The sequence below is a fragment of the Tardiphaga sp. 839_C3_N1_4 genome, assembly GCF_051811045.1.
Taxonomy (GTDB): Bacteria; Pseudomonadota; Alphaproteobacteria; order Rhizobiales; family Xanthobacteraceae; genus Tardiphaga.
Window position 1 is genome coordinate 5196598 of record NZ_JBPWQD010000001.1, and the last position, 57671, is coordinate 5254268.

The following is a 57671-nucleotide window of genomic DNA, read 5'->3' on the forward strand; positions in this document are numbered from 1 at the left end:
CTTTCAGCATCAATGTCGGCTCCGCCGCTGTCACCGAGCCGATGGCGGCGCTGCTGAAGGAAGCGCTGGCGAAGCTCAGTATCGAGGTCGACGTGCAGAAGCTGCCGGACTCGCAGATGTCGACGCAGATCACCGAGAAGAAGCTTCCGTTCTTCACCGAAGGTTCCACCGCGTGGCTGCCGACCACCGATTACTTCTTCCGCAATTTCTTCACCGGTAACCAGCGCTGGAATTACAGCTCCTGGAATGACGAGCTGGTGGTGAAACTGGCCAATCAGGCTCGGTTCGAGCAGGATCAGGCCAAGTATGACGAGATGGGCAAGCAGATGATTGCGGAATACATCAAGGAAGTTCCGCTGGTGCTCTTGTGGCAGGCTAACCAGGACGCCGTGATGATCCCGCAACTCGATGGCTACACCTACTGGTTTCACCGCCAGGTCGACTTCCGCGATCTCGCGCGGAAGTAAGAGGCCGCATGCACGCATTCTGCAAAATCAACGCCGGGCTTACCCCGGGGATCCACGCCTTCCTTCCTTGCCGCCAAGACGTGGATGGCCGGGACAGGCCCGGCCATGACGGAGTGTGTGAACGAAAGCGAGACCAACGCGCGTGACGAATATCTGGGAAATCGGAACCGACATCGGTGGCACCTTCACCGATATCATCGCCATCCGGCGCGACACGTCAGAGACGCGGATCGCCAAGGTGCCGTCGCGCCCGCATGCGCCGGTGCAGGCGATGCTCGAAGCCATCGAGGCTGTTGGTCTGCGCAAGAGCGACGTGAAGCGCTTCATTCACGGCACCACCCGGATCACCAATGCGATTGTCGAGGAGCGCCTGCCGAAGATCGCGCTGATCGCGACGAAGGGGTTCGAGGACGTTCTAGAGATCGCGCGCTATCGTCGCCGCGATCTCTATCGTCTGGATATCGCGCCAAAGGCCAAGGCGCTGGTGCCGCGTGAGCTGTGCTTCGCGCTCGATGAGCGCCTTGATCACGAGGGCCACGTGCTGAGGCCACTGGCCGAAGCCGAAATCAAGCGCCTGATCGCCTGGCTGAAGGAGACCGGCGTGGAAAGCGTCGCCGTCTCGCTGCTGCATGCCTATGCCAATCCCGTCCATGAACAGATTCTAGCCGAGCGGTTGAAGGCCATTGTGCCGCATGTCTCGCTGTCGCATGAGATCAATCCCGAAGCGCGCGAATATGAGCGCACGTCATCGACGGCGTTCAATGCAGCGGCAATGCCGATTGCGGTGGAATATCTGAGCGAGCTTGAAGAACGTCTGCCCATCGGTCCGGGCCTGCAGGTGTTTCATTCAGCCGGCGCGATGATCCCGATCTCGGCCGTCAAGCGCCGCCCGCTGGTGATGGCGATGTCCGGCCCGGCCGCCGGCGTCGCGGCCTCGGTCAGCATCGCGCGCCAGCTCAAGAAATCCCGCGTGCTCACTTTCGATATGGGTGGCACAACGACCGACGTCTGCCTGATCGTCGATGGTCAGGCGGAGATGGCCGACGGCAAGATGCTTGGCGATCGCCCGCTGCGTCAGCCGATGCTCGCGGTGCATTCCATCGGCGCCGGCGGTGGCTCTATCGTACGCGCCGGCGCAGGCGGTCTGACCGTCGGGCCGGAAAGTGCCGGCTCGGAGCCTGGCCCGGCCTGCTATGGCCGTGGCGGCACCAGGCCGACCATCACCGATGCCAATGCGCTGCTCGGCTATCTCAATCCCGAAACCAAACTCGGCGACCGTATCGGCATCGACGTCGATGCCGCAGCCCGCGTCATCGAGCCGATCGCGCAGGGCCTTGGCCTGAGCCGTACCGAGACCGCGCTCGGCATCATCCGCGTCGCCAATGCCACCATGGCGCGGGCACTGCGCCGCGTGACGGTGGAGCGCGGCATCGATGGCCGCGACTGCACGCTGCTGGCGTTCGGCGGCGGCGGCCCGATGCATGCGGCGGGTCTCGCCGAACTCTACGGGATCACAGAGATCGTGGTGCCCGCCGCGTCCAGCGCCTTCTCCGCGCTGGGATGCCTGACCGCCGATTTCAGCTTCCTGCAGCAGCAGACGTTGCGCGTTGCGCTGGATGGCATCGATCTCGCTAAGGTCACGCAGCGCATCGAAGCGCTGGTCGAGCAGACCCTTGTGCCTTTGCTCGCCAATGCGATCCCGCGCGACTCCATCCAGATCGAACTGGTCGCGCTGATGCGCTATGCCGCGCAGGCCGATGCGATCCCCGTGCCTTTCACGATGCCGCTCGATGTCGATAGACTTCGGCAGGACTTTCTCGTCAAGCATCGCGAGTTGTTTGGCTACGCGACCAACGAAAGCTGCGTGATCGAATCCGTGCGTGCGCAGGCGCGGCAGCCCTCGACCACCGAAGTCAGTCGCCCGACAACAGTATTGCGCACGGCGGTGGCCCCCAAGCGCCGCTGCTCGTTCGATGGCGCGCTGGATGTCATGACTAATGTGATCGATCGCAGTGCCATGACCGATGTCGTCACCGGTCCGGCGATTATCGAAGACGCCTGGTCCACGGTAGTCCTCCCGCCGCAATGGCAGGCGACGCCGGACAGCAACGGTAATCTCTATCTCGCGAAGGTGGCATCATGAAGCTCGACCCGTTTGCCGTCGAAGTGATCCGCCATGGCCTGTCGGCCGCAGCGGAAGAGATGAGCCTGGTGATGACGCGCTCGGCGCGATCGCCGCTGCTGCGCGAGGCCGGCGATCTGTCCTCGGCGATTACCGATGCGCAAGGCGAACTGGTCGGGCAGGGCCGTGACATCCCGGTTCATCTTGGCGCCATGGCCTATACGATCCGCGAATTGTTGAAGGTTGTGCCGGCTGCGACCATGAGCGACGGCGACGTGCTGATCTATAATCTCGGTGCACTCGGCGGCAATCACCTCAACGACGTCAAGGTGGTTCGCCCGGTGTTCTTCGAGGGTGACATCGTTGCCTTCGCCGTCAGCCTGGCGCATTGGCCCGATATCGGCGGCACATGGCCGGGCAGCTATCTCGCCAAGGCCATCGACACCTTTCAGGAAGCGCTGCGGATTCCGCCGATCAAGGTCGCCACCGCGGCGGGCGTCAGCGATGCCATCGTTCAGTTCCTCAAGGTCAATGTCCGCGATCCCGAATCCTGCGAGGGCGATTTGCTCGGCCAGATTGCCTGCACACTGGCCGGCGAAAAGCGCATCGTCGAATTGTGCAAGCAGCACGGCAAGGCAATGTTCGTGGCGGCGCTGTCGCGGCTGCACGATCTCTCCGAAGCCGAGATGCGCGAAGCCATTCTCGGGCTACCTGACGGCGTCTATGAAGGCGAGGATTTCCTCGATGACGGCGGCCCTGGCGATGAACCGGCCCGCATCCATGTGAAGATCACGATCAAGGGCGACGAAGCGACGTTCGATCTGTCCGGCAGCTGCGACCGGGTCTCGAATTTCTGCAATACGACATCCTTCATCGCGAAATCCGCGGTGGCCTATAGCGCACGCATCATGAGCGGGCGCGATATGCAGCAGAATGGCGGCGCGTTGCGTCCGCTCACTATCATCACCCGACCGGGTTCGATCTTCGAACCCGGTCTCACCGCGCCGGTGGCGGCCGGCAATCACGAGACATCGCTGCGCATCGTCGATGCGATCTTCCTGGCCATGCAAAACGTGATTCCGGAGCGGCTGTCGTCGGGCGGCGCCACCACGTCCGGCATGCTCTCTTTCGCCGAGCCGCGGCAGGATGGCTCCTGGAAGATGCTGTACGAGGTCCATGCCGGCGGCGAGGGCGCGCGACACAACCGCGCCGGCTGCGCCGCGACCCGCGTGCACCTGACCAACACCTCCAACACGCCGGCCGAGGCCATCGAGGCCAACTACAATATTCGCGTCGAGCAGCAGGCGATCCGCTGGGGCTCCGGCGGGGCAGGCGCCTATCCGGGCGGCGACGGTGTCGTGCGCAGCTACCGCATCCTTGCCCCCAGCATGCATCTGACCAGTTGTGTCGAGCGCAAGATTATTCCCCCGTTTGGCCTGAAGGGCGGCGCACCCGGCAAGACCGCACGCCTCACGCTCACGCGCGGTGGTGAGGTGATCGATGTCGAGGGCAAGTCGAACCTCGTGCTGCAACGGGACGATGTCATCACCATCGAGATGTGCGGCGGCGGCGGCTATGGCCGCGCGTGATGCACCTCCGCAAGGACAAGAAGGATAATCGATGAGCAGACTTTTGCGGACGGGCCTCAATGCCGGCGACAGCGCCCCCCTGACCGTGGTCGGCGGCGAAGGCGTCTATTTCCATCTGCAGGATGGGCGTCGCCTGATCGACGGCAGCAACACCGGCGGCGGGCTTGGCCATCGCCACCCTAAAATGGTGGAAGCCATTCGTGCAGCCGCGGATACGCCGGTGGTGAATGAGGGCTGGACCTGGATCGGCCGCGAGAAAGCTGCGGACGATCTGATCGGCACGGCCTTTGCGGGCGAAGAGGATTGGGTCGGCGGGGTACGCTTCTGCATCAGCGGCAGCGAGGCCAACGACATGGCGCTATCGTTGTGCCAAGCCCTGTCGCAGAAGACGGCATTGGCGACGCGCGAGCGCGCCTATCACGGCCTTGTCGGTCTGTCGCGCAGCATGACCGTGCAGCCGCACTGGCATGGTGGACTCGCCGTGCAGGCCGGCGGTTCGCGTCTGCCCGCCCCGATGGCGCCGGTGAAGATCCTGCCTGCACCTGACGGGGCGATCTATGGCGCGCCGCTCAGCAACCAGCCGGTCAAGGACGTGCTCGCCGATGCCGGCGCTGTTCTGGCGGATACGGCGGCGACCATCATCGACTACACGCAGGGCGGCAATTACTACGACGGCGACTATCAGGACGAAGTCGCTGATCACGCCGCGAAAGCAAATTCGATCTGGATCGCCGACGAAGTCGTCACCGGCGCCGGCCGCTCTGGTCGCTGGTTCGCGTTCCAGGGCGCCAAGAGCCGTCCGGATATCGTCACCATGGGCAAGTCGCTCGGCGGTGGTGCTGCAGCGGTGGCCGCAGTGGTGGTCTCGAAGAAGATCGTCGAGCAGCTCAAAGGATCGAGCTGGCAGAACTACGGCACGCTGCGTGGCCATCCGATCAGCATGGCCGCCATCAGTGCCTATCTCAATGTGGTGACGGAAGAGGACATTCTGGCGCGCGTGCGCGCCATGGAAGTGTTCTTCACGAAGCGCCTGCTCGAAATCGCGCGTAACCATCCGAGCGTCAGCCGCGTTGCAGGCCAGGGCCTGCACTGGACCGTCGAGTTGCACGGGCCCGACTGGCGTTCATGGACTGCCGACACCATGGAAAATCCGATCGCCTCACGGGTCGCCGCACGGGCCATGGAAGCCGGGGCCGTGATCGGCACATCAGGCGAGCAGACCTCACTGTTCCTGGCGCCGCCGCTGATCATCAGCGAGCAGGATGCCGAGCGGCTGCTCGCAGCGCTCGACCACGGACTCGAACTTGCCGATGAGGAACATATGCGTTCCGGCGGCCTCAACTGACACACGACAACAGAGACTTGAAGATGCAAGACGAACAGGACGTCCGTGCCGTCATCGCCGGCTATTTCGATGCGCTCTATCACGGCGATGTCGCTGGCTTCCGTCGGGTGTTGCACCCGCAGGTGCGGCTATCCTCGGCAACCGATGGCACGCTCGTCAATCTCGATCTCGAAACCTATATGGGCATGGTTGCCGCGCGGCCGTCATCGGCGTCGCGGGGCGACCCGCGCGAGGACGAGATCGTCAGCGTGTCAGTGGCATCGCCCACGACGGCCCATGCGCGCGTCAAGGACATGTATCTGCCGAAGCGCTTCGTCAACGAACTCTCCTTCATCAAGATCGGTGGCCGCTGGCAGATCATTGCCAAGGTCTGGCACTTCTTCGCCTGATTAATTGCTGAAATGTACCTGTCAGGAGGCTTGCCGTGAGTGACGTCTCTCCGTTCTGGCCACCCGGCGAGCCGCACATGCTGCCGTTGCCCGAGGGCGTCCTCTATGACGCGCTGGTACGGGTGGCGACCGCGCGGCCGGATCACCCGGCCACGCTGTTCTACGGCGGAGTGCTCACTTACGTAGAATTGTTACGGCAGGTCGACGCGCTCGCCGGCTATCTGCAGAACATCTGCGGCGTGAAGCGCGGTGATCGCGTCATGGTCGCGCTGCAGAATTCGCCGCAATATGTGATCTCGTATTACGCCGTCATGCGGGCCGATGCGGTCGTGGTGCCGATCAACCCGATGAACAAGACCGCCGAACTCGACTATATCGCGTCTGACAGCGGCGCGAGTGTGGCGATCATCGGCAGCGATCTCGTCGATGTTTTTGCACCGCTGCTTGGCAACGCCATCAACAGCATCATCGTCGCGCACTATCACGACTATGTGCCCGAGCCATCGCCTTACACGCTGCCAGCCTGTGTGACGCAAAACGGATCGTGCCCCACGGCGGCGGGTTGGCGCGCCTGGGACTCTGTGATTGCTCGCAACGAGACGCCGTCGCCGATGACCGCGACGCCAACCGATCTCTGCCTGTTCCCTTACACATCCGGTACGACAGGCAAGCCGAAGGCCTGCATGCATCTGCACTCGAGCGTGCTGTTCACGGCAGTGCTGCAGGCGCGCTGGTACAAACTGGGCAGCGGCGACGTGCTGACTGGCGTGCAGCCGTTCTTTCATGTGGCGGGCATGCAGGGCTCGATGAATGCAGCGATCTCGGTCGGCGCGACGCTGATGCTGATGGCGCGCTGGGATAAGGACCTGATCCCTGGTCTGTTCGAGGCCCATGGCGTGACCTTCTGGAACGCGGCGCCGACTATGATCGTCGACGTGCTCTCCAGCCCGACATTCCGCGAAGAATGTTTTGCAACGCTCAAGGTCATCACCGGCGGTGGCGCGGCGATGCCGGTGGCAGTGGCCGAGCGGCTCAAGACCCGCTTCAGCCTCGAATTCGTCGAAGGCTACGGCATGACCGAGACCATGTCGCCGACCCACATCAATCCGATGGAGGCGCCAAGGCGCCAGTGCCTCGGCATCGCCGTGCACCAGACCGACGCGCGGATCATCGATCCCGACACGCTGACCGAGCTCGGCAATGACGAGGTCGGCGAGATCGTCGTCAACGGCCCGCAGGTGCTGCAGAACTACTGGAACAAACCCGAGGCGAACGAGACCTCTTTCATCACGCTGGGCAGCAAGCGCTTTCTACGTACCGGCGATCTCGGCTATCGCGACCGCGACGGCTATTTCTTTGCTGTCGACCGGCTGAAGCGGATGATCAATGTCAGTGGCTTCAAGGTGTGGCCAGCGGAAGTCGAGTCCATCATGTATGGCCATCCCGCCATCAAGGAGTGCTGTATCATTTCGACGCCGGACAGCTATCGCGGCGAGTCGGTGAAGGCGCTGGTGGTGCTGCATGATGCGGCCAAAGCGTCGACAACGGCAGACGACATCATCGGCTGGGCGCGCGGCGCCATGGCCAATTACAAGACACCACGCTCGGTGGTGCTGGTCGACAGCCTGCCGCGCTCGGAAAGCAACAAGATCAGCTGGCGGTCGCTGCAGGAAGCGGAATGGACATGACGACAGCAACCTCGCCAGCAACCGGGCTTGGTCCCGAGGGACAGTTCTGGGCCCATCTGCGCGCCGGCAGACTGATGATCCAACGCTCGCGTACGACCGGCGAATATGTGTTCTATCCGCGCCTGATCGCGCCCCACAGCGGCGCAGACGATCTCGAATTCGTCGAAGTCAGTGGCTTCGGCACGGTCTATTCGACCACCATCATGCGCCGGCCCTCGAAGCATGGCGGCGACCACAATGCCTGCGTCGTCGAGCTCGACGAGGGCGTCCGCATGCTTAGCCGCGTCGTCGAATGCGCGCCGGATGAGGTTCATATCGGCATGCGCGTGCAGGCGGTGATCGTGCCGGTGGATTTCGGCACCTATGCCAATAGCGAACAGCCCATCGTGCTGTTTCGTCCCGTGGGAGCCACGCCATGACCGCATCCTCGTTGCGTGGCAAGAGCGCCATCGTCGGTATCGGCACCTACGGCCTTGGCCGTGCGCCCGGTCTGTCCTCGATGGATCTGATGGCGGGCGCCACTGCGCGCGCGGTCGCCGATGCGGGTCTGCAGTTGAAGGACATCGATGGCATCTGCGGTGGCACGCTGTATCACATGTTCCCGACGCTCTCGATGGGCGAGTATCTCGGCATCCGTCCGAAATGGGCGTGTTCGGACATGACCGGCGGTTCGTCCTTCCTGTCGCATCTCCTGCAGGCGACAATGGCCATCGAGGCAGGGCTCTGCACCACGGTTCTGATCGCCTATGGCTCCAACCTCAAAGGGGCCGGCACCTTCGGCATCCACGAACTGCCGACCTTCGAGAAAGTCTACGGCCTGATGTCGCCGCTGCCCGGCTACGCGATGTGCGCCGCGCGGCACATGTATGAATATGGCACCACGCGCGCGCAGATGGCGGAAGTTGCCGTGGCCGCGCGGCAATGGGCACAGCTGCATCCCGATGCGACGATGAAGGCGCCGCTGACCATCGACGAGGTGCTGGCATCGCCGCTGGTGGCCGATCCGCTCTCGCGGCTGGATTGCTGTCTGATGAGCGATGGCGGTGCGGCGGTCATCGTCACCAGTCCCGATCGTGCGAAAGCGCTGAAGCACAAGCCGGTCTATTTCCTCGGCGGCGCCGGGGCGAGCTGGAGCCGCGAGGTCTCGCAGATCCCGGATTTCTGTACGACGCCGACGGCCGAATGCGCGCCGCGCGCGTTCGAGATGGCGGGCATCACCACGGCTGATGTCGATGTGTTGCAGCTCTACGACGCCTTCACCATCAACGTCATCATGTTCCTGGAAGACATGAGATTCTGCAAGAAAGGTGAGGGCGGCGCGTTTGTCTCCGGTGGTCGGATCGCGCCGGGTGGTGCTCTGCCGGTCAATACCAATGGTGGTGGATTGTCGTTTGCGCATCCAGGCATGTACGGGCTGTTCACGCTGATCGAAGCGACGGAGCAATTGCGCGGCAATGCCGGCGCACGGCAGATCGCGGATGCCGAGATCGCGATCGCTCATGGCAATGGTTGCACCTTCTCGCATGAATTTACGGCCGTGCTTGGCGGCGCCAACACGCTGTAATGACAGATCTGTTGATGTCCTTCATCGGCTTGCGTCGCCGTCTGTTGAAACAGGTACAGGTTGCCGAAGCCCCGCGATGAATGGGTCATGTATGTATCGCGCCTCTACGGTGAAATGTTCCTAGCTTTGCTGGCAGAGGTCGCTTACCCGGCCGACGCAAACCTTCATCAGCGATCATTGCCGCCAGCCTTTGAACGGAAAGCGCATACGAGCCGAATGCGAGAGAAAAGCGCCCCTTTGCGGGCGCTCTTTTTTGGCCACTCCGAGGAACGCATTAGCAACGAGTTGTCAGGATGGGCAGGGGATGAGTTGTCAGAATGGATTCCGGTGAAAATCCATAACCATCTGATAATATTGTGAAATATTGGCTGGGGCGGGAGGGATCGAACCTCCGAATGGGGGAATCAAAATCCCCTGCCTTACCGCTTGGCTACGCCCCAACGGCCGAGGCGACAACAGGCGGGGCGGGCCCGCGGATCGCTTTGGCTCCGTCGGTCTATAGAGAGAGCTCCGCAATTTCAACCACCTGACAGCGGTGTTCCCCGCGTGCGGTGCGACTGGCTTTCGTGCAATTTGGGGGTGGAGGCTTCTGCCGGCGCGGGGGAGCCCCTGGCTCCCCAATTTTCCGGTTTTCGCGTTCGTACAATGGACGATGTGAGGTTCCTGACGCCTGTCCAGGCTCAGGCTCGCCTGACGCGCCGAAGAGTGGTCGGAACGATCGGTCTAGAGCTGGATGTGCGGAACGTGCTTGAGCGAGACCTCGTCGATGGCCTCGTCATAACCGGCATCCGCGTAGCGGATGACGCCGAGGCCCGTGTCGTTGTCGAGGCTCATGGCGAGTCGTTCTGCCGCGGCGGCCGTGCCGTCGGCGATCAGGGTGACCCCGGCGCTGGTCATATAGCCGGCATAACCTCCGCCGCCGGAGTGGACGGCGACGAGATCGGCCTGGGACGAACATAATGCCATGGCGTCGAGCAGTGGCCAGTCGGCGATGGCATCGGAGCCGTCGCGCATGTTCTCGGTCATGATGTTCGGATGCGCCATGCCGGCGGCATCGAGATGATCGCGCGAGAAGGCGACCGGTCCCCTGAGCGTGCCACTGGCGACGAGTTCATTCACACCCAGCGCCAATTCGCTGCGCTCGCCATGGCCGAGCCAGGCGATGCGTGCCGGCAAGCCTTCGAAAGGCACGTATTGGCGCGCGAGCTTGATCCAGTTGGAGACGATCTGGTTGTCGCCGAACAGGCGCAGGACGAGATCGTCGATGGCACGGATATCGTCGGGATCGCCCGACAGCGCCATCCAGCGGAACGGACCGATGGCGCGTGCAAATAGCGGGCGCAGATAGGCTTCGGTGAAGATCGGGATATCGAAGGCATTTGTGACGCCGCCTTCCTTGGCGTGAGTGCGAATGAGATTGCCGTTGTCGAACACTTCCGCGCCGCGCGCCTGGAAGGTCAGCATCGCGCGCACATGGTCGACAATCGACGCGCGGCTCTCCTTCATCAATTGTTCTGGCGCTGTCTTGCGCATGACGCGCGCTTCCTCGAGTGAGCGCGTGCGCGGCACATAACCGTAGACGAGATCGTGGGCTGCGGTCTGGTCGGTCACCACATCGGGGATGACGCCGCGCCGGGCGATTTCCGGATAGATATCGGCGGCATTGCCGACAAGACCGACCGACAACGCGCGACGCTCCGCCTTCGCGGCGGCGATCATCTCCAGCGCTGAATCAAGGTCGGGGGCGATCACTTCGAGATAGCCGATCTCCTTGCGCTTGCGCGCCCGTTCCGGATCGATGTCGACGGTGAGGATCGCGGCGCCGGCCATGCGCCCGGCGAGCGGCTGCGAGCCGCCCATGCCGCCGAGCCCGGCGGTGAGGACGAAGCGCCCGGCGAGCGTGCCGCCGAAGCGACGTTCGGCGATGCGCATGAAGATCTCGTAGGTGCCCTGAATGACGCCCTGCGAGCCGATATATTGCCACGCGCCGGCCGTGAGTCCGCCCCAGCAGATCAGACCCTTGCGCTCGAGTTCGTAGAAGATCTCGGCCTTGGCCCATTGTCCCACGATGTTGCAATTCGCCATGATGACCAGCGGCGCCCTGGCGTGGGTGCGCAGCAGGCCGACCGGCTTGCCGGACTGAATGACCAGGGTCTGGTCTTCCTCCATGGTCGTCAGCGCCTGCACGATGGCCTTGTGTGCGGGCCAGTTACGGGCCGCGCGCCCCAGCGCCGCATAGACGACGAGGTTCGACGGATCCTCACCGACCGCGAGCACGTTTTCCAGAAGGCGCAACAGACCTTCCTGCCGCCAGCCCTTGGCGCGCAGCTTTGGGCCGCCAGGAATCGGAAAATCGGGGTGCCGTGGATTCGCTGATGTCATGACGGACTCCTGTCGTGTCTCAGGCCAGTGCGTAGCGTGCGATCTCGATGCCCATGGCGCGTTCGACGGAGGGATAGACCGCCGGATCCTTGACGCTGGAGGCGAGCGGAATGATCGTCTTTGGCACATGGAACAGATGCACGTTCATGCCGACTTCGAGATGGCCGACGCTCATCGGCTCCGCATCGTCGGACAGCGTCGCGATGATGTCGGGGAAGGTCGCGAGACGATTGCCCGATGCATCGACGATGGCCATGTATTCGTTCATCACATGCAGCGTGATGGCGCGGTCGCCTTCGCCGATGATCAGCGTGCCGATGTCGAAGGCTTCTGGCGTATAGACCACATTCTTCGCCGTGATCTTGCCGCTGCCGATGATCGCGCCGCCGGTGTCCTTGCAGATCGCGTCGATCACGGCAGACGGACCTTTGGACTCGGCGGCGAGGATGGCTTCGCCGAGGCGCAGCGCGAGCGAGATGCCGCCCAGAGCGGCGTTGTCGCGCACATAGGACGCGCGAACCGGATTGCGGCAGGATGCAATGAAACCGCCGGACATGTCGCCGGCGGTACGCAGGATCGGCGAGACCTTGGCGGTGGCGCCCCGCACGGTGAGCTCGATATAGCGGTTCTCGGCGCGGTTGCCGCCGGCGGCTGTCTGGATCATCGGCTCGGGCGAGCCGGCAAGACCGATCGAGCCCATGTCGCCGGTCGGATGCGCGCGCATGTCGCCGACGGCATCGACCACCTTGGTGCCGAGCAGGGCCGATGGCAGCCACGCATTCATGGTGGACGACTTGCCATTCTGGCCGATGATGAGGCCTTTCAGCGGTTCACCCAGCGCATCCTGCAGCAGTTGCACCGCGCGGACGTAATCCTTGCCCTGCATCTCCCAGGCGGTGGTCGACGCCGGCGCGCCGATCGCGGCTGCAGTGGCCACCCAGTCGTCGTCGTCGAGTTCGTCGATCGACACGAGTTCGGGCTTGCCGACGAGAAGGGCGGCGCGGCCGAGCATGCGCCCGTGATCCGCCCAGCCGCCGCCACCGGCAGCGTAGACACCGCCGCCGCGCACGGCGGCTTCAATATCGCGTTCGGTCAGAATACGTCCCATCGGAATGTCTCCTCGGCAGATGTTCTTGTGTTCGATACGTGGTCGGTGATCGGAACGGCGGGCGTCACGCCACCGGCAGTCGCTCTGGGAGAAGCAGCGGCGGCCGCACGAATTGTCCGCTGCCGGGTTCGGCGAGAACCTTGCTGCCGTCGAAGGCGAGCTGGCCGCGCACATAGGTCGCAGCCACGGTCCACGGCAGCGTGATGCCGTTATAGGGGGACCAGCCGACCACGTTGTTGCCGCTCGCTGCAGCGTCATAGACGACGGGCTTGTCCACCAGCACGGTGATGTCGGCGTCGAGGCCGGGCGCCAGCGCGCCCTTGCGATCGTCGATGCGGAAGTGCCGCGCCGGATTGAACGACATCAGCTTCGCGGCATGGGTCAGTGGCAGCCTACGCTCGACGAGACCCTTTACCAGCAGCGGTACCATGGCCTCTAAGCCGGGGACGCCGGACGCATTGGCGAGCATGTCCGGATTGATCTTGCGATCCTCCGACCAACTGACGTGATCGGTCGAGACCAGCGAGACGCGTCCGGCTGCAAGCTCCGCCCACAGCGCCTCGACATCGGCACGCGGGCGCACCGGGGGATTGATCTTGGCCTTGCCACCGAGGCGGGAGACGTCATTCTCCTCGTCGAGCACGAGATAGTGGATGCAGCATTCCACCGTGGCGTGATGACCCTTGGAGCGATACCACGCCGCAATATCGTAACCGCGCGCGACAGAACAATGCACCACATGGGCGGGACAACCGGTCTCGGCGCCGGTCTCATAGATCTGCAGCATCGCCAGGATTTCGGCGAGCGGCGGGCGCGACATGGCATGGGCACGCCAGTCGGTGATGCCCTTGGCCTTCACCTTGGCGACGGCATCGCGGATGAATTCGTCGTCCTCGTTGTGGACGCCGGCTGCGAGGCCGGTCGGCGCAATGGCGGCGAAACAATCGGCGAGCAGCGGCGCGGGGATGCGCGGAAAGCGCTTCGGGTCAGTGCCGAAGGTGGAGAACTTGAAGGCGGCGACGCCGGCCTTGGCCTGTTCGACAATGCGCGCCGGACCCTCCTCGGGATCGATGGTGCCATAAAGCGCGAAATCGACGCGCGCCTGTTTGCTCGCATGGGCAATCTTGCGCTCGACTGCAGCAGCCGAGCAGACCAGATCACCTTCGTCATAGGGCATGTCGACGATGGTGGTCACACCGCCGGCTGCGGCGGACCGCGTAGACCAGACGAAGTCTTCCTGATTGCGCTGCGACAGCGAGTGGACCTGTGCGTCGATGGCGCCCGGCAGGATCATGCCTGACTTGAAATCCTGCCGCTCGGGCGCGGCCGGCGGCGTACCTTCGCCGACGGCACCCACGCGCCCGTCGCGGACTGCAACCCAGCCGTTCTCGATGATGCTGTCGTGACCGATCACCTTGCCGGCGAGAACCAGATCGAAATCCATGTACAACTCCACATTCGCCGCCGGCGAGCCGGCTTGTCGTGATGGCCCTGCCGGACCGTGTGTTCTAGAGTCTGTGTTCCAGCCGCGCGATCAGCCGCACGACCGGCAACAGCAAGAACAGATAGATGATCGCCGCAAGGATCAGCGGCGATGAGTTGTAAGTGAGCGAGCGCGCCAGATTGGCGGAATGCAGCAGCTCCGGCACCGAGATGACGCTGGCCAGCGTCGTGAGTTTGACGAGTTCGACGGTATTGGACAGCAGGTCCGGCAGCACGTTGCGCACGGCTTGCGGCAGCGTCACGTAAATTAATGTCTGCGTGGCGGAGAGGCCGGTGGAGCGCGCGGCTTCACGCTGTCCCTTGGGCACGCTGACCATGCCGGCGCGATAGATCTCGCCGTAGTAGCTCGCCGAATTGATCAGGAAGGCGACGGCGACCGCCACCAGAGCCGGCACGCGCAGTCCAATGAAGGGCAAGCCTGCATAGACGAAGACCAGCAGCACCAGCGGCGGAAAGGCGCGGAAGAGATCGACAGCGGCGATCGCCGGCCAGCGCAGCAGGCGATAGGGGCTGGTGGTCAGCAGCATTACGAGGATGCCGCTGACGAGGCCGATCGGGATCAGGAACGAGCACAGCAGCAGCGTCTGCAGCAGACCCTGCAGCAGGAACGGCGCGACCTTCGCCATGACGTCGAGATTGAAGAATTCCTGCGTGAACTGCTCCATCAGTGCTCACCCCACCGATAGTTGCGTTCGAGTGTACGGGAGGCGATCACAAGCGGGATGAACACCAGCACATAGAGCAGGGCGCCCATGGTGAGCGGCGTCGCATTGGCGGACATCGATAGCGCGGAATTGGCGCGGCCAAGAATCTCGTTGACGCCGATGGCGCTGCCGAGCGCGAGGTTCTTGGTGATGGAGATGGCGCGATTGGTCAGCGGCGGAATGCCAAGGCGAACGGCCTGCGGCAGGATCACGTAACGCAGGGTTTGCGCGAAAGTGAGGCCGGTGGAACGTGCGGCCAGCCATTGGCCCTTGGGTACCGAGGTGATGCCGGCCCAGAAGATTTCCTCGGCGAAGGCTGCGAGCACGGCACCGAGCGATATCCACAGCACGACCAGGCTAGGCAGCACGATGCCGATATTGGGAAATCCGAAGAACAGGACCAGGATGATCGCCAATGGCGGCAGCGAGCGGAAGATATCGACGAACACGATGATGAGAAAATTGACCGGTTTCCAACCGATTGCACGCAAGGCGGCGAGGCCGAACCCAGCACCGATACCTGTGATGACCACTGCGAGGCCGGCAAGAATGGTAACGCCGGCGCCCTGCAAAATCTCCCAGCCATACTTCATCGCGATATCCGCGTTGAAGAAGGTGAAGACGAAGCGGTCCCAGTTGCTCATCGCGTCGGCAGCGGTCATGGCCTAGTGCCTGATCTGCGCGAGAAAACGTTTGGTACGTTCTTCCTGCGGCCGCAGGAAAATGTCTTCGGCGCTGCCTTCCTCGATGACAAGGCCGCCATCGAGGAAAACGACCTTGTCGGCGGCTCCGCGGGCGAAATTCATTTCATGGCTGGCGATGACCATGGTGATGCCGCGGTCGCGCAGATCCTTCACGACGGCGAGCACGCTGCCGACAAGTTCCGGATCCAGCGCCGAAGTCGGCTCGTCCATCAGGATGATCTTGGGATTGAGCGCGAGCGAACGCGCAATGCCGATGCGTTGCTGCTGGCCGCCGGAGAGTTGCGCGGGATAGGACGCGGCCTTGTCGGGCAGGCCTACCAGCGCCAGCATCTCCGCGGCACGGGCATTGGCGTCGGCGGTGCTCATGCCGGCGACCTTGCGCAGCGCCAGCGTGATGTTCTTCTGCACGGTGAGGTGCGGATAGAGATTGAAGCTCTGGAATACCATGCCGATCTGTCGCCGCGCGGCATTGATATCGGTGCGCGGCGACAGCAGGTCGACATTGTCCATGATGATGGAGCCGCCATCCGGCTCCTCCAGACGATTGCAACAGCGCAGCAAGGTACTCTTGCCCGAGCCGGATGGGCCGATCAGAAAGACCAGCTTGCCCGGCTCGACCAAAAGATCGACGCCCTTCAGAACTTCGGTGATGCCGAAGCTCTTCCGGACGCCGCGTGCTTCGAGCAGATAGCGGGGCACAGGCGCTGCTGCTGCCGAACTCATGAACAGGTCGGCTTCTGCTCGGCCGGGTCATAGCCGGCAACGCCCGGTGCGCCATAGCCGGGATAGATGGTGGTGGTCGCCGAACCGGCCTCCGGCTCGACACCGAACCACTTCACGTAGAGTTTCTTCAGTGTGCCATCCTGCTTCATGCAGACCAGCGCGTCTTCGAGCTTGTTGCGCAATTCGGTATTGCCGTTGCGCAGCGGCATGCTCCAGACGAGGCCGGTCTTGTAGAGATAGGCGTTCTTCAGCCGCGGATTGTTCTTCACGATCCAGGCGACGACGGTGGCGGCCGAGATGTTGGCGTCGGCACGGCCGGCGAGCACAGCTTGCGCCGCGTCGGTGCTGGTGGCGAAGGATTCCGACTTCCAGCCATATTTGGTGGCGTTGTCGTTGACCCATTTCTCGTAGATCGCGCCTTTCTGCACGGCGATGGTCTTGCCGGAGAGATCTTCGAGCTTGGTGATCGGCGGTGCGGAGGCCAAGGTCATGAAGCGATAGTCGGCGTCGACGAAGCCTTCCATGAACAGCAACTGCTGCGCGCGCTCGGGCGTGACGGTGACCACAGCGGCGAGGAAGTCGTAGGTGCCGGCCTGAAGCGCCGGAAGGAGACCGGCGAATTGCGCGCCTTCCACCGTGATCGGGCGCTTGATGCGCTTCGACATCTCATCGACGACGTCGATATTGAAGCCTTCGAGGCCGCCCGACAGTTTGGGCATGGCATGCGGCGCGAAGGTCGAGTCGATCGCGGACTTGAGCGGTTCCTGAGTCTGAGCGAGTGCGGGACTGGCAAGAGCCAGAAGCCCGGCGGCAAGGATCATTGCTTTCATCGAACACCTCCATTGGTGCGGCCAGGCCAAGCCGGCAGCTGGCTCCGCGGTCCTTGTCATGAAGGCTAACGCAATTGCGCATCGGGGGGATATCCCATTTGATGGACATCCTATACGCTCTCGCTGCAGCGCGAAAAAATCGACTACAGACCCGGATGACAATGTAATGGACATTGCGACCTTGGTGATGACAGCCGTGGTGCTTCGTTGCGGCAATGTGCGCGAAGCCGCGCGCCAACTTGGACGCGCACCCAGTACGCTCTCGGCAGCGGTGAAACGGTTCGAGCGCTCCATCGCAGCGCCGTTGTTGAATCGCGTAGGTGCCGCGAGCTTTCTCACGCTTGAGGCACGGCGAATGCTGGACGAGATTGAAGCCGCAGCGGATATCGCGATGGGGATGATCGCGCCCGATAGGGCAGGCGATGCAGCACGGGCTTTCTGCGCCGAGTGTGATGTCAGTCTCACGGCCTTGCAGCGTGTCGCATTGGTTGCGGAAACCGGCAGCGTTCGTCGTGCCGCACGCATCATCCGTCTCGGTCAGCCGCAACTCGCGCGACAGATTGCACGCGTTGAAGATGAACTCGGCAGCGTGTTGTTTCATCGCTCCCGTATCGGTGTCACGCCGACGCCGGCATGCCAGTTGCTGGTCACGTCGCTGGCTGAACTTGAAAAAACCATGCAACGACTGTCAGGGCGTGCGCGTGAGCGTTTTCGTTCGACCAATGCCACTATCAGGCTCGGGGCGGTGATGCCGCTCGGTCACGAAAGCAATGTCGCGCGGCTGCTGGCCTTTCTCGTCGCCGCCTGGCAGCGGGATCGGCCGACGCAGCCGCTGTTTGTCACTAATGGTACGGCGGAGGATCTGCTGACCGGCCTGAAAGACAAACGGTGCGACGTCGCGCTGATCGACAGCGATACGATCCCCGCAGATGTCTCCTCCCGCGCGCTGGTGCGATCGAAGCTTGTGGTCGTCGGCGCGCGTGAGGTGCTGGGCGACCAGCCCGATGTCATGCGGGTGCTTCGCCTGCAACCGCTTGCGCTACCCAGCCGACGCACTGGCCTTGGGCAGGCCGCCCACAGACTGCTCGCGCAATTACTGCCTCAGGCAGAGATCGATGCGCTGACCATCACGGAAATCGACTCGATCCCGATCATCGCCAACCTGATGCTGGATTTCGGTTTCGTGTCAGTGCTCCCCGAAAGCGCGCTCGTCTCGTTCGATGCGCGCCTCGTGGCGCTGCCGGTTGATCCCGGGCTTGAACTTATCCTGTCGCTGGTCTGGGTGCAGACCGAAGGCGCGCGGCGCGGCGCCCGCTCCATTCTTGCTGCCCTGCGCAACTATGCGCCGGCAACACCAGCCGCCGCCATGATGGTCAACAGCGACTGATTTGAATCAGCGCGGCTACCCGCTGTCGCTGACTATGAATTATAATTCTTGATCTTTTCCAATTTCGTGCATTATGCTGCAGAGATGTGAGCGCGGGTGGAGGGCAATGCTCCCACCTGGCGTCAATCTGCATTGGTAGGCCGGATCAACCGGTCATCAATTATTCCGAGGGGAGACGAGCCGATGACCACCAAGGGGTTTCTGCGTCCGTTGACGCGGCGCGCGATGCTGTCCGGGACCGCCGGTGCAGCGACATTCATTGCGACGTCGCCGCTTCTTAGCCCGGCCATCGCGCAGAACGCGCCATTGAAGGTGGGGATGATGCTTCCCTACACCGGGACCTATGCAAAGCTTGGCCAATTCATCGATGACGGCTTCCGTCTTTATGTTGAGCAGAAGGGTGGCAAGCTCGGCGGGCGCGACATTGCATTCGTGCAGGTGGACGATGAATCTAAGCCCGAAGCAGCCACCGACAACATGAACCGGCTGGTCGGCCGCGAGAAGGCTGACGTCGTTGTCGGCACCGTGCATTCCGGCGTGGCCATGGCCATGGTCAAGGTCGCGCGCGACACCAAAACCCTGCTGATCATTCCGAATGCCGGCGCCAATGATGCGACTGGTCCGGCCTGCGCGCCGAACATCTTCCGCACGTCGTTCTCGAACTGGCAGAGCACCTACCCGATGGGCAAGGTGATGGCCGATGCCGGCATCAAAAACGTGGTCACGATCACATGGCGTTACACGGCCGGTGCCGAGATGATCGGCGCCTTCGCTGAAAACTTCACCAAGAACGGCGGCAAGATCGTCGCGGACCTGACGGTGCCATTTCCAGAGGTGGAATTTCAGGCACTGATCACGCAGATCGCGCAGTTGAAGCCCGATGCCGTGTTCAGCTTCTTTGCAGGCGGTGGCGCGGTGAAGTTCGTCAAGGATTATGCGGCGGCGGGCCTGAACAAGACCATCCCGCTTTATGGCGCAGGCTTTCTGACCGACGGCACCATCGAAGCGCAGGGTGAAGCCGCCAAGGGTATCAGGACGACGCTGCATTACGCGGACAATCTCGATAATCCCGCCAATCTCGCCTTCCTCAAAGCCTTCAAGGCCAAGACAGGCAAGGACGGCGATATCTACGCCGTACAGGGCTACGATGGCGCGGCGCTGCTGGATATCGGGCTGACGGCTGTCGGCGGCGACTTCACTGCGCGCGACAAGATGATCGCGGCAATGGGAGCTGCGAAGATCGACAGCCCGCGCGGGCCGCTGTCCTTCAACAAGGCGCATAACCCGATCCAGAACATCTATCTGCGCGAGGTCCGCAACGGGCGTAACGAGATGATCTCGATCGCCCAGGCCGATGTCGACGATCCCGCGCGGGGCTGTAAGATGACCTGAAGCATCGTTGCGCGGTCTGTCGATGAAGATCGAATCGTCGAAGCCTGTTGCGCGCAAGGCCGTCCGTGACGGAGGTGTTACTGCGCAGGAAGGTACGCCCTCATGCTTGATTGCGCCGGCGACTGAAGGTGGCCCGCCGTGGTTGGATTGATCTGATGGACCTCATCACACTAGGCGTTCAGTTGCTGAATGCAGTTCAGTATGGCGCAGTCCTGTTCCTGGTCGCGAGCGGCCTGACACTGGTGTTCGGCATTCTGGGGGTGATCAATCTCGCCCATGGCGCGTTCTATATGCTCGGCGCCTATCTGGCTTACTGGATCACGTTGATGACCGGCAGTTTTGTGGTCGCCCTACTTGGCGGTGTGCTGGTTGCCTTCATCGCCGGCATTCTGCTTGAGACCGTTTTCGTTCGTCTTCTCTACGGCCGGGATCATCTGGCGCAGGTGCTGCTCAGCTTCGGCCTTATCCTGGTGATCGACGAAGTCAGGCAGTTGCTGTTCGGCAAGGATGTGCACGCGGTCGCTCCACCCGCGTGGTTGTCGGGGTCGATCCAGCTGACCGACAACCTGTCCTATCCGGTTTACCGGCTGGCGATCTGTGTATTCTGCCTGATGGCGGCACTCGTCATCTTCTTCGTGATCACGCGCACCAAAATCGGCATGATCGTACGGGCGGGTTCGGAAAATCGTGAGATGGCGCGCGTGCTCGGCATCAAGTTCGACCGGGTCAATCGCTACGTCTTCGCCGCCGGCATCGCGCTGGCGGCGCTCGGCGGCATCCTGATCGCGCCGATCTCGACAGTTTTTCCCGGCATGGGGGATGGCATGCTGATCCTGTCCTTTGTCGTGGTCGTGCTCGGCGGCATCGGGTCGGTCGCTGGCGCAGCCGTCGGCGCACTGCTGATCGGCCTCACGGATACGTTCGGAAAGGTGTTCTTTCCCAGCGTCTCCAGCATTCTGATCTATGTGGTGATGGCAGTTGTGTTGCTGTGGCGGCCCAGTGGAATTCTCGGGCGCCAGGATGCTTGATATGAGCATGCCCAATCTGCGGGTCCGATTGTTCGGTATCGCCTGTCTGGCTATGGCGATTGCGCTGCCATTCTGCGTATCGACCTATTACACGCAATTCTTTGCCAAGGCGCTCATCATGGGCATGCTGGCCATGTCACTGAATCTCGTGGTCGGCCATGGCGGTCTGGTGAGCCTGTGCCATGCCGCCTTTTTCGGCCTCGCCGGATATGTACTCGCGCTGTTGTCGCCTCGTTATGATGCGGCGTCGCTGTTAACAACGCTTCCGATTGCGATCCTGTGCTCCGGCACCGCGGCCCTGCTGATTGGTGCGCTGGTGCTGCGCACCCGCGGCGTCTATTTCATCATGGTGACGCTCGCCTTCGGCGAGATGCTATTCTTCTTCTTCCACGATACCAAATTCGCGGGTGGGTCGGACGGCGTTTCCATCAACATCCGGCCCGAGATCGCCATTGCCGGCCGCCAATTGCTCGATCTCGACAAGCCCATGACCTTCTACTTTGTCGTGCTGGGTTTCCTGGTGGGCGTGATCGCTCTGCTCACGATGGTAGTCCGTTCGCCGTTTGGGCGCGCGCTGGCGGCAGCCCGGGACAATGAGCGCCGGGCGCGGTCGCTCGGCTTTCCGATCTTTCGCCTCCGTCTGACGGCATTCACTCTGTCTGGCGCGCTAGCGGGCGTTGCCGGTTATCTGGCCGCGGCCCAGTTCGGCTTCGTCGCGCCGCAGATGCTGGGATGGCACCAGTCGGCGACAATTCTGGTCATGGTGCTGATCGGTGGTCTGCGCTCGGTCACCGGGCCGCTGGTCGGTGCGCTCGTTCTGATCGGCATGGAAGAAGTGCTGAAGGCGCATCTCGACAACTGGAAGCTTGTCGAAGGTTTGATCATCATCGGCATCGTTATCCTGCTGCCCAATGGTGTCCGGCAAATCTGGTCGATGGTGTTCGGCGCGTCGCCGCAACGCGCGGCCGAGGTCAAGTCTGCAGCCGCGGAGGCTCGTCATGCATGACGTTGCGCTGCGTGCCGCTGGATTGCAGAAGCGCTTCGGAGGCCTGCTGGCTGTTTCCGATGTGTCGATCGACATCCGCGCCGGCGAGATCCATGCGGTGATCGGCCCGAACGGTGCCGGAAAATCTACACTGATCAATCTGCTGGCTGGCGAAATGCTGCCAACCTCGGGTGAGGTCCTGCTGAATGGCGTGGATATCACCTCCTTGTCGCCGGACCGCCGCGCGCGCGCCGGTCTCGGCCGCGCCTATCAGAAGACGACGTTGTTTGCGCAATTCAGCGTGCATGAGAATGTGCGTCTTGCGGCGCAGGCCCGTTCAATCGCGCCGCTCCGGATGTTTGGCGGCACGCGGTGCGACCGGCCATATCTCCAATTGGTCACCGATGCGATCGATCGGGTCGGGTTATCCGCGCGGTCGCAGATCGTTGCCGATAAACTAAGTCACGGCGAACAGCGCCAGTTGGAAATCGCGATGGTGCTGGCGACCAATCCGCAGGTCATTCTGCTCGACGAGCCGCTGGCGGGCATGGGGCCATCGGAAGCGCGGGGCATCATCGGATTGATTGCGTCGCTGAAGGCCGATCGTGCGCTGCTGGTGGTGGAGCACGACATGGATGCGGTGTTCGAACTCGCGGACCGGTTGACGGTGATGCAGGACGGCCGTGTCATTGCCACAGGTTTGCCGCAGGACGTGCGCGTGGATCCCGGCGTGCGCGCCGCATATCTCGGTGCTGATGGAGGCATCGCGTAATGGCCTTGCTCGAGGTGGAAAAGCTCGATGCGTTTTATGGCGCTAGCCAGATCCTGCACGGCATCGATCTGACCTTCGCGCCCGGTGAGCAGGTCGCGCTGATCGGCCGTAATGGCATGGGCAAGACCACACTGCTGCGTTCGCTGATGGGATTGATGCCCCTTTGCCGTGGCAGCTTGCGTTTCCACGGCCGCGATATCCGCAATGCAGCGCCCGAAACGATCGCGCGATGCGGCATGGCGCTGGTGCCGGAGGGCAGAGGAATTTTCGGTTCGCTGTCGGTCACCGAAAATCTGGTGATGGCCGCGCGACCAGGCAATCACGGGCGTCAGTCCTGGACCCTGCCAAAAATCTTCGAGCTGTTTCCGCGTCTGCACGAACGCCGCAACAATGGAGGGCATCAGTTGTCGGGGGGCGAACAGCAGATGCTGACCATTGGCCGCGCGCTGATGACCAATCCTGATATGATCATGATCGACGAGGCCACGGAAGGTTTGGCGCCGCTGGTAGCGCAGTCGATCTGGCAAACGCTGGCGATCGTTCGGAGCGAGGGCATCGCGACTATCGTCGTCGACAAGGATTTCCGGAGTCTGGCGAAAGTCGCCGACCGAATGGTGATCCTGTCGAAGGGTTGCGTGGTGTTCGACGGAACGCCGGCGGCATTAACCGCGCAGCCGGACGTGCTGGAGCGCCATCTCGGCGTTTGAGCGATCAGGCCACGACGACGGTCAACGCATCGTCGTTGGCCGCAAGAATATTGTCAGAAAGCGGCTCCGGCCATTGCACCACGAGGCGGCCGAACAGATCGTTGAGTTCTTCCCGTTCAATGGCGTCGTAAAAACAGGGCGTCGTGGCGCGCGCGATGAAGCTGTGCAGCAGGTGCGCGGCGTCGTAGTCATAGACGATGTCGCCGGGAACGCTTCCCGGTCTGCGCAGCAGGAAGGTTCGCAGGCTTGTCAGGCGTGCCTGCCCGCCGTCTGTTGCGGCAAAGGAGAGCACGGCTGCCTGATGCGCAATGCGTGGGCCGTCCTGCATCCGGTCATACATCGGCAGCGCATTGGCGCTGATGACATCGGCGAGATCGCGGAAATCGTTTGAGACGTCTTCGGAATGCAGGGTATTGCGGATCGCCATGACACCGACGGGATCGAAGCCGCGTGCTTGCAGAAGCTCGCCCAGTGTCACGACGCAGCGCTTCTGAGTCCGAAAGCCTGGGCATTGGTGTTCAACACGCGCGACACCGCGCCGACCAGTTGCGCTGCAGCCTTGTCCTTGCTGAGGCCGGCCGTATCGACAATGGCGGATGCGCGGGAATAGAGCGGTTCGCGGCTCAGCAGGATTGTGCGCAATTCCTGCATGGCGGAGCGGTCGTCGGCCATCGGGCGCAAGTCACCCTGGCGGCGGACGCGCGCCATATGCTCCTCGGGTTTGGCCTTGAGCCAGATCGTGTAGAACGACGACAATACCCGATCGAAGGTCACGGGTTCCGAGACGATGCCGCCGCCGGTCGCAAGGACGATGGGTTCCTTGCGTCCGAGCAGGCCGTTCAGCGCGGCCTGTTCCATGCGGCGAAAGCCCTCCTGTCCATAGAGCGCGATGATTTCGGCGACCGATAGTCCGTTGTGCTGCTCGATCTCCTTATTGAGTTCGACGAAGCTCCAGCCGATCTTGTCCGCCAGCAATTTTCCAAGCGTCGATTTCCCGGCGCCGCGCAGCCCGATCAGGGCGATGCCGCTGAATGACATATAATTCTGGAACTGACCGTTCCCGCGTCCGGCGAGAACGTCCTTGGCCTGGGCGATCTGGTTCGGTGTCGCGTTGCGAACGAGGTCGCGAATGACCGGCCACTCCGTTGTCGGTTCGTCCGCCGGAATCAGATCTTCGAGATGGGCGCCCATGGCGCCGGATACCCGGCGCAGCAGCACGATAGACACGTTGCCCTTGCCGCTTTCCAGTTGCGCGATGTAGCGCTCCGAAATCCCCGACACTTTCGCCAGTACCTTTCGCGACATGCCGCGCAGGCCGCGCATGGTGCGGACACGCTGACCGAGCTGTTCAAGAAAGGCGGTTTCGGGATCGGCCTGGTCGGTCATGTGGCGTGCGTGCTCGCAGAGGATTTCAGGAAAGATAATTCCGGATGCGATTGACAGCAACCGGAGTTGGTGACTTTATATGAATTATAATTCAAAAAAGACGATAGGGAGAGCACCGTGAGCAACGGTTGTGGAATCGCCCAAGGTGCAAACGCATCATGAGTGGGTCGTCCAGTTCTTACAATGCGGTGACCTGGCTTCTCGACCGCAACATCGATGAGGGCCGCGGTAGCAAGCTTGCCTTTACCGACACGGTATCCGAACTAACCTACGGTGACTTGCAGGCAAAAAGCTGCCAACTGGCCAATTTGCTGAAGCGGCTCGGCGTCCGGCGCGAAGAACGTGTCGCGATGATCATGCTCGACACTGTCGACTTTCCGGTGGTGTTCCTCGGCGCGATCCGTGCCGGCATCGTCCCGGTGCCGCTCAACACTCTGCTGACCTCGGAGCAATACGCCTATGTGCTGGCCGATTGCCGGGCGCGCGTGCTGTTCATTTCCGCGGCGCTGTTGCCTGTGGTCGACGACATGCTTGGTCGATTACCGGATCTTGAGCATGTGATTGTGGTCGGCGGCGTTGCCAATGGCCGCAAGAGTCTGGCCGACGAAATCAGGGACGAGAGCACAAGCTTCACGACGGTCGCGACCCATGCGGACGAGCCGGCCTTCTGGTTGTATTCATCCGGGTCCACCGGCATGCCGAAAGGCGTTCGCCATCTGCACGCCAGTCTGGAAGCAACGGCGACGACCTATGGCAAGCAGGTTCTCGGCATCCGCGAGGATGATGTCGGACTGTCTGCGGCCAAACTGTACTTCGCTTACGGCCTCGGCAACGCCATGACATTTCCCATGTCGGTCGGCGCCACGACGGTGCTCAATTCGGAGCGCCCGACGCCGGCCACCATATTCGGCCTGATGCGCCGATATCAGCCGAGCATCTTTTTCGGGGTGCCAACATTGTTCGCGGCGATGCTGAACGATGAGGGGTTCAAAACGGAAGCTCGCCTCCCGCGCCTGCGCATTTGCACCTCGGCCGGCGAAGCGCTTCCGGAGCCGGTGGGCAACGGCTGGAAGAGCCGCTTCGGCGTAGATATTCTCGATGGCGTCGGCTCAACCGAACTGCTGCATATCTTTCTGTCGAATGCTCCCGGCGATATCAAATACGGCACGTCCGGAAGGCCGGTGCCAGGCTATCGTGTGCGGCTCGTCGATGACGCGGGCCTCGATATTGCCGATGGAGAACTCGGCGAGTTACTCGTCGATGCGCCGTCCGCCGGTGAGGGATACTGGAATCAACGCAGCAAGAGTCGTCGCACCTTCGAAGGTCATTGGACGCGCACCGGCGACAAATATGTCCGCGATGTCGACGGGCGCTATACGTTCTGCGGACGCGCCGATGACATGTTCAAGGTGTCCGGCATCTGGGTCTCCCCGTTCGAGGTGGAGAGCGCGCTGATCGCGCATCCCGCCGTATCCGAAGCCGCGGTCGTGCCGGAGGCCGACGCCGAGGGGCTGTTGAAGCCGAAGGCCTTCGTGGTGCTGAAACCGAATGCCGTGCTTGAGGGCCTGCGCGAATCCTTGAAGGATCACGTCAAGCGACGGATCGGTCCGTGGAAATATCCACGCTGGATCGAGGTTGTCGATTCCCTTCCCAAAACAGCCACCGGAAAAATCCAGCGCTACAAATTGCGCGATGGAGCGGCGGTCTGAAACCGAGAGATGGATGACAAGATGAGCGCATTGCAATCCGCGGGACGGCTGACCATCGGTGCGTCCGAACTCGAATACCGCATAATCGGTCCGCAACCGGATGTGGCGCCGACCATCGTGCTGCTGCATGAAGGGCTGGGCTCGGTCGCGCTGTGGGGCGACTTCCCGGACAAGCTTCAGGCAGCGACCGGGGCCGGCGTCTTCGTCTATTCGCGCGCCAGCTATGGCGCGTCGACCCCGGTCGCGCTGCCGCGGCCGCTGGACTACATGCATGTCGAAGCACTTGAGGTGCTCCCGCAGTTGCTCAATGCCATCGGCTTTCGCCGCGGCTTGCTGGTCGGTCATTCCGATGGTGGATCCATCGCGACGATCTATGCCGGCGGCATCCAGGATCACCGTATCCGCGGCGTCTCGATGATCGCGCCGCATTTCGTCGTCGAGGATATTTCTGTAGCGTCCATCGCCGACATCAAGAGGGCGTACGAACAGGACGACCTGAAAGCCAAGCTCGCGCGCTGGCATGATGACGTCGACAACGCGTTTTATGGCTGGAACGGCGCATGGCTCGACCCGCAGTTCCGCGACTGGGATATTTCCGACTATCTCGCTTATGTGCGCGTGCCCGTGCAGATTTTGCAGGGAGCCGACGATCAGTACGGCACCATGAAGCAGATCGAGATCGCCGAGGTCGAATGCTATTGCCCGGTGGATGTCGAGATCATTCCAGGCGCTGCGCATTCGCCCCATCGCGAAGCCCCCGAGACAACCTTGCGGGCCGTGGCGGATTTCGCCAATCGCTTGCTGCATTTTCACGGCGAGGGCGAATTACGCGCTGCGTAAGCGGGGATGGTCGTGACTGTCACTCCTTCTCTCGCGATGCCGCGCTGGCCCTATCGGCTCGGCAAGCAGACGAAGGCTGATCACGACACGCTGGCGCAGGCCAAGGCACTGGTCCCGATGCGCTATGCAGGCTTCGTCCCGGCCAGTGATCCGGCGTTGCGCTATGGGCTCGCGCTCAACGACGCCGGCTTCTTCTGGGAGGCTCACGAAATTCTCGAGGCTGTCTGGAAGGTCGCGCCGCAAAGAGGGCGTGATCGGATTCTGCTTCGCGCCTGTATTCAGGTTGCCAATGCCAATCTGAAACTCAGTCTGCAGCGGCCGCGCGCGGCACATCGATTGCTGCAGGACGCACTGTCCGAACTCGATGAACTCGCCATGCGCCCGCCGGCGGGTATTGCGGGAAGCTTTTCCGAGCACTTTCCGGTCGCGATGCTGGCGTCTGCGCTCGCGCATCAACTGGCGATCGACGAGGCCGAGCGGGGTCCGGTTCAGATCACCGGAACATGAAAGAAAATGCATAATTCTATCGGATTTCCCTAGACGCCCTCAATATCATGAATTATTATGCATATAACTAAGGCGCACGACGCATAAATCAAGACTGTCAAAGGGTGGAGCATGGCCGCAGAGCAACGCGTTCTCTCGAACGGCGCCAAATTTATCGACTTCCAAACCGATCCGTCGCGCTACCGCCACTGGAAGCTCAGTGTCGATAACGACGTGGCAACGCTCACCATGGATGTCGATGAGAATGGCGGTCTGTTCGAGGGCTATCAGCTCAAACTGAATTCCTACGATCTTGGCGTCGATATCGAACTGGCGGATGCCGTGCAGCGGCTTCGCTTCGAATATCCCGAGGTCAAAGTCGTGCTGCTGCGCTCCGGCAAGAACCGCGTGTTCTGCGCTGGCGCCAATATCCGCATGCTGGCCGGCGCTACCCATGCTCACAAGGTCAACTTTTGCAAATTCACCAACGAGACTCGCAACGGCTTTGAAGACTCGAGCGAAAATTCCGGCCAGCGCTTCATTTCGGTGATCAATGGTACTGCTGCGGGTGGTGGCTATGAACTGGCGCTGGCAACCGATCACATCATCATGGCGGACGATGGTTCGGCGGCGGTCGCGCTGCCGGAAGTGCCGTTGCTGGCGGTGCTGCCGGGCACTGGCGGTCTGACGCGCGTGGTCGACAAGCGCAAGGTGCGCCGCGATCACGCAGACTATTTCTGCACCATTGAGGAAGGCATCAAAGGCAAGCGCGCAGTGGCGTGGCGGCTGATCGATGACATCGTTGCCAACAGCAAGCTGGAAGCGAAAGTCGCCGAGCGGGCCAAGGAGTTTCTGGCGACGTCAAAGCGCAATGGCACGGGCGAGGGCCTCAAGCTGCCGCCGCTGAACCGCAGCTTCGATGACAGCGGTATTCGTTACGGCATGGTCAATGTCGATATCAATCGCGCAGAGCGAATTGCGACCATCTCGATTAAAGCGCCTGACGCTGCGGCGCCGTCGGATATCGACGGGATGATGGCGCAGGGTGCTGCCTTCTGGCCGCTGCAGGTGGCGCGCGAGCTGGACGACGCCATCCTGCATCTGCGGATCAATGAACTTGAGACCGCCATGCTGGTGTTCAAGTCGCATGGCGACGGGGCCAATGTGCTGGCTCATGACGCCTTTCTCGAAACCCACAAGGCGCATTGGCTGGTCAATGAGATCCGGCAATACTGGAAGCGGGTGCTGAAGCGCATCGATGTGACCTCGCGCACGCTGGTGACGCTGGTCGAGCCGGGTTCGTGCTTTGTCGGCACCTTGGCCGAGCTCGTCTTCGCTGCGGACCGCTCCTACATGCTCGTCGGCCAGAAGCAGGGTGACAACCGCGCACCGCCGGCCATCGTATTGAGCGCGATGAATTTCGGGCCTTACCCGATGAGCCACGGGCTGACGCGGCTACAGTCGCGCTTCCAGGCCGATCCGGAGGATGTAACCCGCGCGAAAGCGCGGATCGGCGAGCCGCTCGATGCGGAAGCCGCCGAGCAGCTCGGGCTCGTCACCTTCGCGCTCGATGACATCGACTGGGATGACGAGGTGCGTGTGTTCTTCGAGGAACGCTGCAGCTTCTCACCCGACAGCCTCACGGGCATGGAAGCCAATCTGCGCTTTGTCGGACCGGAGACGATGGAATCGAAAATCTTCTCGCGGCTGACCGCCTGGCAGAACTGGATCTTCCAGCGGCCCAATGCGGTCGGCGAGAACGGCGCGCTTGGACGTTACGGCACCGGCCAGAAGGCGCAGTTCGACATGACGCGCGTGTAAGCCTCCGCAACTGGAACAGCGCGGCCATGTGTCACTCTTTGGATAAATGCAAGTCGGTAGCTTGCCCAATTCGAACGATCAGAAATACAGCGGGAGATCCCAGTCATGAACATCATGAATGTCGACTACAGCACCAAGATTCCGAACAACGTGAATCTGGCCGAGGATCGCCAGGTGCTCAAGGCGCTGGAGGGATGGCATCCCGGCTATCTCGATTGGTGGAACGACATGGGGCCTGAAGGTTTTCAGGAATCCCTCGTTTATTTGCGCACCGCGATATCAGTCGATCCCAAAGGCTGGGCGAAGTTTGACTATGTGAAGATGCCTGAATATCGCTGGGGCGTGTTGCTGGCGCCGCAGGACACTGAGCGCAAGGTGAATTTCGGACGACATATGGGCGAGCCTGCCTGGCAGGAAGTCCCCGGCGAATATCGCGCGATGCTCCGCCGTCTCGTTGTGATCCAGGGCGATACCGAACCGGCCTCGGTCGAGCAGCAGCGTCATCTCGGCCAGACCGCGCCGTCGCTCTACGACTTGCGCAACCTGTTCCAGGTCAATGTGGAGGAGGGCCGCCATCTCTGGGCGATGGTCTATCTGCTGCAGAAATATTTCGGTCGCGACGGCCGCGAGGAGGCCGACGATCTTCTGCGTCGCCGCTCAGGCGATGCCGATGCGCCGCGCATGCTCGGTGCATTCAACGAGGCCACACCGGACTGGCTGTCCTTCTTCATGTTCACCTTCTTCACCGACCGCGACGGCAAGATGCAGTTGGAGAGTCTCGCCCAATCCGGCTTCGACCCGCTGTCGCGCACCTGCCGCTTCATGCTGACGGAGGAAGCGCATCATATGTTCGTTGGCGAGACCGGCGTCGGCCGCGTGCTGCAGCGAACCTGCGAAGCGATGAAGGCGGCGGGGATCGAGGATCCTATTGCCATCGAAAAAATTCGTGCGCTCGGTGTGATCGATCTGCCGACCATGCAGAAGAAGATCAACCTGCATTATTCGCTGTCGCTCGATCTGTTCGGCTCCGAAGTATCCACAAATGCCGCGAATTTCTACAATTCCGGTCTGAAGGGCCGCTTCCAGGAGACGAAGATCGAGGATGATCACCAGCTCACCAACGACATCTATCAGGTCCTGAAATTCGTCGATGGCGAAATCAAGCTGGTCGATGAACCGGCGCTGACCGCGCTCAATATGCGCCTGCGGGACGATTACACCGCGGACTGCGCCAAGGGAGTTGAGCGCTGGAACAAGATCATCGAGAAGGCCGGCGTCAATTTCCGTTTCGATTTGCCGCACACCGCATTCCATCGCCAGATCGGTGAATTCCGCGATGTGAACGCTTCGCCGAAGGGCATCATCATGAGCGATGCCGCCTGGGCGAAAGCCAGGAACGACTATCTGCCGTCCGTTGACGACGGTGATTTCATCGCGTCGTTGATGACGCCGGTCAGTGAGCCCGGCAAGTTCGCCAGCTGGATATCGGCGCCGAAGGTCGGCATCGACAACAAGCCGGGCGATTTCGAATACGTGAAGATTGCGGCCTAAAAGGAGTACACGCGGCGGAAGGATTTCCAGCTTCCTTCCGCCGCTGTCAGTCCTCGATGGCACGCGCGGGATTTGCCATGAACGCCCCTTTCAAACAGCACCTGATTGATCCGGAAATCTGCATCAGGTGTAACACCTGCGAGGAGAGCTGCCCGGTCGATGCGGTAACGCATGATGACAACAACTACGTCGTCAACGCAGAGATCTGCAATTACTGCATGGATTGCATCTCGCCGTGTCCGACCGGCGCGATCGACAACTGGCGCGTCGTGGCGGCGCCGTATTCGCTCGACGAGCAGTTCTCCTGGAGTGACCTGCCGGCGCAGGAGGAGATCGCGGACAATAGCGCCGGTGCGGGCGCCATCGAGGCACTCGAGGATGAGATCGGCGCGTTGCTCGAAGAAGCACGCAAGGGGCTGGGCGGAAAGCCCGTCGCGCCGCTGTCATCGAGCAAGGCATCGGTCAATCTTTATAACCGCGGCAAGCCTGCGCTGGCCACGGTGACCGGCAATTTCCGGCTAACCCACGCGACGGCCGACTCCGACGTGCGCCATATCATCCTGGATTTCGGCGAGCAGCCGTTTCCCATCCTCGAAGGCCAGAGCATCGGCATTGTCGTGCCGGGCCTGGGCGCGGACGGCAAGCCGCATCAGGTGCGGCTCTATTCGATCGCGAGTTCGCGCGATGGCGAGAAGCCGAACACCAACAATCTCGCGCTGACCGTGAAACGTGAGTCCGGCGGGCTGTGTTCGAATTACCTGTGCGATCTGCCGCGTGGCGCAAAGGTCGAAGTTACCGGGCCGTTCGGCGCCACCTTCCTGCTGCCGAACGATCCTTCGGCGAATGTTCTCATGGTCTGCACTGGCACGGGCTCTGCGCCATTCCGCGGCTTCACGGAGCGCCGCCGGCGCGCGATGCCTGGCGCGCCCGGGCGGCTGCTCCTGTTCTTCGGTGCGCGCCGCCCCGAGGAACTGCCCTATTTCGGTCCGTTGCAAAAGGTCCCGGAGGAGTTGCTGGGCAAGCACTTCTGCTATTCGCGCGTGCCGGGCGAGCCACGGATCTATGTGCAGGATCGTATCCGCAGCGAAGCTGCTGCGATCACGTCGCTGCTGCGCGACGCGCAGACCCACGTCTATATCTGCGGGTTGAAAGGCATGGAAAGCGGCGTTGAAGAGGCCTTCGCCGATATTTGCCGCGCCGCGTCGATGGATTGGTCGGATCTGAAAGCGGCGATGCGCGGCGGTGGAAGATATCACGTCGAGACTTACTGATCGATGTTGCATCGATCCGAGCCGGCAACGACCGTTTCGATTGGACAGCCCGAATAAGAACAAAGACGGGTACGCTATGGGGGAGAAAAGCGATGGTTCTGGACCGCGACAATGCGGCTAGCTCAGGCAGTCCATTTTTTCTGACGCCGTCGGTTGACGCAGAACAGCGATCCGACGGTACGATCCTTCTGCGATCCGATACAGCACTGCGCCCCTATGCGCGTTGTGTCGGGGACTGGCTCGAACATTGGGCACAACAGGCGCCGGAGCGGATCTTTCTGGCGGAGCGGTCCAGTCCGGATGTGCCTTGGGTGACGCTGAGTTATGCCGAGACGCTTCGGCGTGTGCGTGGCGCGGCTAGCTGGATTCTTGCACAGGAGATGAGTGCGCAGCGGCCCCTCGCAGTGCTATCGGACAACGGCATCGAGCATGCGGTTCTGGCCCTGGCAGCGATGCATGTCGGTGTGCCCGTCGCTGCGATTTCCCGGGCCTATTCGCTGATGTCGAAGGATTTCGAAAAGCTGCGTGGCGCGATTCAACTTCTAGATCCCGGTGCCATCTACGTCTCGGACTCGCAACAGTTCGGTCCGGCCCTCGCTGCGATCGCCCCGTTTCACACTGCTGCCATCATCGGCGGTGGCGCGACCGCCGGAGAGGCGTGGTCATATGCTGATGTGGTCACGACGCCGGTAAGCGCAGCCATCTATCATGCCTTTGCAGCGGTCGATGCCGATACGATCGCGAAATTCCTGTTCACGTCGGGATCGACCGGCGCGCCGAAGGCGGTCATCAATACCCAGCGCATGCTGACCTCGAGCCAGCAGGCCAAGGCACAGACCTGGCCGTTTCTCGAAACTCAGCAGAGCGAACTCGTCCTTCTCGACTGGCTGCCCTGGAGCCATACCTTCGGCGGAAATCACAATTTCAATATGGTGCTGCGCAACGGCGGAACGCTGTACATTGACAGCGGCAAGCCCGCACCGGGATTGTTCGCGACGTCGATCGCCAATCTGCGCAGCATCATGCCGACGATCTATTTCAACGTGCCGCGTGGCTTCGACATGCTTATTGCAGCCCTGCGGAAGGACGATGGGTTGCGACAGCGTTTCTTCAGCGAGGTGAAGTTCGTCTTCTATGCCGGTGCGGCTCTGCCGCAGAGCACATGGTCCGCGCTGGAGACACTTTCCATCGAGACAATCGGGCATCCGTTGCCGATGGTTTCCGCCTGGGGATCGACGGAAACATCGCCACTCGCGACCGATTGTCATTTTCAGGCGCCGCGATCAGGCAATATCGGCGTGCCGATTCCCGGTACGGAGCTGAAGCTCGTGCCATCGGACGGCAAGTTCGAGGTGCGGGTGCGTGGGCCCAATGTGACCCCGGGCTACTGGAAGGCGCCGGACCTCACCGCGAAAGCTTTTGATGCGGACGGCTTCTATCTGATCGGCGATGCCGTTGCATTTGCAGATCCGGCTCATCCCGAGCAGGGCCTGCTGTTCGACGGGCGCATCGCCGAGGATTTCAAGCTGACATCAGGCACATGGGTCAACGTCGGAACGCTGCGCGTGGCAGGAATCTCCGCATTGGCGCCGCTGGTTCAGGACATTGTCGTGGCCGGCCATGGCGGTGAGGATGTGCGTTTCCTTCTTGTTCCCAATCTGGCTGCCTGCCGCGCGGTGTCCGGCCTGCCGGATTCAGCGAGCATCGATGCCGTGCTTGGCTGCGAAAATGTGCGTTCGTCCATAGGGGAAGGGCTCGCAAGACTGAAGGCGGCAGGCGGAGGGTCTTCCACCTATGCAACTTGCGCGCTGTTGCTGGCAGAGCCGCTATCTGTCGATGGCAGCGAGATTACTGACAAGGGCTACGTCAACCAGCGTGCCGTTCTGGCGCGCCGTGCAGCCGACGTCGAAGAGCTGAACAGAGGGGTCTCAGGCCGCTTGATAATCTGCGCGAGTGTCGAGCAATACGCCCGTCATGCCTAGGACGTTCAGAATCCGAATGATGCTTCGGGATTAAAAAATATCGCGTTGGTGGAAGGCATCAGGTCGAGCGACCACACGCAAGACTCTGCCGATGCGATCAACTGTCACATGCCGTGTCATGTCGTCGTCGCACACTAGCGCGGCCGCCGTGGTCAAATATGGCGCTCTTCCCCAGAGCACATGGACCGGCGCGAGGGCATTCGCGCGCTCCACGAGGTCGCCTTTCCCTCCAGGAGGCGACCTCGTTTGTTTCTGATGAACGGCCCATGCGGAGTGTTTGCGGAACGTGTCTGATCCGCATGCGTGTTAAGTGGCACGGAGTTCTACTCCCGGTGCAGACCGAACTCCGGCATTCTTCTCATACAGTGAGATTTCACGCGACACACACGGCAACTCCCGGCGCTGCACGTCGCTGCATCATTCTGGTCTATCGGGGCCGAGCGAAGAACCGTTGATGCGACGGATCGGAAAAATTTGAAATCCTATTCCGCCGATCGCTCGAACTATGAAGTTTCTTCTCAGGCAAACTGAGTATGATGACCGCGATCCGCAATCGGATTGCGCGGTCCCGATGCTATCGTTCCGTCAAGCACATCGACTGGACAGAGCGAGCAATAGTAATGCGGACGATTGGTTTGATTGGTGGAATGAGCTGGGAAAGTACTGCTGTTTACTATCGCCGGCTGAATGAGCAAGTCCGCGCCGAGCTCGGTGGGCTCCACTCCGCGGATATTCTGATGCGTTCGATCAACTTCGACGCGATTGTCAGCTTGCAGAAACAAGGGCGTTGGGACGAGGCCTGTCAGGTTCTCGCTGACATCGCACGCGATCTGGAAGGAGGCGGTGCTGGTTGCATTCTGATCTGCACGAATACAATGCACAAGCTTGCCGACGAAGTGCAGCAAGCAGTGTCGATCCCGCTTCTTCACATTGCCGACGTTACCGGCGCTGCCGTGAAGGCTGCAGGGCTGCAGCGGCCGCTACTTCTGGCAACGCGCTACACGATGGAACAGGACTTCTATGTGACGCGATTGCGCGAGGGGTTCGGGCTAGATCCCGTTATTCCCGCTGAGGCCGATCGTGTGTTCATTCACGACATCATCTTCGATGAACTATGCCAAGGCGTTGTTCGCGAGGATTCACGCCGTCTCTATCTCGATGCGATTGCACGAGGAAAAGAGCGTGGCGCTGACGGCGTAATTCTTGGTTGTACCGAGATCTGTCTCCTGGTCGGCCCCGAGCACATCGATCTTCCAGTCTTCGATTCAACGATGCTGCATGCAGATGCGGCGCTGGCTTTTTCAATGTCGAAAGAAGAGCCGCGACCACGTGCTGCTTGACTCCATCGTGATTAATGTTCGGGCTGGCACCAATCTTGCTGGGCTCACCAACTTGGAAGGCGACGAGGTTTTCGTATGAGTGATATGCGTACTGCGCAACGTAAGATCTCGCCTGTCCTCGATCACGTCGTCATTAACGTGATGGGCCAGCTTAATGAGGCTGCTGCACAATATGTTCGCCTCGGCTTCCAGTTGACGGAGCGCGGTCACCATACGCTCGGCTCCAGCAACAACCTTGCGATCTTCGGCACGAACTATCTCGAATTGCTCGGCTATCTGCCAGGGCGTGAAACGATGCGTGCAGATCTCTGGACGCATCCGCCGGGATTGAGCGGTCTGGTTTTCAAGTCGGTCGATGCCGATCTGGTCTATGCGACGTTGAAGGACAATGCCGTTCCCGTCATGGAGCCAATGAGCTTTGCGCGGCCGGTCGAATTGCCGGGCGGCGCCCAAGACGCGCGTTTCAAGGTCATCCGCGTGGCGGGCGAGGAGGTGCAGAATGGGCGCACTTTCTTCTGCCATCACGATACGCCGGAGCTGGTTTGGCGCCCCGAATGGCAGACGCATGCCAATGGTGCCACTGAAATCGTCGAATTTGTCATCGCCTCGCAGCAGCCGGCGCGAACTGCAGCGCTCTATGAACGCATGTTCGGCGCACTGCTCCTGACGCCGACGGATGGCGGCTTTTCGTTCAGCGCAGGTGCCGCGACGATCTTCGTACTCGATCCTGTAGCCGTCGCGGATCGCTACGTCGGGGCTGCGCTGGTCAGCCCGGATGGCACTGACCGCATGGTCGCGCTGGTGTTCAAGGTCGCGTCGCTCGACACGCCGCGCGCCGTATTCGATGCGGCCGGCGTTTCCTTCAAGCCCTATGCTGACGGCATCATCGTGTCGCATGCCGACGCAGCCAATGTCGCTCTGGGGTTCACGGCGTGATGGTAGCGCTCCACAATGATTTCACCCGGAGTTTTGCGCTCGACTATGACGGCGCGCGCGTGAAGTTTCGCAACGCTACGAATGACGTTGGCGCTGCGTTGACCACCTACACCCATCCGGCGCTGAAGGGCCCGAATGGCCAGGATCTGTGCATCGATGTGGCGCGGCTCGGCGATCCGCGCGCAGCTTCGCAACTGGTGATCCTCAGCGGTACGCACGGCCTAGAAGGCCTCAGCGGTTCGGCGGCGCAGATCGGTTGGATGCAGAGCAATTTTGCACGCGCCCTTCCGCGCGGCGTGTCGGTTCTCTTCGTCCACGCGATCAATCCCTACGGCTTTGCCTGGGGTACGCGGACCACTGAAAACAATGTCGATCTCAATCGCAACTTCATCGATTTCGCCGCTCCCCGCCCGGCCAATCCGGGCTATGCGAAGCTATATCCGCATCTCCTTCCGGACGACTGGACGCCGGCAGCTCTGCAGATCTACGTCGACGCCGTGGAAGCCTTCAAGGACGCGCATGGGGATGACGGTCTGTTCGACACGCTGGCGCGGGGGCAGTACGACTTCCCGGATGGCTCCAATTATGGTGGCTCCGGGCGCGAGTGGTCCAATCTGACTCTGGAGACCGTGGTTGCCGATCATCTCGGTGCGGCCGAGCACGTCGGCTTCATCGATTGGCATACTGGCATCGGCGATTTCGGCGAGTCCTTCTTTCTGTGCTTCAACCCTGAAGGTAGTGCGCTTCATGCGGAAGCCGTGCGCTGGTGGGGGCGTGAACGGATCGTCGGCCAGAAGCCGAACAATTTTGCGCGGCCCAATTATCAGGGGCTCGTGTTTCACGGCATGACCAGATTCCTCGGCGCGCGATCGATGGTCGGCGCAGTGATCGAATTCGGTACGCGTGGCACCAAGGTTCGCCGCGCCTTGCAGCTCGATCTCTGGCTGAAGTTCAAGGCCGAGAAAGACAGCGAGCGCGTTCGCATGCTGCGCGCAGACCTGCACGATTGCTTCGTGCCCGTGTCGTCGCACTGGCGTGAAGAGACCACCGAACAAGCCATTTCCATCACTCAACAGGCGGTGGAAGGGCTGGCAAGCTGGTCTCTCTCCGCCGCAGCCTGAACCAACGGAGCGAGATAGATCATGCGAGCAGTTGTCCTTCACGAACACGGCGATAACGATAAGCTGCAATTCACGGCGGATTATCCGACGCCGAAGGCCGGCGAGGGCGACGCTGTCATCCGCGTGCGAGCATCGTCGATCAACTATCACGACGTTTTCACCCGCCGGGGTATGCCCGGCATCAAGGTGCCGCTGCCTGTCATCATTGGCCTCGACGTGGTCGGTGAGATCACCGAGCTTGGCGCGGGCGTCACCGGCTGGAATATCGGTGATCGCGTGCTGATCGATCCCGTCAACCGCGTCGAAGGCGGCCTGATGGGCGAGACCCAGGATGGCGGTCTCGCCGAATTCTGCCGCGCCAAGGCGCATCAGCTCGTCAAGATTCCGGAAGGTGTCAGCTTTGAGCAGGCGGCCGCGCTGCCGGTCGCCTATGGCACCGCAATTCGCATGATGAACACCATCGGCCAGATCAAGGCCGGCGAGAAGGTTCTGATTCTTGGCGCCAGCGGCGGCGTCGGCGTGTGCTGTGTCCAGCTCGCCAAGCTGGCCGGCGCCTACGTGATCGCCTGTGCCGGCAGCGAGGAGAAGGGCAAGCGGCTCACGGAGCTCGGCGCGGACGAGATCATCCTCTACACGCAGTCCGACTTCATGAAGACGATCTATGAGCGCCACGGCAAGCCACATCGCAGGCGCTTCGTCGAAGGCGGTGGCGTCGATGTCGTCGTCAACTTCACCGGCGGCGATACCTGGGTCAAATCGCTGCGCTGTCTGAAGCTCGGCGGCCGCATTCTGACCTGCGGTGCCACGGCCGGCTATTCACCTGCTGAAGATCTTCGCTTCATTTGGACCTTCGAACTGGAGATCAAGGGCTCCAACGGCTGGGAACGTGACGATATCACAAAACTGTTCGATCTCGTCGCAGCCAAGAAGCTGCAGGTACTGATCGACAAGACCTATCCGCTGGAAGAAGCGAGGGAAGCTGTGCGCGTTATTGAGGACCGTGCGGTATTCGGCAAAGTCGTGGTGACGCCGTGAGCAAGCCCGACGTCAAAACGCTGACGGCCCCTGAGATTCAGCAAATGCTGGACGTGTCGCCGTTCAACCTGTTCCTCGGCCTTGAGGTGATCAAGGCCGATCCGGAAACGCAGGAAGTGACGATGCGGTCGCCGATGCGGCCGGAATTCGAACGCCGACCGGGCTCCAAGCAATGGCATGGCGGCGTCATTGCCTCGGTCATCGACACCGTCGGCGATTTCGCCGTCGGTATGATGGTCGGGCGCGGCCTTCCGACCGTGAACTTCCGGGTCGATTACCTGAAGCCGGCTGTCGATACCGCGTTGGTTGCTGTGTCGCGGGTGCGCCGTGCCGGCAAGAGCGTCGGCGTCGCTGACGTCGATGTGTTCGACGAAAAGGGGGCGCTGCTCGCCATCGGCCGCGGCACCTATTCGACGCTTGAAGCAAAATAATAGCAGGGCCGGGCAGCGCACGATGGCGGACCGGTTCCTGTCTGTAACAAAGGAAGAACAATGAGCGGTTTTAGCAGACGTGATTTTTTGATGACGACAGCCGGTGCTGCTTTGGCCTCCGGCTTTGCCGGTTCTTCCAAGGCGGCAACCGGGGCGCCGAAGCGCGGCGGCACGCTGGTCGGCACATGGGGCGGATTTGAGCCGCAATCGCTGTTCGTTCCAGCGGGTGGCGGCTCCAGTCCGTATTTCACGTCGACCAAGGTGTTCGAGCGGCTGATCCGCCTGACCGCCGATCTCAAATTCGAACCGGTGCTGGCTCTCGGGATCGAACCGGCAGAGGATTTCCGCAGCTACACGATCAAGCTGCGTCCGAACGTCACCTGGCATGATGGCAAGCCGCTGACCGCGGACGATCTGGTCTTCAATGCGATCCAATACTGGAAGCCAATCTCTGCCGGCGTCACACTCGATGCACTACAGACAGCGGAGGCCGTGGATCCGCTGACGGTGGTGCTGAAATTCAAGGTGCCGGTGCCGGAGTTCTTCCTGAAGTCGGTGCTGGCTGGCAAGGCGGGTCTTGTCATTCCCAAGCATATCTATGACGGGTCGAACATCATCACCAACCCGGTCAACAACACGCCGATCGGCACCGGTCCTTTCAAGGTCAAGGAGTGGGTGCGCGGCAGCCATGTCGAATATGTCCGCAATGACAGCTATTGGAATGCCGGCAAGCCCTATCTCGACAAGCTGGTTATCCGCTGGTGGCGAGATCCGGCGTCGCGGTCGGCCGCGTTCGAGGCCGGTCAGCTTGACATAGGCACATTCAATCCGATCCCTGCGCCGGACATCGCCCGCCTGACGGCAACCAAGAAGTTCGTTGCCGAGACCAAGGGCTATTCGAATTCGGCGTGGATCACGAGTGTCGAGTTCAACCAGCGTCGCGAGATCTTCAAGAAGCGCGAGGTGCGTCAGGCTCTGCTTCATGCGATCGACCGCAGCTTCATCGCGGATACGGTTTTCTTCGGTCGCGCGCGTCCCTCGCTTGGCGCGCTCCACTTCTCGAATTCGATCTTCTTCACCAAGGACGTCCAGGATTATCCGTTCGACGTCAAAAAGGCCGCGGCGTTGCTCGATGCCGCGGGTTATCCGGTGAAATCCGGCTCGCGCTTCAAGATGAGCCTGGTGTCGGCTGGGTGGTTCGAGGAAAATGTCAAGATCGGTCAGTACTTGAAGCAGGCCTTCGAGGACGTCGACATCACCGTCGATCTGGCTATCCCCGATCGCGCGACGTCGCTGAAGCGCATCTACACCGACTATGACTACGACGTCGCGGTGTCGAACAATTCAGCCAGTATCGAGCCGATCCCGCAGACAACGCAATATTACACGACCGACGGCATCGTGAAGGGGGCGGCCTTCCGCAACGCCACCGGCTATTCCAATCCGAAGATGGACGAGATCGTCAGCAAGATGGCGATCGAGACCGATGAGAAGAAGCGCGTATCGCTGGTGCACGAGTTCGACAAGCTCGCAGCGAGCGACGCGCCGGTCCTGCCGATGGTCGACCTTGAACCCGTGACGATCGCTCGTTCCGATGTCCGCGATCATTCGCTGACGGCGGACTTCATGGGCGAAAGCTGGGCCGAGGTCTGGCTGGACCGCTGAGAGCGGAGACGAATATGCGCCGCATCATCATCCGCAGGCTCGCGCAGATCATCCCGTTGATCTTTGCGGTGATCGTGATGAACTTCGTGCTGATCCATCTGGCGCCGGGGAGCCTGTTCGACGTCATGACGTCCGAACAGCAGATCACCGACCCGAAGATGCTGGATCAGTTACGACACACCTACGGCGTCGATCAGCCGGTGTCGGTACAGCTTGCCAAATATATCTGGTCGGTGATGCGGCTCGATCTCGGTTACTCCTACCGGCAGAATGCGCCGGTGTTCGACGTCATCATGCAGCAGTTGCCGGCGACGTTGATCCTGATGCTGGCGGCGATCGGAATTGCTTTGCTCGTGGGCGTCACGGCCGGCGTGCTGGCGTCGATCAAGGTCAACACGATCTGGGATAATCTGATCTCGCTCGGTGCGGTATTCTTCTTCGCTGCACCGAGCTTCTGGCTTGGCATCATGATGACGGTGATGTTCGCGGTTAAGCTAGGCTGGTTTCCGGTCGGCGGCATGCGCACCATTGGTGTGGACGAGAGCGCCATCGGCGCTGTGCTGGACGTCATGCATCATCTCGTCCTTCCCGCAACAGCACTAGGGCTTTTCTACGCAGCGACCTTCGCGCGCGTGATGCGGGCCTCAATGTTGGAGGTGGCCCGGTTGGATTTCGTACGAACGGCGCGTGCCAAAGGCCTGTCGGGCGGTCGCGTGGTTCTGGCACATGTGATGCGCAACGCGATGTTGCCGATCGTTACGCTGCTCGGATTGCAGCTTGGCACCATGCTTGGCGGCAGCGTCGTTATCGAAGCGGTCTTTAGTTGGCCCGGCATCGGCAGCCTGCTGTTCGACAGTGTGATGAGCCGTAATTTTCCCATGGTGCTCGGTGTGCTCGTCCTCGGTTCGCTACTGGTCGCTGTCTGCAACGCGACCGTCGATCTGCTGTATCTGCGGCTCGATCCCCGGATCAAGGCGAGGTAGATCATGCTGACATTGTTCTTCGATTTTGCCCGGCGCTTTGCCCGCAACCGCGCGGCGCTGGTCGGTCTGTTTCTCGTCCTGGTCGTCGTCGGTGTTGCTATTGCCGCGCCATGGTGGTTCCCGCGCAACCCGCTTCGTATTGTCGGGCGGCCGGAGATCTGGCCCTTCGTGTCGTCGCGTTATCCGCTTGGCACGGATTCTCTGGGCCGTGACATTGCAGCGATGATTGCCCACGGCGCCCGCACCACGCTTCTGATCGGCCTCTGCGCCAGTCTCACCGCGACCATCATCGGCATCACTGTTGGCGCCACTGCGGCCTATGTCGGCGGCTGGGTCGACGAGCTGTTGATGCGTCTGACAGAATTGTTCCAGACCATCCCGAACCTGATCTTCGTGCTGACCATCGTGTCGATCCTCGGGCAGAAGATCGAATATGTCACCATCGCAGTGGGCGTCGTGACCTGGACGCCGATCGCGCGGCTGACGCGTGCCGAGTTCATGTCGCTGCGCGATCGCGAATTCGTGCAGGCCTGCCGCGCCATGGGGATGGGCAGCCTGCGGATCATGTTCGGCGAGATACTGCCGAATGCATTGCCGCCGGTGATCGTGCTGTCATCACTGGTCGTTGCCGGAGCCGTTCTGTTCGAGTCCGCTGTGGCATTTCTCGGGCTCGGCGATCCTAATGTCACCAGTTGGGGACAGCTGATCGGGGACGGCCGGACGCTCATTCGCTCGTCCTGGTACATCTGCGCAGTGCCGGGTCTTGCGATCATGCTCACTGTGCTGGCGCTCAACCTTGTGGGCGATGGCCTCAACGATGCGCTTAACCCCAAGCTGCGGGACCGCTGAGATGATCATGGGCAGCAAAGCCGGTCCAACGCCAATCCTCGCCATTGAGAACCTGCAGGTGTCGTTGTTCACGCGCCGTGGCATTTTGCCTGCGGTCGATGGCCTGTCGCTGACGGTCTCGGCCGGCGAGACGCTGGCCATCGTCGGTGAATCCGGCTGTGGCAAGTCGTTGACGGCGCTGGCGATCATGCGGCTGTTGCCGAACCCGCCGGCAAAGATCGTCGGGGGTGCCGTCCGCTTCATGGGGCGTGATCTCGCTGCCCTGTCCGAGCGCGAGATGCAACGGGTTCGCGGCAAAGACATCTCGATGATCTTCCAGGATCCGATGACGTCGCTGAACCCCGTGGGGGCGGTCGGGGATCAGCTGATCGAGGCAATCAGGCGCCACAATGACGTGTCGCGTCACGAGGCGAGAGACCGCGCGGTCGAGTTGCTGCGCCGGGTGCGCATCCCGGATGCGGAACGCCGCCTCAACGATTATCCGCACCAGATGTCCGGCGGCATGAGCCAGCGCGTGATGATCGCCATGGCGATCGCCTGCGGGCCAAAGCTCCTGATCGCCGACGAACCGACCACGGCGCTCGACGTCACCATTCAGGCGCAGATCATCGAACTGATGAAGGAGCTGCAGTCCTCATCCGATATGGGCCTTATCATTATCACCCATGATCTCGGCGTGGTTGCCGAAGTCGCCGACCGGGTGGCCGTGATGTATGCCGGCCGCAAGGTCGAGGAAGCGCCGGTGGAGGCATTGTTCGAGCGACCGCTGCATCGCTACACGCGCGGGCTGCTGGGCGCGACGCCATCGGCGCAGCGCCGCCGGGGCAGCCGCTTGGTCGAAATCACGGGCAATGTGCCGGCACTGTCCGATTTGCCGCAAGGCTGTGCCTTCCAGAACCGTTGTCCCGATGTATTTGATCGCTGCCGTGCCGAGCGACCACAACTGGCGCCGTTGCTGCCGCACCGTTCCGCCGCCTGTTTTGCTGCCGAGAAGGAGTTATCGCGCGATGCCGCTGCTATCGGTGCTTAGTCTCTGCGTCCAATACCAGAGCGCACAGGGTGTCGTGCGGGCGGTCGACGATGTGAGCTTCGACCTTGAACCCGGAGAGACTGTGGGGCTGGTCGGGGAATCGGGCTGCGGCAAGTCCACGCTCGGCAAGGCGATCATGCGCCTGGTGCCGACGTCCGACGGACGCGTCTTCCTCGATGGTGACGATGTCACGCGGATGCAGGCCGGCGCATTGAAGGCCTCGCGAAAATCGATGCAGATGATCTTCCAGGATCCCTACGGCTCTCTCAATCCACGCCACGACGTCGGCACCATCGTCGGGCAACCGCTCAGCGTCGCCGGCTGGTCGCGCCGTGATATCAAGGATCGTGTCATTGAGCTGATGGGACAGGTAGGCCTGCCGGCCGATGCGATGCGGCGCTATCCGCATGAGTTCTCTGGCGGCCAGCGCCAGCGTCTCGGCATTGCGCGTGCACTTGCGCTCAAGCCCAAGGTAATCATCTGCGACGAGCCGGTATCTGCGCTGGACGTTTCGGTGCGCGCGCAGGTCATCAATCTGCTCGAGGACCTGCAGCAGGCGACGGGTGTGTCGTATCTGTTCATCTCGCACGATCTTTCGGTCGTCGAGCATATTTCGGACCGGCTGATCGTGATGTATCTCGGTCGTATCGTCGAAACAGGCCGCAGCGAGGATGTCTGGGATAGACCGGCGCATCCTTATACGGAGGCATTGCTCGCCGCCGCGCCGATCGCCGATCCGCGCACCGCACGGAGCCGCGCCCGTAGCGTGCTGCAGGGGGAGTTGCCAAGCCCGCTCAATCCGCCGCCGGGCTGTAGTTTCAGCACGCGCTGCCCCTATGCACAGGCGCTTTGCCGCGAGGAACGACCGGTGCTGCGCGATGTCTCCGGTGGCCGCAAGGTGGCTTGTCACTACGATCTGCTTGAACAACCCGCGGCGCTGCCGCGTGTAGCGCGAGTGGTCAATTGAATTCTCAGAAGTGGAGCATTGCCAATGCGGTGGAATAATCTCGGTGACCTGATCGATCGCAGCGGTGACCTCGATCGGGACGCGGTCATCGATCTGATCGATCCCGCGCATCCCAGGCGCTACACGCACCGTCAGATCGACGAGATGGCAAACGGGGTCGCCCAGTATCTTGTCGATAACGGTTACAAGCGCGGCACACATATCGCGATTCTGTCGCTTAACCGCGCCGAATACATCATGTGCTATTTCGGCATCATGCGCGCTGGATGCATCGCTGTTCCGGTCAATATCAAGGCTGCGCGCGACACCGTCGATTTTGTGATGGACGACGCGAAGATCGCGCTGGCATTCGTCGACAATGCCAATCGGCCGATGGTGCGCGACGGCATTCCCGTCATCAATTTCGACGACAGCGGCTTAAGCGGCTTTAGTGCGACCATCAAGCCCGCAGCGTTCACCGCCGTCGAGACGACGCGGGAAGAGGTCGGGCAAATGCTCTACACCTCCGGCTCCACCGGCCGGCCCAAAGGCGTACCGCTATCGCATTACGGACAACTCTGGGCGATCTCGACACGGACCAGCGGTGCGCTCAATCAGGATGATCGCTACATCATCGCGCAGCCGCTGTTTCACATGAATGGCCTGTTTGCCATCAAAACGATCTTCGCACAGAATGCGTCTGTGGTGGTGCTGCCGTCGTTCGAGACCCGCAGTTATATTGAGGCCATCGCCAAGTACAAGGTGACCGCGGCCACGGCCGTTCCCACCATGTGGGCCCGTGTCGTCAAGGAAACGGAACTGCTGGCGAAGAATGATATCACCTCGGTTCGTCGCCTGATGCTTGGATCGGCGCCGATGACCATGGGTCTGTGGGACAGGATCAAGCAGGCGCTGCCCAACGTCGTGATGACGATGGGCTACGGTACCACGGAAGCGGGGCCGGCTGTGTTCGGCCCGCATCCCGACAAGATCCCGACGCCGCCGTTGGGCTTGGGTTATCCGATCCGTCTGGAGGATGTCCGGCTCGTCAGCGGCACCGAGAACGAAGGCGTGTTGTTGATGCGGAATCCAGCAGTGCTGGATCACTATCACAATCTGCCGCAGCAGACCGCCAAGGTGCTGACCGACGGCTGGTACTATAGTGGCGATGTGATGCGCCGCGATGCCAACGGCTTCTATTTCTTCGTAGGCCGTGCGGATGACATGTTCGTCTGCTCCGGCGAGAACATCTATCCGGGTGAAGTCGAGAAGCTGTTGGAACGTCACCCGCAGGTCCAGCAGGCGGCAGTGGTGCCGTTGCCCGACGAGGAACGGAGCCAGGTGCCGGTCGCCTTTATCGTCACGCGCGAGCAGCCCACGCCGAGCTTCGATGATATCCGTCAGTTCGCGATCGCCAATGGTCCGGCATATCAGCACCCGCGGCGGGTTGAGTTCGTCCACGAACTGCCTTGGGCGGGCACCAACAAGATCGATCGCAAGGCGCTGATCGATCGGGCGCGCAGCCTGGAAGCCAGTCACGGCTGGTCCGCATGAGCGGGCTGGCGGGGAAGATCGCGCTGGTCACCGGCGCAAGTCGGGGGATCGGTCAGGCTATCGCACGTCGCCTGGCGAAGGATGGCGCAACCGTCGCGGTCCATTACAACGCCTCGGTCGATGCGGCGAATGAGACTGTGGCGGCCATCGTCGCTGCTGGGGGGAATGCCTTTGCCATCAAGGCCGATCTCTCGGAACGCAGTGGAGCAACTTCCCTGGCCGCTGATCTAGGTGCCGAACTGACCAAGCGTTATGGCAGCCCTGCATTCGATATTCTCGTCAACAACGCCGGCGTCGGAAAACGCGCGGTCATTGAGGATATTTCCGAGGACGATTTCGATCTTCTGCTGCAGACCAATCTGAAATCGCCGTTCTTTCTGATCAGGGGGTTGATGCCGCATCTTCGCAATGGCGGACGTATCATCAACATCTCGTCGATGGGGACGCGTTCGGCCTATCCGACCATGGCCGCCTACGCTCCGGCCAAAGCGGGTCTGGAAGCGCTGAGCCGCTTGCTGGCTGTTCATCTCGGCGGTCGACAGATCACCGTGAATTCCGTGATGCCCGGTGCGACCGCGACCGACATGAACATCGTCGCGCGCGATCCGGTGGCCAGCCGCGCAGTGGCTGAGACAATCGCGCTCGGCCGGGTCGGGCAACCCGACGATATCGCAAGGGTGGTCGCCTTTCTCGCGTCGGACGAAGCAGGCTGGGTCACTGGCCAGCAGATCGATGCCAGCGGTGGCCAGCGGCTGTAGAGGGCCCCGAAGTCAATCAACGAGCCGATATGACGACGCGCCGTGGCGGAGCGAAGCTCCACGCCGTGCTGTCGATGACGTCGCTTTTGACGCCAGCCTGCCGCTCGAATGCGCAGCGGTGACAATTGTTTATGCTCGCGAACTTTCAAATCTCGCAATAGCATTGCGTCACGATGGCAATGAACGGCAGAAATATTCTGCGTACACCTTTCATCGGAGGCAACTATGCTCGACGAGCTCGACCGCAAAATTCTCGCGGCACTCCAGGTAGACAGCAGCCTTTCAATGCAGGACCTGGCTGATCGCGTTGGCCTGAGTTCCACGCCGTGTTGGCGTCGCATCCAGAAGCTCGAAAGCTCTGGCTACATCAAGCGGCGCGTCGCACTTCTCGATGCAGACAAGCTGAATTTGGGTGTCAGCGTTTTCATCGCCGTGCGAACGAACCAGCATAACGCGGAGTGGGTTCAGCGTTTCCGGAAAATCGTCGTCAGCTTCCCCGAGGTGGTCGATTTCTATCGCCTGAGCGGCGACGTGGATTATCTGATCCGGGCTGTGGTCTCGGACATCCGGGCCTACGACGATCTTTATCAGCGGCTGATCGCCAAGATTGATCTGCATGATGTGTCGTCAATGTTCACGATGGAGCAGATCAAGTCGACGACCGAATTGCCACTCATGAATGCTTTGGTGAAGCAGGGGCGGGGCGATATATCTTCAGCGGCGCATTCCCTGTCACATTGAGATGCCGCGGCTCCGAAGCTGCCGTATGGAGTGTAATCGTTCGTGTGCTGCGGGCAGCACCGTTCCACGATTTCCGGCTAGAGCGGTACGTGCCGGCCGATCGCACCTGTGTCTTCTACGGTTCGACGGGGGTCAGCAGAGGCATTATATGCGCCAAACGAAAAAACCGCCGGTTAGGGCGGGATCCAGCGGTCATCTCGATTTTGGTCCATCATTCAAAGCCACAAGCGTACCGCCCCCGCAAAGGGGGCTGTTTCAAGTTCGTTTGAGTCCGGTGATATGGCTGCTTATGCCGGGCGATTGGAACGGGCAGGGAACAGAGCCCCGGATATTTTCGTATTGAACCGCGATTTCGCGTTCTGTCTGCCGCGAGACGCCTGATTGTCAGGTGCCTCGGTCCGGAGAACTTATTGATTTAACAGGGAAAAATGGTGCTGCCAGACAGGATTGAACTGTCAAATTCTCCAATGCAGATGGAGTGAGCTACCAATTCACTACTGTAATTGTTGAGCTTTTAGGCGTGGCCTCTTCGCTTGATCTTCGAGCTGTGTATCAGCGTGGTGGATCGTTGTCACTTCGTTGAACGGCTACCGGCCCGCTCTCTTCGCGGCTCTGTCGATCCACTTGCCGATGTTGCTGTGCCCTCCGTCGAGGATGTAGTCGTATTCATCGGCGTGGTCAGACAGAGGGACGACGTACCCATCGGCAGGCTCTGCCATCCAGTCAGGTAGGTCAACAGCGGCCATGTAGTCGCTGTAGCGATACCAGCCCCACTTGTACCCGCCGAGGCCATCCGGAACCGCCAACTTCTCGAAGAGGTGATAGCGGGCAGGGCTGAGCAAGTTCGGCTGCACCTTGCCGATGGCCATGAAGTCCAGCGGGTTGGGGCCTCTCGTGTGAGCAGTGAGCGTCCGGTGGTGGCGTATGCTGTTGAGGTGAACGGCGAGGAGGCCCCTGCCATCGGCAATAGCCCGAGCGATCTCGTAACGGACCCAGCGTCTCGCCCACGTCTCGGAGCCCACCAGCACGCACACGGCCGAAGTGTATTTCACACCAGCGCGGATCAAGTTTTTGATGCTGTCAGGATTGGTCAGCTTGCGAGCTTCCCAGAGGCTGCTGTCGTAGAAGCTCCTCATGGTTTCGCTGCTTGGATGGTCGATCTTCCAGGCGTTCCGGACCACATTGGTCCGAAGGCTGTCGCCGCCGAAGTGGAACGAGAAGAAAGCTCTGCGCTTGATCGCTGGTGTTGCTGCTGGACGCGCGACTGGTCGGGTCGGTGGGGTCTGGTTCGGCCACAAGATGCGGGCGATGTCGCTCGCGGACTGTGATGCACGGGGCGGAGGTGCAAGACTGCCGAAGGCGGTCGGTGACGAACTGACATCAAGTAACCCACCGAGGAACGTGGGACTTGGCGACGAGATCGCTCCGAGCAAACCCATGCCAAAGGTCGGCGAAGGTGTTGTTGATGAAGCGCCCCGCAACGCATCAACGAGCGCCTGCACTTCGGGTGATGGCTTGGGTGTCGTGGGAACGGTTCCGAGCCCGAGCAGGCTGTTGAACGGATTGTAATTGTCAGCCATAGGCGTACCGCGCTCCGATCACTGCGATGACAATGCCGATTGTAAGCAAGCCGTAGAAGCAGACAATCGACCAGCTGCTCAGCGCCGACCAGTATGACGACGGTGGTGCGCTGCTTAGGTTGATCTCGAAGGACGGCGGTGTCGCCCAGTCCTGTGTTCGGACGGCGTTGAATAAGCCCCGGAAGCGGCGCTCAAGTCGCAGGTACTGGGCGTCGATGGCGGCGAAGGTCAGCAGCGGCAGGAGCGCAAGCAATGCGACGTTTGGCACCTTCAGGCTGAATGCGAAACCCAGAACTGCCGTCACCACGGTGATGCAGTAGGTCTTGAATGACACCCCGTAGCCCGCCATCCGTGTGACGAGCGCCTGCACCATCTCCAAGTGCTTCACACGCAGTTCAGCGAACTTCTCGGGCGGCATCGAAGGCTCCGGCTACTTCTCGAACCCTGCCTTGATACATGGTAATGCGCACGGGAACCGCAAGGGGCACAACTGGTAGACAAAGTGGCGCAGCCAGCAAATACACTGATAGCGTCACAAAGATCGGTTTGCCCGAGGTTGATCAGGCGTCCTGCAGCCGTTCGGCGATACGGGCGATCTGGGTGGCGCTCCACTTCGATCCGCCGCGAGGGGTCGGGATGCCGCGCTCCTCGAACGCTTTCGCGATGCCATTGAATGACGTGGTTCCGCTCTGCTGCAGCTCGCGGATGATCGGCGCGAGGTCGGCGGCGCGACTGCGGGCATCGTCTGCCTGACTGTCTCGACCAGCCTTCCGCGCGGAGGCGGTGAGCTTGGCACCGCGATTGCCACCCAGCTTGATGCCGCGCTTCTTGGCAGCGGCGAGGGCGACCTTGGTCCGGTGGGAGATCATGCGCCGTTCTTCATCCGCAACCATTGCCATGATGCCGACAGTCAGCCGGTTCGCGTGGGGCATGTCAGCGGCCACGAAGTCCACCCCGGCCTTCTCCAAGCCCAGCAGGAAGTGTGCGTCGCGTGACAGTCGGTCCAGCTTGGCTATTACCAGCTTGGCACCGTAGACGCGGCAAGCCTGCAGCGCCCTTGCCAGCTCTGGCCGGTCACTCTTCTTGCCACTCTCGACTTCGGTGAACTCGCCAACGAGGGACCACCGTCCGCCGTTCAGGTAGCTCTGCACGGCATCCCGTTGTGCTTCGAGGCCAAGCCCCGACTTGCCTTGTCGCGCGGTGGACACCCGACAGTAAGCCACGAACGCACCCTCAGCCATCAATACGCCCCTTCACATCACAATCAACGAACGATGACTAAGATGTTATGGCGTCATTGTCAATCGTCCACAGCCACTTGGGGATCATCCGAAGGGAGGTGATGCCGGTGCTTGACGAGTTTAGGTTGTTAGCGCCAATGGTGCCGATGCCCGCCGCCGATCTCACATACTACGCTCAGTTCCTGCATTGGCTTGAGGTCAACCGCATTGGCGACCTGACTGGCGTTGGCGGGATTGTCATCTCGCTTATTGGCTTCACGGTCACCGTGATCGGTGTAGTCAGATCGAGGAGCGCAGCTGAGCGAGCAGAGTTGGCCGCGAAGCAAACCATGCAGTCGATGCGACTACTGGATACAGTGGTTGAGTTCTCAGCGGCCATAACGGCGTTAGAGGAAATTAAGCGTCTACACAGAGAGGCCAACTGGCCTCTTCTGCCTGACAGATACGCTCACATAAGGAAACTCTTGGCGAACCTGCGGACGGCGCAGGTCGAGCTATCCGACGATCAGAAGACCACGGTTCAACAAGCACTCGCGAACCTTCGTCAGATAGAGGACTTGGTTGAGCGATCGTTGAAAAATCAAAGCCAGCTGAATGTGGCACGCTTCAACAGGCTTCTAAGCGACGACATCGAAAACCTGCTGATCGTGTTGAGTGACCTAAAAGCAATGAAAGTTGGAGTGTAACAGATGTCTTTGAAAAAGCAGTGGCGTATGGTCCAGCTACTCTCGGAGAAGACAACAGCCGGGGAGATGGACTGGAAGTCTTCGCCCGTGGACGATGCCTTCCAATTGTCGTTCCACAACTACACCCTACTGTTGCGGCAGGCTGAAAGCCAACAGTCCTACGGTGAGCATGACTACGTCATTACGCTGCTGAACGAGAACGGCGACGTTGCAGACGCCTTCACGGATGTTGAATTGTCTGAAGAGTTCGCGGACGGCATCGAGCCGGCAAGCTCGAAGCCTTATCCTACGATGCGAAGGCTGTTTGATCAGGCAAGGCGCCATGCTTTGGGTACAGATCGCATCATTGACACCATCCTAGACGAGCTTGGTGAATTGCCCTTCTGAGCAGAGAGACCCCGGTAGGGGGGAAGCCCACCACAAGACCGGGTCGAGGGTGGGACTTCACAGATTTTCTCAGACTATCCGGGGGGGCTTGGCTGAAGCCAATGCAGCAGCTATCCGGCTCGTTGCGGTGGGGTCCTTCACCAGCTTATCGTTCTCTGCCGTCATGTTTCCCCGACATTGCCGAACAGGAATGCCACGCGCCGGAGGAAGCCGGAGTGTCTGCCTTGACGGCTGGTGACGATATCTTCCTCGTCCAGAGCTTCGATGAAGTCTGCATGCTTCTTGATGGCATTGCGGAAGTTGGACTTGTCGGCGATCCTCAGATGGCGTCTGACCTCGGCATCGGAGATGAACGATCCATCGGAAGTCCGTTCTCTGATGAACGCCACTGCATCTGCTACCTTGCCGAGAAGTTGCTTGCGGCCCTCCGGTCGCCACGGCGTTACGCTGCAGGCTGGGAAGATGCTCGGTAGTTCTTCGGCTATCCGAGAGCCACGGCTGGCAATGACATAGACATCTGACGGTGGGCACTTGGCATCTTCGCACTTCCGCACCCTACCTCGGCAGATCGCTTGCAGGATCAGGTGACGATGCTCCCCGCGCCGTACTCGCTCGACATCGGCCTTCGGTAACAACCCCTCAGAAGATGGGAAGCCTGCCGACGCCCGAGCCAGTCCTTCGTAGGCAGAGGCGCGGAAGAACAACGTGCCTGCAAGGATGACATTGGGCACGTCCGCGTAGTCGTTCGTCGCGTCATGCGCTCCCCAGTTCAAGAACGCGACATCCGCATCGGTCGCGAGCAACCCTCGAACCTTGTCCTCGAACTGGTCGTTCTTGTGGTGGATCACAAGCCACCTCTCGGTGGCCCTTGTGTTGATCGTGCCTGCAATACCTCGAACAAGACGTGCTCCCTGAGTAGGGTCCTTGAAGGCCGTCTTGCCGCCTGATTTGTCCCAGTGATGGATCGTCAGTGGGCTGTAGTCCTTGGGTGCCTCACGCAAACGGATGATGCCGCCGCGCTTCTCGTCCCAGACGTTGTAGGTCTCCCGCACGGCCCGACGCGAGGAAGCGTCCAGAACCAGCAATGGGGCCAGTCCCTCGGGAAGCGTCTCGTGATAGTCGAGGATGGCGTTGCCCTGCAGGCCTTCATCGCGGACAGTGACCATCTTGCCAGACAGCAGCCACAGCGAGTTTGCGGCTTTGAGACCGTCCGGGGAATTGCGGAACAGACGTTCAAGACTGTTGAGATCAACACCGTATTCGGTCTCCAGATCGGGAACCACGAATTGATCCTGATCGGTCATGCCGCCAAGGTCCTCGAACAAACGGGACAGCCTGTTGCCGAGGTCGGGATTGAGCGTGAACACGGGTTTGATCAACGACGTGATGTCGATGCGGCTGAGTGTGACCGCAAGGCCGGGGGTGATCGCCTCATCCCAGACACGCACTTGCCGTGGTTGACCGCGGTAGTGGAAGTCGTCAGCCTCCGTGAACGAACCAGCAGTCTCGCAATGTCGCATGACCATGCTGTGGGTCGTGAACAAGACCCGCGCCTCTTGCCGACGTTCCCTCCCCCGACCGAGTGCGTTCAGTTCCTCGTCAGAAGTGAAGACGGCGAAGTCGTCATCATTCAACCCAGCACGTCGAGCGTCCCGGATCACATCCTCGATCTGCCTCAGCCTTCCTGCGCAGATAATGGCTGACACATGTTTGTGCCGCTCGGAAGACAGAAGGACCGGAAGGAACTGAACGATGGACTGGGTCTTGCCGACGCCGGGATCGAGCGAGCTGAGGTGGATCGCATCTGCCGCCATCCCGTCCGCCATCAATTCGACGGTTGAGACGATGTCGGAGATCGCATTCCACATCAGGTCAGACGGCCTGTGGGATTTGGTCAGGAAGTCAGCTCGAAGTCGCCGGATCGTCTCAATTGCCAGCGATCCCGGCTGAGGGGGTAACGATTGCTTAAGAAGAAGAGGAGCGTTGACCCCCTCCAGCGTGGACGGGATTGCGAGGCTCGAAGCGACTAATACCAGTTTTAGGTGTGATGTCTGTGTCTGCATGCTCTGGTTTTCGGTTGATGCCATGCTCCGACACCCCGTCCAGAGATGGACAGGAGCGACCCGTCACCGGGGCGTCAGAGCTAGCGTTGTTGGATTGTCCAGAACGGAGGGCACTTGTGATGGTGTCCAAGACGTTCTTTCGGGTAGAAAGGCAACCTATTCGCGACCCACAAGATGTTGTGGCCGGTTCACCTCAGTCACGGTGAAACAGCGCACGTCAGATGGGCGAGAGAGCAACCCTTCAGATGGAGATTGTCAGGAACAGCCACACCGGGAAGCCTGCTGCACAGGCGTCAGTCGCAGAGCGGTAGGTTATGCCGTTTTCTTCGCAGAGCTTCAGCAGGGACCGCTCCTCGCTACGAAAGGTGCCTTCTGGATTGACGAGAAGGTCTGCCGGTTCGTTCTCACGCCACCAGTCGCGGACGGTGATGAACCGCGATGGGTCAGCGCCGATGCGTCCGAGGAGCGTGATGGGCTGTCGTGGTGATGTGTTGATGGTGTTCTGCATGGTGTCCCAGCTTCATCGTGATGATGGTTGCCAATCGTAGAGTGTCTACGAAAGGCAGGGGACTGCTGCCTCTCACAGAGTGGCAGTAGAGAGCAGATTGGTCAACATTCAGGGTTGATCGCAAGGCGAGAATAATCCCAGGTCAGTCATCCGTCTCTATTTCTTAAGCCTTCGACGGTAGTGGTCCGATCACGAGCGAGCATGCATAGCTTAGCTCGAAACTGGTCGGTTCGAGGGAGAAGGTAGGACTAATGTTCGGAAGTGCGGCGCTTGTGTGGGTGTTGTTGATGGGTGAAACCCGCGTTGGATACTTCAAGTCCAAGGAGGCTTGTATGGACGCATTTAAGCAAGCGGTCATTGTCTTCGACAGCGGAGAGAGGCCGTACAGCAAGCAAGCCAACTCCACATCATTTGCGCTCTGCGTTCCAGTTGAGACGCCGCTGCCAAAATAAGTTGAGACCTCTGGAGAGGTCTACGCAAAGCGGTCAATCTGTGACGTAACGCGGGAACTGTGCCATAGCCTCAGCCCGCGCCTTGAGGGTCACCCTCGTGTATCTTCCGCCTTGATGCTTCGGAGCATGGTTCGAGATGGCGTCCAGGGTGATCTCCTGAATGCCCGCCTCCAAGCCGTATGTCTTGAAGGTGTAGCGCCATGCGTGGAGAGGCTGAACGTCTTCCTCGCCGACGATGGTGACAGCTTCCTTACGCAATCGGCTGTAGACCCCGCCGGCAGGGCCGTCGATTGTCCCGTCCTTCCCAACCCCACAGAACAGGTAGCCTTTGGGCGACCGTGTCACGAAGTCTACGAACCCGATGGAGATCAGGTGCTCGTGGACCGGCACATCGCAGAACTTGTTGGTCTTGATGCCGCCGGCCTCGGGCGTAAGCCGAATGTACCAGCCATGATCCGGGTCTTCGCGGAGATCGCCTTTGCGAAGTTGGATCATTTCAGCGACGCGGGCACCAGAGTAGGCCAGCAGCCACGGCACCCATCGCTTCGCGGCGGTGGTCTTGGGGTCTTCTCGCTTCGTTCCTACGGTGGCTGTGGCATGACGAAGGAGCGCCACGGCTTCCTTCTGGGTGAAGAACTCTGGACGGTTTTTGACGGTCTGCCGCTTCGTCTTGATGGTCGCAGCCTCGGCGGGGTTCTTGGCAAGCCATCCCCGTTCCGCGCCCCAGTTGAACACATTGCTGAACGATGCAACGTCGCTGTCATTGATGGTCTTGACGCTCTTTTTTTGTTCGAGCCGATAGTCACGCCACCGGACGATGTCCTGCTTTGTCACGCGACCAGCGTCGTCATGCTGCAGGAAGGCTATCAGCATCTCGAACCGGCTCTTGATCCGGTCTGCGTCGCGCTTCCTCACTCCCCGATGGAGCGCCGCCTTGTGCCACGCCTCAGCCAGCGCGGTGAGTGACTTCGCGGGGGCATCCGCAGCCTGCTCCTCAAAGGCCGGGAACCGCTTGACGTAGGTGTCAGGCCTGTAGTCACCGTCAGCATTCGCGGCCAACTTCTCCGCAGCCTTCGAGAGATCGACCGACGCGCGTTCAATAAGCTTCCACCGGCTCTCAAGATCGGTGATCACGCCCCGCCCGATAAGGTAGAGGTCGGTCATCTTGCCAAAGCGGTCTTCCATCGACGCCCGGCGGCGATCGTCAGGGGTTTGGAAGATGCCGAGTGCAGCTACCGCGCCATACCGTCCCTGACGCGCCTCTTCATTCATCGCAGCCACCCGAAGCCACTGCTGGGGCGTCAGAACAGGGTTCTCCTCAAGGCCCACCGCAAACGCCTTGTAGAGTTCCCCTGACAGGGCGGCGATCTGCTTCTGAGTAAGCGGCTTGGGGCCAGCTCGGAGGGCAGCGATCTGCCGCTCCACCTCAGCGGCCACGTCTGGGCACTTGGCTTTGGCGGTATCGCGGTCAGGTGTCCCGAGCGAGATGCTGATGTGGTCCTTGAACCATCGCGGCGGTCGGAGGCCGGGTGACTGGGTCAGGATGGCACGAACGTCAGCAGGGATACGCTTACGAAAGAACCAGTTGTCGGAGCCAACGCGCTTGGTAGGACAGGTCATTCTCAAAGCCATTGTGTATCACCCGTGTGTATCAGGGGCGACGCAAAAGGCTCAAGAGTTTCAGTAAGGTGTTGATCTAATGACCAAATAAATGGTGCTGCCAGACAGGATTGAACTGTCGACCTCTCCATTACCAATGGAGTGCTCTACCACTGAGCTACGGCAGCATGCTGGGTGCAGGAATCAGCCTCGAGGGCGCCTACCAAGCGGGGCGATCCTTGCCACAAGGTCACGGGCGGCGCAAGCGCGGGTGGCACTTAGAATGCATCATTATAACAGGGGTGTGGTCGGCCTGTTGCGGTTGCAGCCGCCTTGCGCTTCGCCATTGGCGAGTCGATCCGGTTCCCATGGCTTCGACAACCGCCGGCAGAGCCTTCATTGGCCGGATCATCACCTCGAAGCCGATCATCTCGCCTGACACGTTGAAGGCGGTTATGTATGGGGTCTCAGGATCCAATCTGGCGCATCTCTGCACACCATTCGATCGAGCATAACAGCCATGACCGATACGCCGAGCAAACCCGCCAAGGAAAGTGCAACTGCCCGTCACGACAGGCTGCGCCAGGCGCTGCGTGAAAATCTCAAGCGCCGGAAGGTGCAAATGCGCGGGCGCGCCAGTCAGGCCGGCGATACCGTCGCAGTCGAGGCGTCACCGGATGCCGATAAGATACAGGACTTCTGTTCAAGACCCGTCGATCCCGATCGGGATTGATGGCACCTGTCCGCCGCGTGAGCATGCGAGTTTAAATGTCATCAGAATCCCAAGCATCATCCAGCGCCGAGCTGCCGGCCTACGCGCCGCGGGCGGCGCTGCCGCGGCACGATCAGACTTTTCCCGTGCTGACGGCGGCGGAGATCGAGCGGATGCGCCGCTTCGGTGAGATCCGGCATTACAAGGATGGCGATTGCCTGTTCGAGACCGGCAAGCCCGGTCCCGGCATGTTCGTGGTGTTGTCCGGACATGTGACGATCACCCAGCGCGACGGTTTCGGCCGTATCACGCCGGTGGCCGATCAGTGCACCGGACAGTTCGTCGCCGAGATCGCGCAACTGTCGGGCCGCGTCGCGCTGGTTGACGGTCATGCTGAAGGCGATGTCGAGACGCTGCTGATTCCGCCGGAACGGCTGCGCGCACTGCTGATCGCGGAAGCGGATCTGGGCGAGCGCATCATGCGTGCGCTGATCCTGCGTCGGGTGAACCTTTTGCAGGGCAGCGCTGGCGGTCCGGCTTTCATCGGCGCAGCCAATTCCAGCGATGTCATCCGCCTGCAGGGTTTTCTCAGCCGCAACGGTTATCCGCATCATCTGCT

General features: G+C 61.2%; 53 protein-coding genes and 3 tRNA genes (2 of these 56 only partly in view). 38 read left to right on the forward strand and 18 right to left on the reverse strand.

Annotated elements, in window-relative coordinates:
- The 8 genes from AB8A38_RS24820 to AB8A38_RS24855 form a co-directional block, all read left to right on the forward strand.
- Positions 1–467: the end of an ABC transporter substrate-binding protein gene (locus AB8A38_RS24820; protein ID WP_439087778.1), read on the forward strand. Its footprint begins 1144 nt before the window's first position; only the last 467 of its 1611 coding nucleotides appear in the window; its start codon lies beyond the left edge, outside the window; its stop codon occupies positions 465–467.
- 142 nt (positions 468–609) lie between these two features.
- Positions 610–2610, forward strand: coding sequence for a hydantoinase/oxoprolinase family protein (locus tag AB8A38_RS24825; RefSeq protein WP_439087779.1), 2001 nt, complete (start codon positions 610–612; stop codon positions 2608–2610).
- On the forward strand, positions 2607–4178 hold the full coding sequence (locus AB8A38_RS24830; RefSeq protein ID WP_439087780.1) for a hydantoinase B/oxoprolinase family protein: 1572 nt from the start codon (positions 2607–2609) through the stop codon (positions 4176–4178). Before AB8A38_RS24825 ends, AB8A38_RS24830 begins: the two co-directional genes overlap by 4 nt.
- Before the next feature lie 31 nt (positions 4179–4209).
- The gene (locus tag AB8A38_RS24835) at positions 4210–5523 is read left to right on the forward strand and encodes an aminotransferase class III-fold pyridoxal phosphate-dependent enzyme (protein WP_439087781.1); all 1314 of its coding nucleotides are present in this window, start codon (positions 4210–4212) and stop codon (positions 5521–5523) included.
- 23 nt (positions 5524–5546) lie between these two features.
- A complete protein-coding gene (locus tag AB8A38_RS24840; protein ID WP_439087782.1) occupies positions 5547–5912 on the forward strand; it encodes a nuclear transport factor 2 family protein in 366 nt (121 codons plus the stop codon).
- 35 nt (positions 5913–5947) lie between these two features.
- On the forward strand, positions 5948–7600 hold the full coding sequence (locus AB8A38_RS24845; RefSeq protein WP_439087783.1) for a long-chain-fatty-acid--CoA ligase: 1653 nt from the start codon (positions 5948–5950) through the stop codon (positions 7598–7600).
- Positions 7597–8019 carry a Zn-ribbon domain-containing OB-fold protein gene (locus tag AB8A38_RS24850; RefSeq protein ID WP_439087784.1) on the forward strand — a complete coding sequence of 141 codons (423 nt, stop codon included), beginning with the start codon at positions 7597–7599 and terminating at the stop codon, positions 8017–8019. The genes AB8A38_RS24845 and AB8A38_RS24850 overlap by 4 nt, the downstream gene beginning before the upstream one ends.
- The gene (locus AB8A38_RS24855) at positions 8016–9164 is read left to right on the forward strand and encodes an acetyl-CoA acetyltransferase (RefSeq protein ID WP_439087785.1); all 1149 of its coding nucleotides are present in this window, start codon (positions 8016–8018) and stop codon (positions 9162–9164) included. Before AB8A38_RS24850 ends, AB8A38_RS24855 begins: the two co-directional genes overlap by 4 nt.
- A gap of 365 nt (positions 9165–9529) precedes the next feature.
- Here the strand turns inward: AB8A38_RS24855 and AB8A38_RS24860 are convergent.
- The 8 genes from AB8A38_RS24860 to AB8A38_RS24895 all read right to left on the reverse strand — a co-directional run bounded on the left by AB8A38_RS24860 (position 9530) and on the right by AB8A38_RS24895 (position 17118).
- Positions 9530–9604 (reverse strand) — tRNA-Gln (locus AB8A38_RS24860).
- A gap of 283 nt (positions 9605–9887) precedes the next feature.
- Complete coding sequence (locus tag AB8A38_RS24865; RefSeq protein WP_439087786.1) at positions 9888–11546, reverse strand: urocanate hydratase; 1659 nt, start codon at positions 11544–11546, stop codon at positions 9888–9890.
- A 19-nt stretch (positions 11547–11565) separates the two neighbouring features.
- Complete coding sequence (locus AB8A38_RS24870; RefSeq protein WP_439087787.1) at positions 11566–12654, reverse strand: DUF917 domain-containing protein; 1089 nt, start codon at positions 12652–12654, stop codon at positions 11566–11568.
- A 64-nt stretch (positions 12655–12718) separates the two neighbouring features.
- On the reverse strand, positions 12719–14098 hold the full coding sequence (locus AB8A38_RS24875; protein WP_439087788.1) for a dihydroorotase: 1380 nt from the start codon (positions 14096–14098) through the stop codon (positions 12719–12721).
- Between the two features lie 64 nt (positions 14099–14162).
- Complete coding sequence (locus tag AB8A38_RS24880) at positions 14163–14822, reverse strand: amino acid ABC transporter permease (protein WP_439087789.1); 660 nt, start codon at positions 14820–14822, stop codon at positions 14163–14165.
- Positions 14822–15523, reverse strand: coding sequence for an amino acid ABC transporter permease (locus tag AB8A38_RS24885; protein ID WP_439087790.1), 702 nt, complete (start codon positions 15521–15523; stop codon positions 14822–14824). Before AB8A38_RS24885 ends, AB8A38_RS24880 begins: the two co-directional genes overlap by 1 nt.
- Positions 15524–15526: 3 nt before the next feature.
- Positions 15527–16288: an amino acid ABC transporter ATP-binding protein gene (locus tag AB8A38_RS24890; protein ID WP_439087791.1), complete on the reverse strand. Its 762-nt coding sequence runs from the start codon at positions 16286–16288 to the stop codon at positions 15527–15529.
- Positions 16285–17118: a transporter substrate-binding domain-containing protein gene (locus AB8A38_RS24895; RefSeq protein WP_439087792.1), complete on the reverse strand. Its 834-nt coding sequence runs from the start codon at positions 17116–17118 to the stop codon at positions 16285–16287. The genes AB8A38_RS24890 and AB8A38_RS24895 overlap by 4 nt, the downstream gene beginning before the upstream one ends.
- Positions 17119–17284: 166 nt before the next feature.
- On the opposite strand from AB8A38_RS24895, the gene AB8A38_RS24900 reads away from it, so the two are divergent.
- The 6 genes from AB8A38_RS24900 (at position 17285) to AB8A38_RS24925 (ending at position 23389) form a co-directional block, all read left to right on the forward strand.
- Positions 17285–18505 carry a LysR family transcriptional regulator gene (locus AB8A38_RS24900; RefSeq protein ID WP_439087793.1) on the forward strand — a complete coding sequence of 407 codons (1221 nt, stop codon included), beginning with the start codon at positions 17285–17287 and terminating at the stop codon, positions 18503–18505.
- 183 nt (positions 18506–18688) lie between these two features.
- A complete protein-coding gene (locus AB8A38_RS24905; RefSeq protein WP_439087794.1) occupies positions 18689–19897 on the forward strand; it encodes an ABC transporter substrate-binding protein in 1209 nt (402 codons plus the stop codon).
- 155 nt (positions 19898–20052) lie between these two features.
- Positions 20053–20925, forward strand: a complete 873-nt coding sequence (locus tag AB8A38_RS24910; protein WP_439087795.1) for a branched-chain amino acid ABC transporter permease — start codon at positions 20053–20055, stop codon at positions 20923–20925.
- Position 20926: 1 nt separating this feature from the next.
- Positions 20927–21931: a branched-chain amino acid ABC transporter permease gene (locus AB8A38_RS24915; RefSeq protein WP_439087796.1), complete on the forward strand. Its 1005-nt coding sequence runs from the start codon at positions 20927–20929 to the stop codon at positions 21929–21931.
- The gene (locus tag AB8A38_RS24920) at positions 21924–22682 is read left to right on the forward strand and encodes an ABC transporter ATP-binding protein (protein WP_439087797.1); all 759 of its coding nucleotides are present in this window, start codon (positions 21924–21926) and stop codon (positions 22680–22682) included. Before AB8A38_RS24915 ends, AB8A38_RS24920 begins: the two co-directional genes overlap by 8 nt.
- Entirely contained in the window at positions 22682–23389 is a 708-nt protein-coding gene (locus AB8A38_RS24925) for an ABC transporter ATP-binding protein (RefSeq protein ID WP_439087798.1), read from the forward strand. Before AB8A38_RS24920 ends, AB8A38_RS24925 begins: the two co-directional genes overlap by 1 nt.
- Before the next feature lie 4 nt (positions 23390–23393).
- Here the strand turns inward: AB8A38_RS24925 and AB8A38_RS24930 are convergent, their stop codons facing one another.
- A complete protein-coding gene (locus AB8A38_RS24930) occupies positions 23394–23867 on the reverse strand; it encodes a hypothetical protein (RefSeq protein WP_315843682.1) in 474 nt (157 codons plus the stop codon).
- Positions 23864–24775, reverse strand: coding sequence for a helix-turn-helix transcriptional regulator (locus tag AB8A38_RS24935; protein WP_093756981.1), 912 nt, complete (start codon positions 24773–24775; stop codon positions 23864–23866). The genes AB8A38_RS24930 and AB8A38_RS24935 overlap by 4 nt, the downstream gene beginning before the upstream one ends.
- A gap of 158 nt (positions 24776–24933) precedes the next feature.
- Between AB8A38_RS24935 and AB8A38_RS24940 the strand changes: the two genes are divergently transcribed.
- The 20 genes from AB8A38_RS24940 to AB8A38_RS25035 all read left to right on the forward strand — a co-directional run bounded on the left by AB8A38_RS24940 (position 24934) and on the right by AB8A38_RS25035 (position 47824).
- Positions 24934–26484, forward strand: a complete 1551-nt coding sequence (locus AB8A38_RS24940; protein WP_439087799.1) for a benzoate-CoA ligase family protein — start codon at positions 24934–24936, stop codon at positions 26482–26484.
- Positions 26485–26505: 21 nt separating this feature from the next.
- Entirely contained in the window at positions 26506–27324 is an 819-nt protein-coding gene (locus AB8A38_RS24945; RefSeq protein ID WP_439087800.1) for an alpha/beta fold hydrolase, read from the forward strand.
- Between the two features lie 12 nt (positions 27325–27336).
- A complete protein-coding gene (locus AB8A38_RS24950; protein ID WP_315843679.1) occupies positions 27337–27831 on the forward strand; it encodes a DUF309 domain-containing protein in 495 nt (164 codons plus the stop codon).
- 111 nt (positions 27832–27942) lie between these two features.
- A complete protein-coding gene (gene boxC / locus AB8A38_RS24955) occupies positions 27943–29631 on the forward strand; it encodes a 2,3-epoxybenzoyl-CoA dihydrolase (protein ID WP_439087801.1) in 1689 nt (562 codons plus the stop codon).
- Between the two features lie 105 nt (positions 29632–29736).
- Positions 29737–31182: a benzoyl-CoA 2,3-epoxidase subunit BoxB gene (gene boxB / locus AB8A38_RS24960; protein WP_439087802.1), complete on the forward strand. Its 1446-nt coding sequence runs from the start codon at positions 29737–29739 to the stop codon at positions 31180–31182.
- Between the two features lie 77 nt (positions 31183–31259).
- On the forward strand, positions 31260–32453 hold the full coding sequence (gene boxA / locus AB8A38_RS24965) for a benzoyl-CoA 2,3-epoxidase subunit BoxA (RefSeq protein WP_439087803.1): 1194 nt from the start codon (positions 31260–31262) through the stop codon (positions 32451–32453).
- 92 nt (positions 32454–32545) lie between these two features.
- On the forward strand, positions 32546–34435 hold the full coding sequence (locus AB8A38_RS24970; RefSeq protein WP_439087804.1) for a feruloyl-CoA synthase: 1890 nt from the start codon (positions 32546–32548) through the stop codon (positions 34433–34435).
- A 620-nt stretch (positions 34436–35055) separates the two neighbouring features.
- Positions 35056–35775: an aspartate/glutamate racemase family protein gene (locus AB8A38_RS24975; protein ID WP_068734729.1), complete on the forward strand. Its 720-nt coding sequence runs from the start codon at positions 35056–35058 to the stop codon at positions 35773–35775.
- Between the two features lie 75 nt (positions 35776–35850).
- Positions 35851–36711: a VOC family protein gene (locus tag AB8A38_RS24980; RefSeq protein ID WP_439087805.1), complete on the forward strand. Its 861-nt coding sequence runs from the start codon at positions 35851–35853 to the stop codon at positions 36709–36711.
- Positions 36711–37832, forward strand: coding sequence for a M14 family metallopeptidase (locus AB8A38_RS24985; RefSeq protein ID WP_439088599.1), 1122 nt, complete (start codon positions 36711–36713; stop codon positions 37830–37832). Before AB8A38_RS24980 ends, AB8A38_RS24985 begins: the two co-directional genes overlap by 1 nt.
- Positions 37833–37853: 21 nt before the next feature.
- Positions 37854–38867: a quinone oxidoreductase family protein gene (locus AB8A38_RS24990; protein ID WP_439087806.1), complete on the forward strand. Its 1014-nt coding sequence runs from the start codon at positions 37854–37856 to the stop codon at positions 38865–38867.
- Entirely contained in the window at positions 38864–39298 is a 435-nt protein-coding gene (locus AB8A38_RS24995) for a PaaI family thioesterase (protein WP_315843672.1), read from the forward strand. The genes AB8A38_RS24990 and AB8A38_RS24995 overlap by 4 nt, the downstream gene beginning before the upstream one ends.
- 90 nt (positions 39299–39388) lie before the next feature.
- Positions 39389–40963 carry an ABC transporter substrate-binding protein gene (locus tag AB8A38_RS25000; RefSeq protein ID WP_439087807.1) on the forward strand — a complete coding sequence of 525 codons (1575 nt, stop codon included), beginning with the start codon at positions 39389–39391 and terminating at the stop codon, positions 40961–40963.
- Positions 40964–40977: 14 nt separating this feature from the next.
- Positions 40978–41946 (forward strand): ABC transporter permease, encoded by a 969-nt coding sequence (locus AB8A38_RS25005; RefSeq protein WP_439087808.1) that lies wholly within the window; start codon positions 40978–40980, stop codon positions 41944–41946.
- A 3-nt stretch (positions 41947–41949) separates the two neighbouring features.
- Complete coding sequence (locus tag AB8A38_RS25010) at positions 41950–42795, forward strand: ABC transporter permease (RefSeq protein ID WP_439087809.1); 846 nt, start codon at positions 41950–41952, stop codon at positions 42793–42795.
- A 7-nt stretch (positions 42796–42802) separates the two neighbouring features.
- Complete coding sequence (locus AB8A38_RS25015) at positions 42803–43825, forward strand: ABC transporter ATP-binding protein (protein ID WP_439087810.1); 1023 nt, start codon at positions 42803–42805, stop codon at positions 43823–43825.
- A complete protein-coding gene (locus AB8A38_RS25020; protein WP_439087811.1) occupies positions 43803–44792 on the forward strand; it encodes an ABC transporter ATP-binding protein in 990 nt (329 codons plus the stop codon). Before AB8A38_RS25015 ends, AB8A38_RS25020 begins: the two co-directional genes overlap by 23 nt.
- A 24-nt stretch (positions 44793–44816) precedes the next feature.
- Complete coding sequence (locus tag AB8A38_RS25025; protein WP_439087812.1) at positions 44817–46325, forward strand: class I adenylate-forming enzyme family protein; 1509 nt, start codon at positions 44817–44819, stop codon at positions 46323–46325.
- Positions 46322–47083, forward strand: coding sequence for an SDR family NAD(P)-dependent oxidoreductase (locus tag AB8A38_RS25030; RefSeq protein WP_439087813.1), 762 nt, complete (start codon positions 46322–46324; stop codon positions 47081–47083). The genes AB8A38_RS25025 and AB8A38_RS25030 overlap by 4 nt, the downstream gene beginning before the upstream one ends.
- A 225-nt stretch (positions 47084–47308) precedes the next feature.
- Entirely contained in the window at positions 47309–47824 is a 516-nt protein-coding gene (locus AB8A38_RS25035; RefSeq protein ID WP_089266090.1) for an Lrp/AsnC family transcriptional regulator, read from the forward strand.
- Positions 47825–48253: 429 nt separating this feature from the next.
- On the opposite strand, the gene AB8A38_RS25040 is transcribed toward AB8A38_RS25035, so the two are convergent.
- From AB8A38_RS25040 to AB8A38_RS25055, 4 genes are all read right to left on the reverse strand, one after another.
- Positions 48254–48322, reverse strand: a tRNA-Ala gene (locus tag AB8A38_RS25040).
- 89 nt (positions 48323–48411) lie between these two features.
- Positions 48412–49404 carry a TIR domain-containing protein gene (locus tag AB8A38_RS25045; RefSeq protein ID WP_439087814.1) on the reverse strand — a complete coding sequence of 331 codons (993 nt, stop codon included), beginning with the start codon at positions 49402–49404 and terminating at the stop codon, positions 48412–48414.
- Positions 49397–49822: a hypothetical protein gene (locus tag AB8A38_RS25050; protein WP_439087815.1), complete on the reverse strand. Its 426-nt coding sequence runs from the start codon at positions 49820–49822 to the stop codon at positions 49397–49399. Before AB8A38_RS25050 ends, AB8A38_RS25045 begins: the two co-directional genes overlap by 8 nt.
- Before the next feature lie 142 nt (positions 49823–49964).
- The gene (locus tag AB8A38_RS25055) at positions 49965–50645 is read right to left on the reverse strand and encodes a recombinase family protein (RefSeq protein WP_439087816.1); all 681 of its coding nucleotides are present in this window, start codon (positions 50643–50645) and stop codon (positions 49965–49967) included.
- 101 nt (positions 50646–50746) lie between these two features.
- On the opposite strand from AB8A38_RS25055, the gene AB8A38_RS25060 reads away from it, so the two are divergent.
- Entirely contained in the window at positions 50747–51331 is a 585-nt protein-coding gene (locus tag AB8A38_RS25060; protein WP_439087817.1) for a hypothetical protein, read from the forward strand.
- A gap of 3 nt (positions 51332–51334) precedes the next feature.
- The gene (locus tag AB8A38_RS25065) at positions 51335–51718 is read left to right on the forward strand and encodes a hypothetical protein (protein ID WP_439087818.1); all 384 of its coding nucleotides are present in this window, start codon (positions 51335–51337) and stop codon (positions 51716–51718) included.
- 161 nt (positions 51719–51879) lie between these two features.
- On the opposite strand, the gene AB8A38_RS25070 is transcribed toward AB8A38_RS25065, so the two are convergent.
- The 4 genes from AB8A38_RS25070 to AB8A38_RS25085 all read right to left on the reverse strand — a co-directional run bounded on the left by AB8A38_RS25070 (position 51880) and on the right by AB8A38_RS25085 (position 56528).
- Positions 51880–53805 (reverse strand): hypothetical protein, encoded by a 1926-nt coding sequence (locus tag AB8A38_RS25070; RefSeq protein ID WP_439087819.1) that lies wholly within the window; start codon positions 53803–53805, stop codon positions 51880–51882.
- A 217-nt stretch (positions 53806–54022) separates the two neighbouring features.
- Positions 54023–54289, reverse strand: a complete 267-nt coding sequence (locus AB8A38_RS25075; protein WP_439087820.1) for a hypothetical protein — start codon at positions 54287–54289, stop codon at positions 54023–54025.
- A 485-nt stretch (positions 54290–54774) separates the two neighbouring features.
- Entirely contained in the window at positions 54775–56373 is a 1599-nt protein-coding gene (locus tag AB8A38_RS25080; RefSeq protein ID WP_439087821.1) for a DUF6538 domain-containing protein, read from the reverse strand.
- Positions 56374–56453: 80 nt separating this feature from the next.
- A tRNA-Thr gene (locus AB8A38_RS25085) sits at positions 56454–56528 on the reverse strand.
- Between the two features lie 332 nt (positions 56529–56860).
- On the opposite strand from AB8A38_RS25085, the gene AB8A38_RS25090 reads away from it, so the two are divergent.
- Positions 56861–57073, forward strand: a complete 213-nt coding sequence (locus AB8A38_RS25090) for a hypothetical protein (RefSeq protein ID WP_315843664.1) — start codon at positions 56861–56863, stop codon at positions 57071–57073.
- 35 nt (positions 57074–57108) lie between these two features.
- Positions 57109–57671: the 5' portion of an FAD-dependent oxidoreductase gene (locus AB8A38_RS25095; RefSeq protein WP_315843663.1), read on the forward strand. It continues 1147 nt past the right edge of the window; 563 of the gene's 1710 nt are visible here — the first part of the coding sequence; its start codon is at positions 57109–57111; its stop codon lies beyond the right edge, outside the window.

Excerpts from the sequence above, each read along its gene's own strand:
- AB8A38_RS25055 (WP_439087816.1), bottom strand. The coding sequence starts at position 50,645 with ATGGCTGAGGGTGCGTTCGTGGCTTACTGTCGGGTGTCCACCGCGCGA.
- boxB (WP_439087802.1), top strand. The coding sequence starts at position 29,737 with ATGAACATCATGAATGTCGACTACAGCACCAAGATTCCGAACAACGTG.
- AB8A38_RS24925 (WP_439087798.1), top strand. The coding sequence starts at position 22,682 with ATGGCCTTGCTCGAGGTGGAAAAGCTCGATGCGTTTTATGGCGCTAGC.
- AB8A38_RS25075 (WP_439087820.1), bottom strand. The coding sequence starts at position 54,289 with ATGCAGAACACCATCAACACATCACCACGACAGCCCATCACGCTCCTC.
- AB8A38_RS24945 (WP_439087800.1), top strand. The coding sequence starts at position 26,506 with ATGAGCGCATTGCAATCCGCGGGACGGCTGACCATCGGTGCGTCCGAA.
- AB8A38_RS25045 (WP_439087814.1), bottom strand. The coding sequence starts at position 49,404 with ATGGCTGACAATTACAATCCGTTCAACAGCCTGCTCGGGCTCGGAACC.
- boxC (WP_439087801.1), top strand. The coding sequence starts at position 27,943 with ATGGCCGCAGAGCAACGCGTTCTCTCGAACGGCGCCAAATTTATCGAC.
- AB8A38_RS25070 (WP_439087819.1), bottom strand. The coding sequence starts at position 53,805 with ATGGCATCAACCGAAAACCAGAGCATGCAGACACAGACATCACACCTA.
- AB8A38_RS24990 (WP_439087806.1), top strand. The coding sequence starts at position 37,854 with ATGCGAGCAGTTGTCCTTCACGAACACGGCGATAACGATAAGCTGCAA.
- AB8A38_RS25030 (WP_439087813.1), top strand. The coding sequence starts at position 46,322 with ATGAGCGGGCTGGCGGGGAAGATCGCGCTGGTCACCGGCGCAAGTCGG.
- AB8A38_RS24875 (WP_439087788.1), bottom strand. The coding sequence starts at position 14,098 with ATGGATTTCGATCTGGTTCTCGCCGGCAAGGTGATCGGTCACGACAGC.
- AB8A38_RS24910 (WP_439087795.1), top strand. The coding sequence starts at position 20,053 with ATGGACCTCATCACACTAGGCGTTCAGTTGCTGAATGCAGTTCAGTAT.
- AB8A38_RS24900 (WP_439087793.1), top strand. The coding sequence starts at position 17,285 with ATGGACATTGCGACCTTGGTGATGACAGCCGTGGTGCTTCGTTGCGGC.
- AB8A38_RS24885 (WP_439087790.1), bottom strand. The coding sequence starts at position 15,523 with ATGACCGCTGCCGACGCGATGAGCAACTGGGACCGCTTCGTCTTCACC.
- AB8A38_RS25005 (WP_439087808.1), top strand. The coding sequence starts at position 40,978 with ATGCGCCGCATCATCATCCGCAGGCTCGCGCAGATCATCCCGTTGATC.
- AB8A38_RS24880 (WP_439087789.1), bottom strand. The coding sequence starts at position 14,822 with ATGGAGCAGTTCACGCAGGAATTCTTCAATCTCGACGTCATGGCGAAG.
- AB8A38_RS24920 (WP_439087797.1), top strand. The coding sequence starts at position 21,924 with ATGCATGACGTTGCGCTGCGTGCCGCTGGATTGCAGAAGCGCTTCGGA.
- boxA (WP_439087803.1), top strand. The coding sequence starts at position 31,260 with ATGAACGCCCCTTTCAAACAGCACCTGATTGATCCGGAAATCTGCATC.
- AB8A38_RS25015 (WP_439087810.1), top strand. The coding sequence starts at position 42,803 with ATGGGCAGCAAAGCCGGTCCAACGCCAATCCTCGCCATTGAGAACCTG.
- AB8A38_RS24865 (WP_439087786.1), bottom strand. The coding sequence starts at position 11,546 with ATGACATCAGCGAATCCACGGCACCCCGATTTTCCGATTCCTGGCGGC.
- AB8A38_RS24915 (WP_439087796.1), top strand. The coding sequence starts at position 20,927 with ATGAGCATGCCCAATCTGCGGGTCCGATTGTTCGGTATCGCCTGTCTG.
- AB8A38_RS24895 (WP_439087792.1), bottom strand. The coding sequence starts at position 17,118 with ATGAAAGCAATGATCCTTGCCGCCGGGCTTCTGGCTCTTGCCAGTCCC.
- AB8A38_RS24840 (WP_439087782.1), top strand. The coding sequence starts at position 5,547 with ATGCAAGACGAACAGGACGTCCGTGCCGTCATCGCCGGCTATTTCGAT.
- AB8A38_RS25000 (WP_439087807.1), top strand. The coding sequence starts at position 39,389 with ATGACGACAGCCGGTGCTGCTTTGGCCTCCGGCTTTGCCGGTTCTTCC.
- AB8A38_RS25090 (WP_315843664.1), top strand. The coding sequence starts at position 56,861 with ATGACCGATACGCCGAGCAAACCCGCCAAGGAAAGTGCAACTGCCCGT.
- AB8A38_RS24830 (WP_439087780.1), top strand. The coding sequence starts at position 2,607 with ATGAAGCTCGACCCGTTTGCCGTCGAAGTGATCCGCCATGGCCTGTCG.
- AB8A38_RS24855 (WP_439087785.1), top strand. The coding sequence starts at position 8,016 with ATGACCGCATCCTCGTTGCGTGGCAAGAGCGCCATCGTCGGTATCGGC.
- AB8A38_RS24835 (WP_439087781.1), top strand. The coding sequence starts at position 4,210 with ATGAGCAGACTTTTGCGGACGGGCCTCAATGCCGGCGACAGCGCCCCC.
- AB8A38_RS25060 (WP_439087817.1), top strand. The coding sequence starts at position 50,747 with ATGCCGGTGCTTGACGAGTTTAGGTTGTTAGCGCCAATGGTGCCGATG.
- AB8A38_RS24890 (WP_439087791.1), bottom strand. The coding sequence starts at position 16,288 with ATGAGTTCGGCAGCAGCAGCGCCTGTGCCCCGCTATCTGCTCGAAGCA.
- AB8A38_RS24870 (WP_439087787.1), bottom strand. The coding sequence starts at position 12,654 with ATGGGACGTATTCTGACCGAACGCGATATTGAAGCCGCCGTGCGCGGC.
- AB8A38_RS25025 (WP_439087812.1), top strand. The coding sequence starts at position 44,817 with ATGCGGTGGAATAATCTCGGTGACCTGATCGATCGCAGCGGTGACCTC.
- AB8A38_RS24975 (WP_068734729.1), top strand. The coding sequence starts at position 35,056 with ATGCGGACGATTGGTTTGATTGGTGGAATGAGCTGGGAAAGTACTGCT.
- AB8A38_RS24940 (WP_439087799.1), top strand. The coding sequence starts at position 24,934 with ATGAGTGGGTCGTCCAGTTCTTACAATGCGGTGACCTGGCTTCTCGAC.
- AB8A38_RS24980 (WP_439087805.1), top strand. The coding sequence starts at position 35,851 with ATGAGTGATATGCGTACTGCGCAACGTAAGATCTCGCCTGTCCTCGAT.
- AB8A38_RS24935 (WP_093756981.1), bottom strand. The coding sequence starts at position 24,775 with ATGACCGACCAGGCCGATCCCGAAACCGCCTTTCTTGAACAGCTCGGT.
- AB8A38_RS24985 (WP_439088599.1), top strand. The coding sequence starts at position 36,711 with ATGGTAGCGCTCCACAATGATTTCACCCGGAGTTTTGCGCTCGACTAT.
- AB8A38_RS24970 (WP_439087804.1), top strand. The coding sequence starts at position 32,546 with ATGGTTCTGGACCGCGACAATGCGGCTAGCTCAGGCAGTCCATTTTTT.
- AB8A38_RS24850 (WP_439087784.1), top strand. The coding sequence starts at position 7,597 with ATGACGACAGCAACCTCGCCAGCAACCGGGCTTGGTCCCGAGGGACAG.
- AB8A38_RS25080 (WP_439087821.1), bottom strand. The coding sequence starts at position 56,373 with ATGGCTTTGAGAATGACCTGTCCTACCAAGCGCGTTGGCTCCGACAAC.
- AB8A38_RS25050 (WP_439087815.1), bottom strand. The coding sequence starts at position 49,822 with ATGCCGCCCGAGAAGTTCGCTGAACTGCGTGTGAAGCACTTGGAGATG.
- AB8A38_RS25065 (WP_439087818.1), top strand. The coding sequence starts at position 51,335 with ATGTCTTTGAAAAAGCAGTGGCGTATGGTCCAGCTACTCTCGGAGAAG.
- AB8A38_RS24905 (WP_439087794.1), top strand. The coding sequence starts at position 18,689 with ATGACCACCAAGGGGTTTCTGCGTCCGTTGACGCGGCGCGCGATGCTG.
- AB8A38_RS25020 (WP_439087811.1), top strand. The coding sequence starts at position 43,803 with ATGCCGCTGCTATCGGTGCTTAGTCTCTGCGTCCAATACCAGAGCGCA.
- AB8A38_RS25035 (WP_089266090.1), top strand. The coding sequence starts at position 47,309 with ATGCTCGACGAGCTCGACCGCAAAATTCTCGCGGCACTCCAGGTAGAC.
- AB8A38_RS25010 (WP_439087809.1), top strand. The coding sequence starts at position 41,950 with ATGCTGACATTGTTCTTCGATTTTGCCCGGCGCTTTGCCCGCAACCGC.